Annotated in this window: 51 protein-coding genes, 2 tRNA genes and 1 other RNA gene (1 of these 54 cut by a window edge); 25 read left to right on the top strand and 29 right to left on the bottom strand. The window is 73.2% G+C overall.

Going from position 1 to position 56563, the window contains the following annotated elements; translation table 11 throughout:
- Positions 1 to 185: 185 nt before the first annotated feature.
- The 11 genes from ACYVO2_RS00570 to ACYVO2_RS00520 all read right to left on the bottom strand — a co-directional run bounded on the left by ACYVO2_RS00570 (position 186) and on the right by ACYVO2_RS00520 (position 19544).
- A complete protein-coding gene (locus tag ACYVO2_RS00570; protein ID WP_461005483.1) occupies positions 186 to 2141 on the bottom strand; it encodes a hypothetical protein in 1956 nt (651 codons plus the stop codon).
- Positions 2138 to 4258, bottom strand: a complete 2121-nt coding sequence (locus tag ACYVO2_RS00565) for a serine/threonine-protein kinase (RefSeq protein WP_461005482.1) — start codon at positions 4256 to 4258, stop codon at positions 2138 to 2140. The genes ACYVO2_RS00570 and ACYVO2_RS00565 overlap by 4 nt, the downstream gene beginning before the upstream one ends.
- Positions 4259 to 4331: 73 nt before the next feature.
- On the bottom strand, positions 4332 to 6857 hold the full coding sequence (locus ACYVO2_RS00560) for a hypothetical protein (protein WP_461005481.1): 2526 nt from the start codon (positions 6855 to 6857) through the stop codon (positions 4332 to 4334).
- Positions 6854 to 10366: a tubulin-like doman-containing protein gene (locus ACYVO2_RS00555; RefSeq protein ID WP_461005480.1), complete on the bottom strand. Its 3513-nt coding sequence runs from the start codon at positions 10364 to 10366 to the stop codon at positions 6854 to 6856. The genes ACYVO2_RS00560 and ACYVO2_RS00555 overlap by 4 nt, the downstream gene beginning before the upstream one ends.
- Before the next feature lie 126 nt (positions 10367 to 10492).
- Entirely contained in the window at positions 10493 to 12655 is a 2163-nt protein-coding gene (locus ACYVO2_RS00550) for a VWA domain-containing protein (RefSeq protein WP_461005479.1), read from the bottom strand.
- 239 nt (positions 12656 to 12894) lie between these two features.
- Positions 12895 to 13446: a Pycsar system effector family protein gene (locus ACYVO2_RS00545; protein WP_461005478.1), complete on the bottom strand. Its 552-nt coding sequence runs from the start codon at positions 13444 to 13446 to the stop codon at positions 12895 to 12897.
- Positions 13443 to 14516 carry a hypothetical protein gene (locus ACYVO2_RS00540; protein ID WP_461005477.1) on the bottom strand — a complete coding sequence of 358 codons (1074 nt, stop codon included), beginning with the start codon at positions 14514 to 14516 and terminating at the stop codon, positions 13443 to 13445. Before ACYVO2_RS00540 ends, ACYVO2_RS00545 begins: the two co-directional genes overlap by 4 nt.
- The gene (locus ACYVO2_RS00535; protein ID WP_461005476.1) at positions 14509 to 16995 is read right to left on the bottom strand and encodes a hypothetical protein; all 2487 of its coding nucleotides are present in this window, start codon (positions 16993 to 16995) and stop codon (positions 14509 to 14511) included. Before ACYVO2_RS00535 ends, ACYVO2_RS00540 begins: the two co-directional genes overlap by 8 nt.
- A 5-nt stretch (positions 16996 to 17000) precedes the next feature.
- Positions 17001 to 17846 carry a hypothetical protein gene (locus ACYVO2_RS00530; protein WP_461005475.1) on the bottom strand — a complete coding sequence of 282 codons (846 nt, stop codon included), beginning with the start codon at positions 17844 to 17846 and terminating at the stop codon, positions 17001 to 17003.
- Positions 17847 to 17944: 98 nt separating this feature from the next.
- Positions 17945 to 18655, bottom strand: coding sequence for a Crp/Fnr family transcriptional regulator (locus tag ACYVO2_RS00525; protein ID WP_461005474.1), 711 nt, complete (start codon positions 18653 to 18655; stop codon positions 17945 to 17947).
- Positions 18656 to 19459: 804 nt separating this feature from the next.
- Positions 19460 to 19544 (bottom strand) — tRNA-Ser (locus tag ACYVO2_RS00520).
- A 98-nt stretch (positions 19545 to 19642) separates the two neighbouring features.
- On the opposite strand from ACYVO2_RS00520, the gene ffs reads away from it, so the two are divergent.
- From ffs to ACYVO2_RS00485, 7 genes are all read left to right on the top strand, one after another.
- Positions 19643 to 19739: signal recognition particle sRNA small type (ffs, locus tag ACYVO2_RS00515), an RNA gene on the top strand.
- A gap of 40 nt (positions 19740 to 19779) precedes the next feature.
- Positions 19780 to 21963: a DNA polymerase III subunit gamma and tau gene (locus ACYVO2_RS00510; RefSeq protein WP_461005473.1), complete on the top strand. Its 2184-nt coding sequence runs from the start codon at positions 19780 to 19782 to the stop codon at positions 21961 to 21963.
- Positions 21964 to 22233: 270 nt separating this feature from the next.
- On the top strand, positions 22234 to 22545 hold the full coding sequence (locus ACYVO2_RS00505) for a YbaB/EbfC family nucleoid-associated protein (RefSeq protein ID WP_461005752.1): 312 nt from the start codon (positions 22234 to 22236) through the stop codon (positions 22543 to 22545).
- A gap of 77 nt (positions 22546 to 22622) precedes the next feature.
- The gene (gene recR / locus ACYVO2_RS00500; protein ID WP_461005472.1) at positions 22623 to 23222 is read left to right on the top strand and encodes a recombination mediator RecR; all 600 of its coding nucleotides are present in this window, start codon (positions 22623 to 22625) and stop codon (positions 23220 to 23222) included.
- On the top strand, positions 23215 to 23883 hold the full coding sequence (locus ACYVO2_RS00495; RefSeq protein WP_461005471.1) for a DUF5063 domain-containing protein: 669 nt from the start codon (positions 23215 to 23217) through the stop codon (positions 23881 to 23883). Before recR ends, ACYVO2_RS00495 begins: the two co-directional genes overlap by 8 nt.
- A gap of 141 nt (positions 23884 to 24024) precedes the next feature.
- The gene (locus tag ACYVO2_RS00490; protein ID WP_004943146.1) at positions 24025 to 24321 is read left to right on the top strand and encodes a type II toxin-antitoxin system VapB family antitoxin; all 297 of its coding nucleotides are present in this window, start codon (positions 24025 to 24027) and stop codon (positions 24319 to 24321) included.
- Between the two features lie 271 nt (positions 24322 to 24592).
- The gene (locus tag ACYVO2_RS00485; RefSeq protein ID WP_461005470.1) at positions 24593 to 25264 is read left to right on the top strand and encodes a LytR C-terminal domain-containing protein; all 672 of its coding nucleotides are present in this window, start codon (positions 24593 to 24595) and stop codon (positions 25262 to 25264) included.
- 45 nt (positions 25265 to 25309) lie between these two features.
- On the opposite strand, the gene upp is transcribed toward ACYVO2_RS00485, so the two are convergent.
- Positions 25310 to 25945: a uracil phosphoribosyltransferase gene (gene upp, locus ACYVO2_RS00480; RefSeq protein ID WP_461005469.1), complete on the bottom strand. Its 636-nt coding sequence runs from the start codon at positions 25943 to 25945 to the stop codon at positions 25310 to 25312.
- 243 nt (positions 25946 to 26188) lie between these two features.
- Here upp and ACYVO2_RS00475 point away from each other — a divergent pair, with 243 nt between their 5' ends.
- The 4 genes from ACYVO2_RS00475 to ACYVO2_RS00460 all read left to right on the top strand — a co-directional run bounded on the left by ACYVO2_RS00475 (position 26189) and on the right by ACYVO2_RS00460 (position 27717).
- On the top strand, positions 26189 to 26383 hold the full coding sequence (locus ACYVO2_RS00475; RefSeq protein WP_461005468.1) for a hypothetical protein: 195 nt from the start codon (positions 26189 to 26191) through the stop codon (positions 26381 to 26383).
- A 159-nt stretch (positions 26384 to 26542) separates the two neighbouring features.
- Positions 26543 to 27064: a tRNA adenosine deaminase-associated protein gene (locus ACYVO2_RS00470; RefSeq protein WP_461005467.1), complete on the top strand. Its 522-nt coding sequence runs from the start codon at positions 26543 to 26545 to the stop codon at positions 27062 to 27064.
- A 29-nt stretch (positions 27065 to 27093) separates the two neighbouring features.
- Positions 27094 to 27600 (top strand): nucleoside deaminase, encoded by a 507-nt coding sequence (locus ACYVO2_RS00465; RefSeq protein WP_461005466.1) that lies wholly within the window; start codon positions 27094 to 27096, stop codon positions 27598 to 27600.
- Between the two features lie 30 nt (positions 27601 to 27630).
- Positions 27631 to 27717 (top strand) — tRNA-Ser (locus ACYVO2_RS00460).
- Between the two features lie 74 nt (positions 27718 to 27791).
- Here the strand turns inward: ACYVO2_RS00460 and ACYVO2_RS00455 are convergent.
- From ACYVO2_RS00455 to ACYVO2_RS00395, 13 genes are all read right to left on the bottom strand, one after another.
- Positions 27792 to 29075, bottom strand: coding sequence for a tyrosine-type recombinase/integrase (locus ACYVO2_RS00455; RefSeq protein ID WP_461005465.1), 1284 nt, complete (start codon positions 29073 to 29075; stop codon positions 27792 to 27794).
- Positions 29076 to 29089: 14 nt separating this feature from the next.
- Positions 29090 to 29419 (bottom strand): helix-turn-helix domain-containing protein, encoded by a 330-nt coding sequence (locus ACYVO2_RS00450; protein WP_461005464.1) that lies wholly within the window; start codon positions 29417 to 29419, stop codon positions 29090 to 29092.
- A 158-nt stretch (positions 29420 to 29577) separates the two neighbouring features.
- Positions 29578 to 30819: a DUF3631 domain-containing protein gene (locus ACYVO2_RS00445; RefSeq protein WP_461005463.1), complete on the bottom strand. Its 1242-nt coding sequence runs from the start codon at positions 30817 to 30819 to the stop codon at positions 29578 to 29580.
- 343 nt (positions 30820 to 31162) lie between these two features.
- Positions 31163 to 32074: a bifunctional DNA primase/polymerase gene (locus tag ACYVO2_RS00440; protein WP_461005462.1), complete on the bottom strand. Its 912-nt coding sequence runs from the start codon at positions 32072 to 32074 to the stop codon at positions 31163 to 31165.
- Positions 32071 to 32802 (bottom strand): class I SAM-dependent methyltransferase, encoded by a 732-nt coding sequence (locus tag ACYVO2_RS00435; RefSeq protein ID WP_461005461.1) that lies wholly within the window; start codon positions 32800 to 32802, stop codon positions 32071 to 32073. Before ACYVO2_RS00435 ends, ACYVO2_RS00440 begins: the two co-directional genes overlap by 4 nt.
- A gap of 87 nt (positions 32803 to 32889) precedes the next feature.
- On the bottom strand, positions 32890 to 33357 hold the full coding sequence (locus ACYVO2_RS00430) for a hypothetical protein (protein ID WP_461005460.1): 468 nt from the start codon (positions 33355 to 33357) through the stop codon (positions 32890 to 32892).
- 87 nt (positions 33358 to 33444) lie between these two features.
- Complete coding sequence (locus ACYVO2_RS00425; protein WP_461005459.1) at positions 33445 to 33759, bottom strand: RRQRL motif-containing zinc-binding protein; 315 nt, start codon at positions 33757 to 33759, stop codon at positions 33445 to 33447.
- Between the two features lie 169 nt (positions 33760 to 33928).
- A complete protein-coding gene (locus ACYVO2_RS00420) occupies positions 33929 to 36085 on the bottom strand; it encodes a hypothetical protein (protein ID WP_461005458.1) in 2157 nt (718 codons plus the stop codon).
- Positions 36086 to 36159: 74 nt separating this feature from the next.
- Positions 36160 to 37587 carry a hypothetical protein gene (locus ACYVO2_RS00415; protein WP_461005457.1) on the bottom strand — a complete coding sequence of 476 codons (1428 nt, stop codon included), beginning with the start codon at positions 37585 to 37587 and terminating at the stop codon, positions 36160 to 36162.
- 163 nt (positions 37588 to 37750) lie between these two features.
- The gene (locus ACYVO2_RS00410; protein WP_461005456.1) at positions 37751 to 38002 is read right to left on the bottom strand and encodes a hypothetical protein; all 252 of its coding nucleotides are present in this window, start codon (positions 38000 to 38002) and stop codon (positions 37751 to 37753) included.
- A 94-nt stretch (positions 38003 to 38096) separates the two neighbouring features.
- Entirely contained in the window at positions 38097 to 39143 is a 1047-nt protein-coding gene (locus ACYVO2_RS00405) for a DUF2637 domain-containing protein (RefSeq protein ID WP_461005455.1), read from the bottom strand.
- Positions 39140 to 39514 carry a hypothetical protein gene (locus ACYVO2_RS00400; protein WP_461005454.1) on the bottom strand — a complete coding sequence of 125 codons (375 nt, stop codon included), beginning with the start codon at positions 39512 to 39514 and terminating at the stop codon, positions 39140 to 39142. Before ACYVO2_RS00400 ends, ACYVO2_RS00405 begins: the two co-directional genes overlap by 4 nt.
- Positions 39511 to 39771, bottom strand: a complete 261-nt coding sequence (locus tag ACYVO2_RS00395) for a DUF6284 family protein (protein WP_461005453.1) — start codon at positions 39769 to 39771, stop codon at positions 39511 to 39513. The genes ACYVO2_RS00400 and ACYVO2_RS00395 overlap by 4 nt, the downstream gene beginning before the upstream one ends.
- A gap of 471 nt (positions 39772 to 40242) precedes the next feature.
- Here ACYVO2_RS00395 and ACYVO2_RS00390 point away from each other — a divergent pair, with 471 nt between their 5' ends.
- The 6 genes from ACYVO2_RS00390 to ACYVO2_RS00365 all read left to right on the top strand — a co-directional run bounded on the left by ACYVO2_RS00390 (position 40243) and on the right by ACYVO2_RS00365 (position 45419).
- Complete coding sequence (locus ACYVO2_RS00390; protein WP_461005452.1) at positions 40243 to 41124, top strand: GntR family transcriptional regulator; 882 nt, start codon at positions 40243 to 40245, stop codon at positions 41122 to 41124.
- Positions 41121 to 41663 carry a GNAT family N-acetyltransferase gene (locus ACYVO2_RS00385; protein WP_461005451.1) on the top strand — a complete coding sequence of 181 codons (543 nt, stop codon included), beginning with the start codon at positions 41121 to 41123 and terminating at the stop codon, positions 41661 to 41663. The genes ACYVO2_RS00390 and ACYVO2_RS00385 overlap by 4 nt, the downstream gene beginning before the upstream one ends.
- A gap of 370 nt (positions 41664 to 42033) precedes the next feature.
- On the top strand, positions 42034 to 42198 hold the full coding sequence (locus tag ACYVO2_RS00380; protein WP_461005450.1) for a hypothetical protein: 165 nt from the start codon (positions 42034 to 42036) through the stop codon (positions 42196 to 42198).
- Positions 42199 to 42470: 272 nt separating this feature from the next.
- Entirely contained in the window at positions 42471 to 43391 is a 921-nt protein-coding gene (locus ACYVO2_RS00375; protein WP_461005449.1) for an RNA polymerase sigma factor SigF, read from the top strand.
- Between the two features lie 172 nt (positions 43392 to 43563).
- Complete coding sequence (locus tag ACYVO2_RS00370; RefSeq protein WP_461005448.1) at positions 43564 to 44394, top strand: RNA polymerase sigma factor SigF; 831 nt, start codon at positions 43564 to 43566, stop codon at positions 44392 to 44394.
- Positions 44395 to 44537: 143 nt separating this feature from the next.
- Complete coding sequence (locus ACYVO2_RS00365) at positions 44538 to 45419, top strand: hypothetical protein (RefSeq protein WP_461005447.1); 882 nt, start codon at positions 44538 to 44540, stop codon at positions 45417 to 45419.
- A 184-nt stretch (positions 45420 to 45603) separates the two neighbouring features.
- Here the strand turns inward: ACYVO2_RS00365 and ACYVO2_RS00360 are convergent, their stop codons facing one another.
- Positions 45604 to 45783: a hypothetical protein gene (locus ACYVO2_RS00360; protein ID WP_461005446.1), complete on the bottom strand. Its 180-nt coding sequence runs from the start codon at positions 45781 to 45783 to the stop codon at positions 45604 to 45606.
- 69 nt (positions 45784 to 45852) lie between these two features.
- Between ACYVO2_RS00360 and ACYVO2_RS00355 the strand changes: the two genes are divergently transcribed.
- The 5 genes from ACYVO2_RS00355 to ACYVO2_RS00335 all read left to right on the top strand — a co-directional run bounded on the left by ACYVO2_RS00355 (position 45853) and on the right by ACYVO2_RS00335 (position 52051).
- A complete protein-coding gene (locus ACYVO2_RS00355; protein WP_461005445.1) occupies positions 45853 to 46788 on the top strand; it encodes an aldo/keto reductase in 936 nt (311 codons plus the stop codon).
- Between the two features lie 351 nt (positions 46789 to 47139).
- Positions 47140 to 47682, top strand: coding sequence for a MarR family winged helix-turn-helix transcriptional regulator (locus ACYVO2_RS00350; protein ID WP_461005444.1), 543 nt, complete (start codon positions 47140 to 47142; stop codon positions 47680 to 47682).
- Positions 47683 to 47820: 138 nt separating this feature from the next.
- The gene (locus ACYVO2_RS00345; RefSeq protein WP_461005751.1) at positions 47821 to 50418 is read left to right on the top strand and encodes an MFS transporter; all 2598 of its coding nucleotides are present in this window, start codon (positions 47821 to 47823) and stop codon (positions 50416 to 50418) included.
- 222 nt (positions 50419 to 50640) lie between these two features.
- Positions 50641 to 51456 (top strand): YceI family protein, encoded by an 816-nt coding sequence (locus ACYVO2_RS00340; protein ID WP_461005443.1) that lies wholly within the window; start codon positions 50641 to 50643, stop codon positions 51454 to 51456.
- 109 nt (positions 51457 to 51565) lie between these two features.
- The gene (locus tag ACYVO2_RS00335; RefSeq protein ID WP_461005442.1) at positions 51566 to 52051 is read left to right on the top strand and encodes a PPOX class F420-dependent oxidoreductase; all 486 of its coding nucleotides are present in this window, start codon (positions 51566 to 51568) and stop codon (positions 52049 to 52051) included.
- A 33-nt stretch (positions 52052 to 52084) separates the two neighbouring features.
- Here the strand turns inward: ACYVO2_RS00335 and ACYVO2_RS00330 are convergent, their stop codons facing one another.
- Together ACYVO2_RS00330 and ACYVO2_RS00325 are read right to left on the bottom strand one after the other, a co-directional pair.
- Positions 52085 to 52840 (bottom strand): TetR/AcrR family transcriptional regulator C-terminal domain-containing protein, encoded by a 756-nt coding sequence (locus tag ACYVO2_RS00330; RefSeq protein WP_461005441.1) that lies wholly within the window; start codon positions 52838 to 52840, stop codon positions 52085 to 52087.
- Positions 52841 to 52938: 98 nt separating this feature from the next.
- On the bottom strand, positions 52939 to 54450 hold the full coding sequence (locus ACYVO2_RS00325) for an MFS transporter (RefSeq protein ID WP_461005440.1): 1512 nt from the start codon (positions 54448 to 54450) through the stop codon (positions 52939 to 52941).
- Between the two features lie 280 nt (positions 54451 to 54730).
- Here ACYVO2_RS00325 and ACYVO2_RS00320 point away from each other — a divergent pair, with 280 nt between their 5' ends.
- Genes ACYVO2_RS00320 through ACYVO2_RS00310 form a run of 3 tightly spaced genes read left to right on the top strand, consistent with a single transcriptional unit; the run spans position 54731 to position 56414 of the window.
- The gene (locus ACYVO2_RS00320) at positions 54731 to 55381 is read left to right on the top strand and encodes an RNA polymerase sigma factor (RefSeq protein WP_461005439.1); all 651 of its coding nucleotides are present in this window, start codon (positions 54731 to 54733) and stop codon (positions 55379 to 55381) included.
- Positions 55378 to 55965, top strand: a complete 588-nt coding sequence (locus ACYVO2_RS00315; RefSeq protein WP_461005438.1) for a hypothetical protein — start codon at positions 55378 to 55380, stop codon at positions 55963 to 55965. The genes ACYVO2_RS00320 and ACYVO2_RS00315 overlap by 4 nt, the downstream gene beginning before the upstream one ends.
- A gap of 35 nt (positions 55966 to 56000) precedes the next feature.
- Positions 56001 to 56414, top strand: coding sequence for a TIGR03668 family PPOX class F420-dependent oxidoreductase (locus tag ACYVO2_RS00310; protein ID WP_461005437.1), 414 nt, complete (start codon positions 56001 to 56003; stop codon positions 56412 to 56414).
- On the opposite strand, the gene ACYVO2_RS00305 is transcribed toward ACYVO2_RS00310, so the two are convergent.
- Positions 56411 to 56563, bottom strand: partial view of an NUDIX domain-containing protein gene (locus tag ACYVO2_RS00305; RefSeq protein WP_461005436.1) — the 3' portion only. Its footprint extends 345 nt past the window's final position; 153 of the gene's 498 nt are visible here — the last part of the coding sequence; the start codon falls outside the window, past its right edge; it ends in the stop codon at positions 56411 to 56413. The two genes, ACYVO2_RS00310 and ACYVO2_RS00305, sit on opposite strands and share 4 nt — an antisense overlap.

Genomic DNA, 56563 nt, shown 5'->3' with positions numbered 1-56563 from the left:
CCAGCGCCGCAGGGGTCGCCCGGGTGCTGAGCCAGGCTCACCCTAGAATCTCGAACACAATCAAGCAATGATTGTGTCGATGTTTGTGGGTTCCTGATCGTCTTTTGAGTCCTGTGATTCCTGTGGTTGCCAAGGCGTACCGCTGGTGGGAGCCGACGGCCGGGCGACCGAAGAAGACCGTGACGTCATCTGGCGATGAGAAAGACAACCACGGCCGTGAGGAGCACAGCGATCACTGCAAGTCCGGTGCCCACCACACAGCCCGGGCTGTTCGCGAGCTCCGAGAGTCGAGCGGTGAAGGTCGGGGGTGTCTGCGCGGTGACGAAGGGCTTCGGGATCGCCTTCGGCACCGGGGCGGCCGTGGGCGGCGGGGCGGCCGTGGGCGGCGGGGTGGCGTGGTTGGCCGCGTCGTTCCGGCTGACCATGTCGCGCAGGATCTGCTGCCACAGGACGGGCGGGAGGTCCGGGACCAAACCGTTCGCCGGTGCGATGATGGTCTGCCGGAGCCAGTTGCCCGCAGCGGGGTGGCGGTCCCGGACCATGCGGTGCAGCAGCTCCCGGAGATCACGCAGATAGCGTTCGTCCCGGGCCAATGGGGCAACTGCCCAGGAGAAGAGAGCGGCCGCCCGATCGGTCATGGCCGTCCGGGACACCGGCTCCGCGCCCTGTCCACGCGGCGTGAGGTACAGGCCGTTGCGGAGCACCTCCGCGCACAGCTCGTGCCGCATCTGCGGCGTCCTGACCTCGATTCGGCCGGCGGAGCCCAGCTCGTCCAACAGCAGGTGGACCGAGTCCGGTGGCAACTCACCGGAGCGCAGTTCCCGCAGGAGCAGTTCGTCGGGCTGCGTGCGCAACCGCGCCGTCAGCAGATCACGCCGCACGGGATTTCCGCACTCGCGGTCGCGCAGGTCCTGGTGGAGTGCGTGCGTGTCGGCGCCCCCGGGAAGGGGGCCCTCGGGTGGGGCCTCTCCGTGGACGTACCCCCGCGGGGGCCGCGGAGACGCGACCGGAGGAGTGGCCACGGACGCGGGCTCCGTGTGCGGCTCCCCGAGGGGCCGCGGCGATGCGATCACGGCCTGGGGTGGCTGCCGATCCGCCTCCCCTTCCACGGACGGGTCCGCGGAGCGGTGCCCGATGCCGGCAAGGCCCGGGCCGGCCGGGCGGTCGGCGGCGAGGATGCGTTGCAACCGGACGCGCCGCTGTGCCCAATCCAGCGACGCGCCGTCCCTGAGTTCCTCGACCAACTCCGGGACCCCGGGTCGCTGCTGCGGATGCTCGAGGAGGTGGCCCACCAACCGGCTCGCCACCCGGTGCTCGAGCTGAGGGGTGGCCGGCCGACGGCACATGATGCGGGCCAGCGGCCCGGACCCGGCCGCGTCGGGCTCCCAGCGCGGGACGCACATCAGACGCAGTTGGTGGGTGTCCACCGTGTCGTAGGTGGCGAACGTCCACTCGCGGCCCAGCCAGGGCCCGAAGAGCAGGAACAGCCCCAGATAGACCAGCGGCACCGCGTCCCGGTCCGGCCAGCCGGGCAGTTCCTTGCCCTCCTCCGCGAGCAGCGAGATCCGCTGCGACGGATCGCGCAGCCACTCCGCAGCGGCCAGGATCAGCGCGTGCTCGACCGTCGGCAACTGCGCAAGCATGCTCGGCAGCCGTTTGCGCGCCAGGTCGCCGAGCTTCGCGCACTCGACCATGCGCAGGTGCCCGGACACCTTCTCGGCGGACTCCCGGCTGCTGCCCCACCCCCCGTACGCCAGTCCGATGCACTGGCGCGTCTTGAGGGTCCCGGAGTCACCGATCAGGACGTGGCTGACGGTGCTGGGTCGGCCACCCCGGTCAGTGGTGGGCCAGCGCTGGACGAGCAGGACGTCACCGTCCCGGGACAGGGTCCGCACGACGCTCTGCCGCGCGGCCGCCGCGCCGGACACCCACAGCAGCGGACCCAGCTCCCGGCCCAGTTCCTCGGCACGCTCGGCCGAACAGGAATGGGCGACGGCGCTCATGCCCGTGCCTTGGCGGCCGTGGTTGCCGTCCCACCGGAAGACGACCTGATGCACCGAGCCCGCGGCGCCCCCGCCGTCCTGCCCGGGCAGGTCGGCCCGGCCTTCCTGGGCCGGGCTCCGATCCTGGAAGTCCCTCACTGCGGTCCCCCTCCCGTGGATCCCCCGGATCCCCTTGCTTCCTCTCGCGGCACCGCCTCGATCGCGGGTGCCTCCCCCAGTGCGCCCGCCTGGGCGCTGCCCGGCACGTCGATCAGCCCGTGCAACGCCAGCAGCGCCAGCAGCGGCTCCAGCACACGCCGGGGCCCCGAGCCCGCCGGATAGCGGCCGTGGTCCTCCTGCCCTCCGGTGGCGGACGCGACGTGCAGCGTGCACCGGCGGATCGCGTCGAAGGGGCGCAGCCAGGCCTGGCCGGCGTGCTGCCGCAGCAGCCCGTAGACGTCCCGGCTCTCCTCGAGCATCAGCGCGGGATCGAGCGAGGTGGCCGGCGGACGGCTCAGCCACCGGTCGACAGGCGGCTGGAATCTGAGCAGGTCCGCCTTGGCCAGTACCACCGCGGCCGCCACATCCAGATACGGGCCGTTCTTCGGCAGACGGTCCAGAACCGTGCCGAAGGCGAGGTCGCCGTCCCGGTTCACCTCCACACCCCAGCGCTCCCTGACGTGGTCCAGTTGCGGCAGCGGGAGGGCCAGCGCCGGGTCGACGACGAAGACCAGGGCGTCGACACCGAGCAGGAACCGCATCGCCCCGTCGGTCCGCACCAGGTCCTCGCCGCCGAGGTCGAAGAAGGCGACCGGACGCACCTGCCCATGGACGTCGGTGATCAGGAGGGACTCCGCGAAGCGGGCGAAACCGTCCAGCCCCAGGCCGATGGTGTGGTCCAGGACCTTGCCGCTGCGCAGGGGCTGCACCCGCTCCCGGACGAACCGCGCGTGCTGCTCCGGGTTGACGGACTGCCACGTCAGGCCGAACGGCTCGAGACCCCCGTCGGTGATCGCCGCGATCATCTGGGTCAGCAGGTGACTTTTGCCGGTGGAGGACTGCCCGACCATCGCGACGGTCAGCGGGCGGCCGTGGGTGAGGTAGGGCACCGGGATGAAATGCTCGGGGAAGTCCGGGTCCGCCGCGCACTTCTGCACGGCGCCGCGCAGTACGTCCTGCCGACGCACGGGGTTGCCGATGCGTGAGAGGTCCAAGGGCTGGTACTGCATCCTGCTGCCCGTGACGAACAGGGAGCCGAGGTCGAGCTGGAGGGGCTCCTGGCAGTACGGGCAGAGCACCTCGCCGTCGCCCCGCCCGGCTGTCTCACCGGACCACTGCCGCGGTCCCGTGGCAGGTACCCGGCGCTTGGCGCGCAGCGCCTCGTCGAATGCCTCCCGATGAGGGCCCGTGCCGTCGGCGGGAACGGTGAGCACCACGCGCCGGGCGGCCTCCGGCGCGAGGAGGTCGAGCAGTTGGGCGGGCGTCGGCCGGTCGGCCGCCCGCAGGGCGAACGCCCCGCGCAACGTCCGGGCGAGCACCCGGTGCTCACCGAGGTCGGCGGGTGCCCGGTCCGGGGGACCGAGCCGTCCGGTCACCAACTGGTACAGGACCTGGGCGGCGCTCCACACCGCGTCCCGGGAGTCGGCGAGACCTTCGCCCCGGCGTTGTTCGGGTGAGCAGTAGGGCGACCGCCCCCACGGCCTTCTGGGCCATCCGGTGCGCGTCACCCCCTCGAGCCCCCAGAGCTGCACGGAGGCGCCGTCCCAGAGCACGGTGGCCGGCGAGACGCCACGTGGCACCAGGCCCAGCCGGTCCAGCAGGCACAGGGCCAGCATCAGGTCCCGGGCGAGGATCCGCTGGTCGGTCGCGGACATCACGTGCGTCCGCCCGGCGGCGATGCCGCGCGGCGCGGCGTACAGCAGGAAGGGCTCGGCCGCGTCCAGCTCGTAGCCGATGATCCTCGGGAAGAGCGCCGCGTACTCCGACTCGTCGAGCGCACGGCGCAGTTGCAGGGCGGTGCCCGCCTCCGTCTCCAGCAGCGCGCGCGCCGCCGGGTTCCGTGCGTCGGCGGGCGTCAGGCGTACTTGCACGCACTGCTGCCCCTCGTCCTCGATCAGACTGTTGCGGACCAACTGGGGCAGCAGCCGATCGCGGCGGGACTCGCGGCCGAACCGGATCGAGGCGACCCGGCGCCGCCCCGAGGGGACGGTGAACGCGAGTACGGCCGACCGCGGATCGCTCGGCTCCACCGTGGGGGAGTGCGTCGTGCTCGTCACCGACGGCCCCCTCGCTCGTACCTGTGCCCGGGTCCGGGGCGCGGAGCGGAACCCATGCGCAGTCGCCGTCCCCTCACTCGTACGCGTCCGTCCGCTCGGGCCCGGGACCCTGGTGGGGCCGGACGGTGTCCACCACGCCCATCCGCAGCGGGGTGAGCCGCACCAGGCCGGCATACCGTCCCGACGACGTCCACAGCACCTCCTCGGGCTGGGGGGAACCGGACGTCCGCCAGTCCTTCTCGACCTCGTCGCGCATGGCCTGCGGGGCGAACCTGATCCAAATCGCAGCCGCCGGGTCACGACTGAGCAGCGTTCCCTGCTCGGGCGACGAAAGCTGGACCACGGCCTGCCGGTCGGCGTCCGCTCCCACCAGTTCGGCCAGTCGGTGCGGATCGGTGCCCAGCAGCCTCGCCGAGGTGGGGCGGACTCGGCGGGTGGCGGCGAACGGGGGCGGGGACAGCACCCCGTTGTGGTGAAGGTGCCGGCGGACGGCCGACAGCAGGTCACGAACCCGTTCCTCGGTGCGCCGGACGGCGAGGGCGCCGGCTTGGCCGCGTTGGACGGCACCCCAGTAGGGCGCCATCGCCACCAGGGCGGCGTCCGCCAAGTCGGCGGCCAGGGTGGCGACCAGCTCAGGTCCACCCTCCCCGGCCTCGTGGTCCAGCCAGCGCGGTCCTCGCGAGGTGTGCTCGTTCCACCCGGGATCCAGCCCGGCCGGACTCTTCTCCTCGGCGGGCTCATCCCACGACGGCCCGTCCTGCCAGGTGTACGCGCTCGCCCAGTCTCCGTCCTCGTCGTCGGACGCGGCCAAGGGGTCCGTCTCCAGTGCCGAGGCACCGAAGAGCCAGTCGTCCTCGGCGGGTGTCCCGGTGTCGCCCGCGCCGGCGGTCGCGAGCCGCTCCGGCTCGAGCCCCGCCTCGGCCTCCGCGGCGAGTGCCGTCGCCCGCAGCATGCCGGCGACCGACCGGGCGGCATCAGCGCAGTACAAGCGGTCCTCAACGGCCCAGTGTTCCCAGACCGCCTCGGCCAGCAGGGCATCGAGCCCGTCCAGGGCCCACCGCAGTGCGGCGGTCGCGTGGCCCGGGCTCCAGGAGGCGACCGCGGCCCGCCACAGCCGGCGCATCGTCTCCGCCGTGGCGCCGAGGCCCACCAGCAGACCGATGGTGCTCAGCCAGAGCGGGGGCTCGGTGGCGTGGGCCAGCGCCACCCCGACCGCGGCGCCTCCCAAAGCCGCGGCGCCGAGGGCAATGGGGCGACGGCCGGGGCGTTCCGGGTCCCGCAACCGGGCCGTCCCGAGGGCCGCCATGCCGATGAACAGCAGCGGCACGGCGAGCGTGAGGACGAGGAGAGGCCCCTGCCACAGCGCACCCGCCAACCCCGCCACTACCGCAGCCACCGGACCGGCCACCACGGGCCCCGGCAGCGGCCCCCCCGACCCGGGCCGCCGGGCCACCACTTCCGGGGAGTAGCCGTCGAGCCTCGGCAGCAGCGCGGAACTCGGCACCGGCTCCACCTGCCCGGCCAGAGCGGTGAAGCGCTGGGCCACCGAGCGCAGGGCGAGCCCTCGGTCCAGCAGTTTGCCGGCGTACTCCTTCAAGCCCTCGCCGATCCGCTCGCCCGTGCCCTCGGCCGAGGGCACCCGCAGGCCGAAAGTCGCGAACCGGGCCGCCGACTCGGCGGTGGACGCCGTGGCACCGCCGCTCAACGCCGTGCCGACGAGATCCCGGTACGCGTCGAGCGCTTGGCGCGCCTGGTCGAGGTTCGCCTCGAACACCTCGCGACAGGACACCCTCAGCAGCCCGGGCAGCGTCCCCAGTCCGTCCAGCGCCTCGTCGGCGCCGCCGAGCGCCTCCGCACACGCACGGTACCTGTCGTCCGCCACCCCGCCGGGCTCCCGATGTGCCCGGTCCCGGCGTCGGCGGTCCGCCACCAGCCCTCGCAGCAGTTCGGGCAGATCGGCTTGGGACGCGCCCGCCGGCACGTCCGGCGAGGGCTCGGTGTCCGCGCCCGCGAACCGGGTGAGCGCGTCGCGCCAGGCCCGGTCGCGCACCTCCGGCGGCAGATCCTGCTCCAGCAGCCGCACCCCGGGGGCGGCGACGGCGTCGGGCAGCGTTCCGAGGCCGTGCAGCACCCCGAGGTGGAGGTCCGGGACCGACAGCACGTCCACCAGGACCGCGAGCGCGTCCGGATCGTCGGGCAGGGGCTGCTCGAGCGCCGTGCGAGCAGACCGCAGATCGCCCACCCACAGCAGCCCGGCGCCCGGGTTCCGCAACACCGCGGGCCTCACCAGCCGCCGATCGGGCTGCAACGCCTCGTCCTCGTCGGCGGACGTTCCCGGCGGGCTGCCGACCAGCAGGACGAGGATCCGGACCTCACCCACGGCCCGGTAACCGGTGAGCAGTTCGTACTGCGCTTCGTGGTCGGTGAGCCCGGCCGGGGTGTCAACCACCAGGAACAGTGGATCGTCCGGTTCCGGCAGCCCGGCCCGGCCCAACTGCCGGGCGACTCTCGCCCGCAGGGCCTGAGCGGTGTCGAGCTCTTCCGCCCAGGCCCGCAGGTCCAGCAGGATGACGGCATTGGTGTCCGCACGCACGCTCACTGGGCGTCACCGTCCCAGGGGTCGCGGCGTGAGCGGTCGCGCTCGCCGGCGTCGTCGTGGGTGCGAGGGTCAACCGCCTCGTCCCACGGCGCCGGGAGCCGGGCCCCGCCCCGGGAGCGGTCATCGGCGCCGTACTCGTCGTGGTCGTAGCGGACGGTCGGGCGGGCACGCCCCGCGCCGTCGCCCCGGGAGCCGTCGGAGGACTCGTCGAGGTCGTCCACGGAGGCACGCCGCGGACGCTCGTCGCCGTCATCGCCCCGGTACGCCCGGTAGGAGGTGGTGCGTGGTGCGGTGCCCCAGTCATCGTCATCGGCCGCAGCGGGCCGGAGCTCGGTGAGCTCGTCGCGGACCCGCGGCCCCGCAGGACCGCCGCGGACGTGCTCCAGCAGCGTGCGCAGGGTCGGCTGGACGGCTCGCTGGTCCCCGAACTCGGTGTCCAGAGCGGTCGGCAGCGTCTCCGCCCAGAACTCCCACAGCGGCCGCACCCATCCCTCGACCCGCTCGCCGCTGCGCTCCCTGCGTTCCGCAAGCAGCTCCAACTGGCGCGGGGCGATCTTCTCGACCAGGTCGACGAAGAGCGGATGCGGCTCGCTGCCCGACCGCGCCAGCCCCAGCGGCTGCGCGCCCATCAGCTCGCGGCAGTAGTCCTCGACGATCCGCTCGTCGTCGAGGACCGTCCAGCGCTCATAGGAACGCAGCAGCTCGGCCCAGCTCGACACGCCACCGGGGAAGTCCCCCAGCCGCAGCCGGACGCCGGGCACGTGTGCGCCCTTGTCGGCGAACAGCCGCAGCCGGATGCGCTCCGGCGACGCCGGGTCGCCCTCCACCACGTCCACCTGGCCGTTCCACATGCAGCACAGCAGCCGGTGCAGGATGGTGCGGCGGTCCTCCTCGCTGCTGACCATCCAACTGTCCTGGTAGCCGAGCCGCTGGCGCCAGCGCAGCACGTCCTGGGCCTGCTCGGAGTCCTTCGCCCTGGCCCACTGGCGGAGCACCTTGCGGGCCTCGGGGACCTGGGTGAGGCTCATCTCGCTGCGGAAGAGGACGACGGTGACCGAGTCGCTCTCCACTCCCCGGTACTCCACCGAGTTCTTGGCGTCCGAGGGGAGCCGCAGCGTCTTGCCGAGGTACTCCTGCACCTCCTCAACGGCCTGCACGCGCGGATGGGTGACGAGGACCCGCAGCGGCCCCGTGCCCTCCGGGGTGAACCCCACCGGCAGCAGCCCGGTCAGTTTGCGGCCGAACAGGTCGAGCGCCTCCTTGCTGACCTGGTCGGCGGCGTCCGCGTCGCCGGCCGCCGCGGCCAGCAGCGTGCTCATGGGCGGCAGCAGGGGACGCTCCTCCAGATGCGCGCCGCTCTCGGCGAACAGTCGCGTGATGCGGGCCTCCAGCAGCGCCTTGACGTTCGCCACGGCGCCCTCGGGGTTTCGCCGGCTGAGCAGGTGGACCGAGCGCCAGGTGTCCCCGTCGACCAGCTTGAGCAGGAGCGCGGCCTCGTCGTCGGTCTCGCGCAGTCCCTCCCTGCGGACCAGCCGGGTGACCACGTCCTCGTAGAAGTGGTTGAGGGTGCGCTGCGGCGGCAGCAGGTACGAGATGCCGGTGCGCTCCTCGTACAGCTCCAGGCCCTTTTGGGCGGACACCTTCCGCTCCTGGTCGCAGTGCCTGCGGAAGGCGTTCACCAGGCGCCCGAGGTCGGCCCCGGCCGTGTCCGCCTGGGGCTGCCAGTGCTGTTGCTGCTCCCGCCACGCCTCGTGCCACACGGTACGGCAGCGCCACTGGTACCAGGCGTCCTGCTCCCGGAGGGCAGCCTGCACGTCGTCGTCGCCCCAGCGGGCCGGTGACATGCCGGCCAGCCGACCCCTGATCCGCGGGACCTTGGGGGGTTGCTCCGTCACCCCGGACGGCCGGTGCGGAGCGCGGGCACGACTGTCCACCATGCCGAGGAAGCCGAGTCTGGCCATCGGGTCGTCGCTGTCCGGGGCGCCCCTGACGACGCGTTCCGCGAGGAACGGATCCACGGTCTGGAGCAGCTTGTCGATGGCGGGACGGGGGGCGAAACGGTCTGCCATCGAGGCGGCCTGGCGATCGGCGACGGACCTCAGATCGGACAGCAGCCGCTGCATGTCCGCGATCCGCTCACCCAGTGCCAGCTCGATGTTCTTGCCGCCGCGCGGCAGCGGATCGGGCTCCGCGACGGGCAACTGCCTGCGTTCCCAGAGCTGTTCGAGCTGCGCGTCGGCGAAGAGCTGCCGGATCAGCGGCGCCGCGCTGTCGCGCGACGCGGTACGCGGGCGCGCCACCAGGCCCGTGACCGCCTCCCGCAGCAACCTGCCCGCCACCAGGTCGGCCAATTGGTCCATCGGCGCGGTCATGGAGGCCACCAGGCTGGTGGAGACGCCCTGCCGGCCGATCCCGGTGGGGGACAGGGCGCTGCGGTGGACTCCCCGGTTGATGAAGCTCGCGGAGAAGGTCTGGAAGTCGTCGTCGGCCGTCGTCTTCCTGCCCCTGGAGCGGCCGTCGCCCAGTTCGGTGCCGATCAGCGACATCACCAGGGAGACGATGGAGCGGCGCAGGTCGTCGGGGCGGATACCCGCGGTCGGGCTGAACAGGAACGCCGTGGGCAGGATGCCGGTCCGAAGCCGGATCGGCGTCGTCCCCGGGTAGCGGATGGCGAGCCCGGCTTCGTGGTCGAGGTCGCCGATCTCCGCGCCCTCCGTCGGCGCGTTCTGCGCGTCGACCAACCGGAACAGGTCGACCAGTGCACGGGCCGAGTTGAGCTCCGCCTCCCGTCCGCCGCCGGCGGCCGTGGAGAACGACGACGGCATCACGACCAGCGGGTAGATCTTGACTCCGTCGAAACGGCGCACCTGGAACGCGTAATTGATCAGGTGCAGGTAGTCGAGGAAGATGCCGGCACCGGTACCGCCGGCCACCGAGAAGGCGACGAACACGTCGCAGCCGTTGACCTTGCCCCCACCGAGTTCACTCAGCTCGCCCGCCGACTTCGCGATCGCGTCGATCGCCTGGAGCAGCGGCTCCAGAACGGGGGCGAGGCCGTACCGGAGCGTGGCGAACAGGGCGGCGCGTCCCACGGTGGGCAACTGACCGGCACCGTTGTGCAAAGGGGTGACCTTGGGCTCGCCGATGCGCGGCGGCAGCCAATCGGCGACCTCCTCGCGCAGGCTCGCCCGCAGCATCTTGGTCACCTCCGGGGAGCTGTCGAAGTTCGGCAGCAGGTTGTGGGTGGCCCGGGAGGTGCGGGCGTACGCGGCCCGCAGGGACGGGTCCACGTTGAACTGCGGCAGCCGCTGGAGATCGCTCTCGCTGTAGTCCGCGTACACGAACTGGAGGCAATCCGGCAACTGGTAGGGGGCGTGGCCGCTCAGACGGCTCAGCGCGACTCCGTCCGGGCCGCACAGCTCGGCGCGCAGCCTGCGTTCCAGTTCGGCACCGACCAGACCGCCGGTGCCGCCCAGGCCGACGAAGAGCATCGGCTGGAAGATCTTCATGGTTCCCTCCCCGCTCACGACCGGTGCGGCCGCGGGTTCGTGCTCGTCACGTCCGTGGATTCCTCGCGGCGCGGCACCCGCGTCGCAGTACGCCGGGCGGAGCGGTGGTGCGCGCCGCCCCGCGTGTCACATGTACGACCCGTAGGCGCCCGCGCTCCCGCCTTCACCGGCGCCGGCTCCGGGGGCCGTGGTGGCCGCTGTCCGTGCGGAGGACCGCGACCGGTGGCCCCTGGGCGGGCGGGTCTCCTCGCCGAGGGCCAGACTCAGCGTGGCGGTCAGTGCCACCTGGCCCCGGGTGGGAAGCGGCGTTCTGCCGGCTCCCCGACGGCGCAGGACCGCTCCGCCCTCGGGACTGCGCTGGACGGCGTACGGGCCCTGGGCCCGCCGCTCGATGCGCGGGCTGCGGTGGCTCTCGACGACCGCGAACCCGTACCACTGCTTGAGCCCGTGCCCCGCCACGTGCTCGTTGAGGATGTCGCCGTCCTCCGAGACCAGCCGCAGCACCAGGCCGTACGGGTCCCTGCGGGCGCGTCGCTGCCGCACCCAGGCGACGGCCGCCGCGACGGCGAGCGCGATCAGCACGAAGGCGGACACGAACGCCCACCAGTACTTCTCCCAGAGGCCGGGCTCCGGAGTCACCCGCACCGAGAGCGGCGCGCGTACCAGCGTCCGGTCGTCGCCGTCGGTGTCCACGACCACGACGGTGCCGACGAGCCGCAGTCCCCCGTCGCCGAGACGGTCACCGAAGGCGTCGGCCGCGGCGACCTCGACCGTCACCTTCCGTGTCGCGGACCGGCCGGGTTCGACCTCGATCTCGGCCGGGGTGACCGCCAGCAGCCCGGCCCTGAGGTCGGCGACGGACAGCCGCAGGGTGTGCGGGGTGCCGCTGGTGTTCCGGACCGTCAGGGTGCCGGTGAACGAGGAGCCGGGGTGGCCGTCCGCGGCGGGCAGGTCCAGCACGGCGGTGACCGGCAACTCCCCCGGGGCGACCCGGCCGCCCTCGCTGCGCGTGTCCGCGCTCAGCCCCGCGGCCGTCAGAGTGCCGCTGACCTTCAGGGCTCCGTCGGCGCTCTCCGGGATCCGTACGGATCCGGTGAAGGAGCCGTCACCCGCCGTGGGGTCGGAGCCCTTGCCGTCGTCGGTGAGGCGCAGCGCGACCGGGGTGAAGCCGTCCCCGGTCAGCTCGCTGCGGACGCGCAGCCCGGCGTAGTCGCGCGGGTCCTCGATCTCGTAGCCCTCGCGCGTCTGGAGCCGCATGGTCACCGTGACGTTCTCCCCGGCCTGCGGCGAGGGCGGGTCCATGGTGATGGCGCCGCGCAGCTCTCCCTGCCACAGCACGCTGACGGCCACCGGCAGCGAGCGGTGCCCCTTCGGGGCCTCGGCCTTCACCCGCCAGATGCCGGGCAGCGGATCGACGATCTTCAGCGCCTCGACGGTGCCGGTGCCGCCTGCCAGCTCGAAGCGCGACTTGCGGAAGGTCCCGGAGGTGGGCACTTCATGGCCGTTCGGGTCGACGTACGTGATCCGCACCTCGGGGTCGCCCTTGTCGACCACGATGCTGCCCACGGTGGCCAGCGGAGAGATGCCGATCTCCAGGGTCGTGGGGGGCCGCTTGCTGGGGCCCGCCTCGTGACGCAGGCAGTGCGCCGCCGCGAAGATCTTCTCGAGCGTGGTGCCGATGTCCTTCGCCCCGGAGACGCGGTGGGCCTTCGGCCGGGCGGAGGGCAGGTCGACGCAGCCCTTCTGGTATCCGCCGGCGGCCATCCGCTCGAGCTGCTCCTCGTTGGGGTCGGCACCGAAGCCGAGCGGCCAGATCTGCACCTTGTGGGCGGCGGCGTCCTTCAGCTCGCGCTCGAGCTGCCGCTCCCCCTCGGCCTCGCGGTGGGCGGGGTCGCCGTACTGCGGGCTTCCGGTGACGTCCATCTCCCCGTCGGTGAGGAGGAACAGCACGCGGGGCTGCGACGGGTCGGTCCCCTCGGTCAGTTCGTGCACCCCCTGGCGTATCGCGCTCGGGAAGTCGGTGCCGGTGCCCTCGCCCTTCCTGCGGCTGCGCAGCTTGTCGACGCAGGCACCGATCGTCTTGCGGCCCGCGGCGTCCAGCGTCGTCCGCGGGCACACCGCGTCCACCGCGCTCTGGTCACCGGACTCGGCAGCGGCGAAACCGAAGACCGTGACATGGGAGGACGAGGAGACGTCACCCAGCGCAATCCGTGTGGCCGCGGCCTTCTCGGCCTTCATGTCCTCGGCCGTGAGACTGGCGGACTGGTCCACGGCGATCGCGTAGTTCACCGATGTGACGGCCGGCCGGGACTGCGCTGCCGGCACCGCGTCCCGGCCGGCGGGTGCCGACAGGGACCCGAACACCGCTGCGGCACCCAGCGCCAGCGCCGCGGCGCGGCACACCCGGCCCCTTCCCGTCTGCCGTTTTCCCCTGACACTTCCCACGGCGTCCCCCCACGTTCCTCGTTCCTCGTTCGTCTCTGCGTCGTTTCTCCGGTGGCGCCTCAGGCGGCGGCGCGGGTCGCGTGTCAGCGGGCGGTCACCGCCCAGACCAGCACCAGCAGCGCCGAAGGAGCGAGCGAACCCACTCCCCATCGGATGGCCCGGTACTTGGCGGAGAGGATCGAGCTGACGTCCACGGCTTGGACGAGGAGCCACCCGACGGGATCGAGCCCGGCCTCGGTGACCCGGGCAGTCAGCCTTTCGAGGTCGCGGGGGGCCGTCAGGTCGCCGAAGTACGTCACCCCGTCCCGCCCGCGGACCGTTCCGGTGCGCGGTATGAGCGCTCCGATCAGCGCGGCCACCCCGACCACCCAGAGCAGACCGGCGAGGACGAGAGTCATGTCGGCGAGCCCGGGACTGCCGGGGTCGCCGTACCAGCCGATCAGCAGCGCGGGCAGCGCCAGCGTCCCCGAGAGCAGCACCGCCGCCTTCGCGTCGGCCCGGCCGAGGTCCTCCCGGACGGTGCTCAGCAGCCGCTCGGCTATGCGCTCCCCCGCTCGCTCATGAGCGAGGCACCCCGCGTCCGGAGCGGGTGCGACCGGGTCCTCGGGGGTTCTCGCCCCGCCTCCGCCAGTCATTGGTCCTCTTCCACCCAGGACCACCCGTCGTCCCGCGAGCGCTTCCTGCGGCGCGGCGGTTCCTCCTCGGCAGCCCTCTCCGCGTGGGCCTCCGCTCCGTGGGACTGCCGGCCCGCCCGGGAAGGCGGCTCGTCCGACATCCAGTCGGGGGTGAAGGGCTCCGCGGGGGACGGCTGGAGCTGCGGAAGCTCCCGGCGGGCGGGCATCGACCCGATGGGCCCCCGGATGGGGTGGCGGCGGCCCTCGTTGAGCAGGTTCAGCGCCTGTGTCTCCAGGTCGTTGGACTGGATCTCACCGCTGGCAACCATGGCGAAGAGCCGGTCGACGCGCTCCTTCTCGTCCTGTCGGCCCTCCTGGCGGATCTTCTCCAAGAAGTCCTTGGCCGCCTCGGGCTCGGCCGCCAGCATGTAGCTGAGCTGCTCCAGCTCTCCCCCCTGTAGCATCGCCCGGAACTGCTCCTGGCGCAGCCGCGTCAGCTCGGCCGAGGCGTGCGCGTCCCGGATGCCGTCCATGTGCGCGATCGTCCGGTCGTCCACCCGAAGGCGGACATACAGCCTCACCCGCAGGCCGAGCTCCGTTCCCAGGTCGTCCCAGCGGCCATTGGCGCACTCGCGCGTGATGGCGCGGTTGGCCTGCTCCGCCTCGGTCACCCGGTAGGTCGATGTCACCTCGCGAAGCCGCTCCAGCACCGGGGCGGTGAGCCGTTCGGCGACATCGGTCACGACCTCGACGGCGGTCAGATGCGGATCGGTCACGCTCCAATGGATGTCGACCTCCGCCCCGAAGAACGTGGTGCCACCCGCGGCCGGCAGTTCCATCCGCAGCGTCGTCCGAAAGGTGCCGAGCGCGATTTCGCACACGGTGTACGGCCGAGCCAACGCCCGCTTCCCGACGTGCTGGACACCCGAGACGGTGACCACGCTGTAGCCGCCGTTCCGGTAGAACAGCACCGACGCCGTCCGGGCGCTGATCTGCCGGAATCCGCCGGCCGGCGTGTACTCCCGCAGGAACGGGCCCGCGGGCGCCGGTCCGGCGGCCGGGTTCTGCGCTGCCGCCCTGTTCTCAGCCATGCTTCTCCTCCTCGCCCCCTCGGTCCCGCGGTCCGACAGCGAGCCACCACAGGGAGCGCGCCTGTGCATCCGGCAGCGGGTCCTCCGGATCGTTCATCATTCGGCGCAGCAGCCAGTCCAGCCGCCGCCGGTCGTCCTCCCCGGACGCCAACGCGGGCAGCAGAGCCGCCAGCCCCGGCCGAGTCCACTCAGTGCCGTCCTTGCGCACGGCCGACCGCAGAAGGGTCTCCAGTGCGTCCGTCGCCACGTCCTTCGACCGTGCCGTGTTCAACGCGGTCCACAGCAGGTCGGCCATGGGGGGCACGAGTTCCGGACGGATGACGGCGAGGGCCAGCGGAAGCGGGCAGTCCCCGCAGTCGCCCAGGGGGGAGTCCGGTTCGTCGGTCAGCGCCTCCTCCACCGTGGTCATGGCGAGCCGGACGGTCGTCACCAGGCCGAGGTCCTGGTACTGCTGGCGCTTGTGATGGGTCCACTCGGCCACCCGCCGCAGGACCTTCGCGCCGTCCGGCAGCCCCAGCAGCCGTACGACGTTGAACGAGGCGACCGCCAGTTGCTCCCCGTCGTCGCGGACACCGATGCGGGCGAGGGCGTCCAAGGCGTCATCCGTCGTGGCCGCGGCGTTCCCGTAGCCCAGCGCCATGGCCGCGGTCCAGCGCAGGGACTTCGTGCCGTACCTGCTCCAGTCCCGCACCAGCTTGTGCACCGTGTTCCGGTGCGAGGCATGACCGGCCGCCTGGTCCACCGCGGTGGCCGCGAAGACGCGTCGGCGGGGTTTGGCCGCCTCGGCGAGCGGTCTGATCAACTCGGTGTAACCGTGGTCGAAGTCCCGTACGCACAGCTCCCCGGCCGCGACCGCTGCGCGCATCCACACCTGCGAGCGCGGATCGTCGGCCAGCAGCCGCAGCCAGCGCACCACCGGTGCCCGGACGGGAAAGTGCCGGTCCCAGAGCTCGGTCAGCACCGCGGACGGCAGGGCGGTCCCCCTGTACCAGATGAGCCGCGCCGGCACCTCGGAACCGGCGACCTCGACCCCGCCTTCGGTCAGCTCGGCCCGTGACAGTGCCAGATCGGTGACCGGGTCATCGCAGAACAACGGGCGAGCCGGCGTGTGGTCCGGGTCGGCCTGCACGGACAGTTCCCAGGTCAGCAGGTGGGCGGCGGCGGCCACGGCACTGTGCGAGGCCCCGCCGAGCACGGCGAGGGCGATACGGAATGCCACCGGGTGGAAGAGCGCCGCAGTGCCCGGCCGACCGGCACTCCCGTCGGCCTCGTCCGGTGCCGCCAGCGCCCGGTCCACTCCCGCGAACCACTCCTGGGCCTGGTCGGCCGCGAGGCTCCGGCAACCGGACAGCAGCTCCTCGTGGGAGATCTCCCCCAGCACCCGCCCGGCCAGCAGGGACGCGAGCAGCTCGGCCTCGGCGGGGCGCAGGTCCTTGAGCCCGACCGCCTCCTTGACCTCCTCCCGGTCCGCCAGCTCCTGCGCGTCGGTCCGCAGCTCCTCCAGCCGGGCACTGCCGTCCGGCGCCCCGGCGGCGTGTTCCTCGAGTCGCTCACGCAGCCGGGTGCTGAGCAGCTCCTGGGTGGGCGCGGGCGGGCAGAGCATGCCGTAGCGTCCGGTCAGCAGGGAATTCGACGCCGACCCGACCGTGACGACGATCACCGCGAAGGCCTCGCACCGGGCCAGGGCCGCGGCGAGCTCGTCGAGGTCCATCTCGGCCGGGAGCAGCGCACCGGCCTTGGCGGAGGGCAGCTCCAGCAGATACCCGGCCCCGCGACGTCCTTCCGCGCCCTCGCCGCCCAGTGAGTCGGCCAGCCGCCGGACACCGCCGTCCGCGGCCACCCGCCGCACCCGTGAGCCGGCCGTGGACGCCCCGTCGGCGCTGTTCGCCGCGGTGGCCGTGACCTCGTCGAGGAGCGAGAGGGCGGTGCTGGTGCGCCCGGTGCCGGGAGCGGCACCGAGCACCAGCAGCCGGCGGGTGGTGAGAGCGCTGCGCAGCCGTACGTATCCCTCCGGTTCCACATGGATCCGGCGGAGCCTGCGCAGTTGCTCGTCGGGGACGGGCCCGCTGCGCATCCCCGCACCGGACTGCCGGGCCTCCATCCGCAGGTGGATGTCGCCGATGTGGGCGCTGTGTATGTACGAGCGGTCGAAGCTGTTGAGGTCCCGACCGGTGCCGAAGAGCATCCGGGTGGCACGGCGCGTCCGGGAAGCGGCGGCGAGGTCCGTGGGCCCGTCCTCGCCCTGCTCCTCGGCCAAGGGGTCGCGGGTGTGCTCCTTGAACCGCCCCGCGGCGCGCTCCCGCTCCTTCTCGCGTTCCGCGGCCTCGTCGTCGGCGGCGGCCCCGCCGCCGTCGGCCTTGCCCTCGTCCGCACGGGGCGGGTCGTCTCCGGCCCGCTCGTCGGCCCGATCCGGCCGGTGGTCGTCGCTCCTGCGGGGTCCTTCCTCGGGAAGCCCGCCGGCCCGCTGGTCGTCGGTCACCCGGCTCAGTCCCTTCGGGGTCCGGTGTCGCCGACGACCCGCCCGATGTGGACGGGCTGCTGGTAGACGTTTCCACGGTGCTGCGACATGTCGCCGTGGACCGTGTAGTGGACACCGGGTTCGCCGGACCGGTCGCCGGAGTCGCTGTCCGGAGCGGCGGGGGCGGCGGGGGCGGCGTCCCGGTCACCGGTGTCCGCACGGTCCGTGGGTGGCGGGTCGGCGGGCGGGACGGCGGGTGACGGCGGTGCGGCGGGCATCTGCGGGGCGGGCCGCCCGGGGAGGTGGAACCAGGCGGTGATCTCACCCGTCCCGTGTTCCAGACGGGCCGGGGAGTAGTGCGCGGGCTCGATGAACTTGCCGCCGCCGCTGACCACGTCCTCGTACAGGGACTGAGAGGCCACCAGGACCAGGTCGGCGCGCTGCTCGTCGAGCAGCCGCCGGGCGGGGGAGGAGTCGGCGAGTCCGCAGGCCAGGTCGACCGCGCGCCCGCTGATACCACGACCGTCGTGCCGTACGGGGCCGACGTGCATGCCGATCCGAAGCCCCAGGGGAACGCGCAGGGTGCGGTTCTCGTCCCGCAGCTTCTCGTGCACCTCGACCAGCCACAGGCCCACCAGTCGCGTCACCGCGATCCGGGCCGCCACCGACATCAGCACCCCGTCGCCGCGGTCCTCCATGTGCACGGCGTCCGATGCCACCTTGGTGTGGTCGAACGCCGTCTCCAGCACCCGGTAGATCCGGGCGCGCAGACCCGGCTTGTCGACGTCGTCGTACTGCTTGGAACGCCTGGCGTCGACGCTGATCACCGACTCGTAGCGCGCCTCGATGAGATCGATCCCGTCCCGGTCCACTCCAGCCCCCCTGGCCGTCCTGTGCGCTTGCCGTCCCCACCAGCGTCGGGCCCGGGACCAAGGCCGTCTGTAGCCGTTTACACACGGCGAGGCGCCTTCTACTCCCGATGTCCCTCCGCCAGGAGAGCGAGCAGTGGCGGGTCGAGGATCTCCACCATCCGGTTGCCGGTGCGCACGATGTTCTGGGTGCGCATGAGGCGCAGGGCTTTGGCAACGGCTTCCCGGGTGGCCCCTACGGTCGCCGCCAGCTCGTCCTGGGCCATTTGGACGACGAGGCCCTCTGGCGAAGGGCCGGATACCGGCGGGCTGTAGGGGCCGGAGGGTTCGATTCTCGACAGTTCGGTGAGGCGGCTGGCCAGGCGTTGCAACACGGTGAGCGAGGCGAGCGCGGAGCGTTCCTGGTCGGCGCTGCGGAGTCGGAAGGTGAGTTGGCGTATCACCAGGCCGCTGACCCTTGGGTGCAGCGCGAGGAAACGGCGAAATGTGTCCCCGGCTATGATCTGCACCTCTGTGGGCCCCAGCGCACGCAGGGTGGCGCTGCGGGGATGCGGTGCCAATGCGGCCATCTCGCCGATCAGTTCGCCGGGGCCGCGCAGACCGAGTATCAGTCGGGTGGCGCCACGATCCATCGCCACGGAAACCGTCACCCAACCCTGAATTATGATCATGACGTGGCTGGATCCGTCGCCCTCGGTCAGGAGATGAGTGTCGGGCGGATAGCGCTTTCGCTGCCCGAGGGCCATCACGCTCTCGCGCTCCTGAGGAGTCAGGGCGTGCGCGAACGCCAGCTCATCGCCGAGCAGCCCCACGGTCACACCCCCCGCCACAATCCAGACGCCGATTTTTCGATGGCGTTGATGGTGACAGGGTGAGACCTTGTGCCGAGTGGATCGCGCCACCCCGGCAGTACTGATCGGTAGTGATGGATCGGCAGGTGGGTAGCCCGAGTGGCCTATGCCATCCTCGCGGCCTCGCCACGGGGGCCCGCTCAAACCACTCGCACGGATCTTGTGACCTACGGACGACCTTGAGGTCAGGACCGCTAATCGGCCCTTGCCGCTTGATCAGCGCAAGTGATCGGCCAGGAGAGCCATACTTGGCGGAAATTTGAGTTTCCGCCGACGCAGCGGTGATGCCGTCTCGGCGTTCTGTGACTCTTGCAACGTTCGTTGCTGAAGTTGTCGGAGTGGGCAGACAGAGCAAGGACCGACCGAAGAAAGTCTTCGTCGGCCGGCGGAGAGAACCGGTCCGGTTCGCGACAGTGAAGATCGAATTCCGCTGTGGCGCGTACGGGATTGAACTCGCTGGAATGCCCCGGGCACGCTCTCCATACGTTCATTCAGTGCTCACCGAGGCGGAACGGCTCTCCCGCGTCGCCTCACCCCCGCGCCCGCCGGAGCGCTCTGTGCACCGCGGCGGCATCCGGCATCCGGTGCCGCGGCCGGCGCCCTGCGGCCCCTCGCGTGGTCCGCCTTCGGGACCGCCACCACGGAGCGGACTCCTCTGCTGACCGGTCAGCACGCAGCAGGCGACGGAGGCGGGAGAGACAACCGACGACGAGGGCCCCGACCAAGATCTTGGTCGGGGCCCTCGTCCGCCCTGCCGGGCGGCTGCGGAGGATACGAGATTCGAACTCGTGAGGGGTTGCCCCCAACACGCTTTCCAAGCGTGCGCCCTAGGCCTCTAGGCGAATCCTCCGTGGGAAAGAGTACAGGGTGCGCCGTGGTGCTCGCGAACCTGTTCCCGGGGGGTGCCGGGGGTGGGAAGGAGGGGGTCGGGGATCCGCTACGCTGGGGGACAGCCCCTCGTGCGGCGTCATCTCGCTGAACCCCCCCAGGGCCGGAAGGCAGCAAGGGTAGGTGAGCTCTGACGGGTGCACGAGGGGTCTTCACTGTCCGGTGGACGGCGGCTCCGGATGTCCGTCGGTCCCGTTATGGTCGGTAGCGTGTCGCTCGCTCTCTACCGCCGCTACCGCCCCGAGACCTATGCGGAGGTCATCGGGCAGGAGCACGTCACCGGCCCGCTCCAGCAGGCGCTGCGGAACAACCGGGTCAATCACGCGTACCTGTTCAGCGGCCCGCGCGGATGCGGGAAGACGACCAGCGCGCGCATCCTGGCGCGCTGCCTGAACTGTGAGAAGGGGCCCACGCCCACGCCCTGCGGGGAGTGCCGATCCTGCCGGGACCTGGCGCGGAACGGGCCGGGGTCCATCGACGTCATCGAGATCGACGCCGCCTCCCACGGCGGTGTGGACGACGCGCGCGACCTGCGGGAGAAGGCGTTCTTCGGCCCGGCGTCCAGCCGGTACAAGATCTACATCATCGACGAGGCGCACATGGTCACCTCGGCGGGGTTCAACGCCCTGCTGAAGGTGGTCGAGGAGCCGCCGGAGCATCTGAAGTTCATCTTCGCGACCACCGAGCCGGAGAAGGTCATCGGCACCATCCGGTCGCGCACCCACCACTACCCGTTCCGGCTGGTGCCGCCGGGGACCCTTCGGGAGTACCTGAAGGAGGTCTGCGAGAAGGAGGGCATCCCGGTCGAGGACGGGGTGCTGCCGCTGGTGGTGCGGGCCGGCGCCGGGTCGGTGCGCGACTCGATGTCGGTGATGGACCAGTTGCTCGCCGGGGCCGGTGCGGACGGCGTGACGTACGCCATGGCCACGGCGCTGCTCGGGTACACCGACGGGGCGCTGCTGGACGACGTGGTGGAGGCGTTCGCGGCGCGGGACGGCGCGGCCGTGTTCGAGGTGGTGGACCGGGTCGTGGAGGGCGGCCACGACCCGCGGCGGTTCGTGGCCGACCTGCTGGAGCGCCTGCGGGACCTGGTGATCCTGGCCGCGGTGCCGGACGCGGGCGACAAGGGGCTGCTGGACGTCCCCGCGGACGTGCTGGAGCGGATGAAGGCGCAGGCGGGCGCGTTCGGGGCGGCGGAGCTGAGCCGGGCGGCCGACCTGGTCAACACCGGGCTGACGGAGATGCGGGGGGCCACCTCGCCCCGGTTGCAGCTCGAGCTGATCTGCGCGCGGGTGATGCTGCCCGCGGCGTACGAGGACGAGCGGTCGCTGCTCGCGCGGGTGGAGCAACTGGAGCGGCGGGCCGTGGCCGGCGTTCCCGGAGGGGCGGCGGCGTTCTCCGGGGGCGGTGGGGTCCAGGGGACGGGGGGTGCCGCGCCCGCCGTGCCCCCGCCCGCCGCCGCCCGGCCCGCGGCTCAGGCCCCCGCGGCTCCGGCCCCCGCCGCTCAGGCTCCCGTGCCCCCCGCTCCCGCGGCTGCCGCGCCCCCGCCGCCCCCCGCGGCGCAGCCCGCCCCGGCCGCCGCTCCCGCCCCCGCCGGGGACGGGGCGGGCAAGCCCGGCGCCTGGCCCGTCCCGCGCAGCTTCCCCAGCCGGAGCGGAGGGCCGGCCCAGCCCGCACCCCCCGCCCAACCGCAACCCCAGCCCCAGGCGCCCACCCCGGCACCCCCGCCCACCCCCGCGGCCCCACCGGCCCCGGCCCCCGCGGCCACCCCCCATGTCGCCGCCGAGGGAGCCGCGAGCGTGCGGCAGATGTGGCCGCAGATCCTCGACGCGGTCAAGAACCGCCGCCGCTTCACCTGGATCCTGCTGAGCCAGAACGCGCAGGTGGCGGGCTTCGACGGCAACACCCTCCAGGTGTCGTTCGGCAACCCGGGGGCCAGGGACAGCTTCGTCAACGGCGGCAGCGACGAGGTGCTGCGCCAGGCGATCAGCGACCAGTTCGGCGTGCAGTGGCGCATCGAGGCGATCGTGGACCCGTCCGGTGGCGCGGCCACCCCGGCCCCCGCGGGCGGCGGCGCCGGATGGGGCGGCGGCGCTCCCCCGGCGCGCCCGGCGCCCGCCCCCGCGCCGACGGCCCCCCCGGGCGCGCCCCCGCCGCCCGGCCCCGCACCCCACCACCCCGCCCCGCACGCCTCCGCGTCGGCCGCCGCCCCGGCACGCCCCGCCGCGGCACCCGCCGCTCCGCCGCCGCCCCCGGTGGCGCCGGAGGACGACGTCCCGGAGGAGGACGACCCGGACCTGGACGACGCCGCCCTCAGCGGCCACGACCTGATCATCCGGGAGCTGGGCGCCACCGTCATCGAGGAGATCGCCCACGAGTAGCGGGGCGAGGACGGGCCCGCGCCGGCCGCCGGGCGGGCGCACCGGGGGCGCGTCCGCGCGGCACCCGGGGCGCCCGGGGAGCGCCCGCGCGGCGGCGGTCCCCCGCGTTCCCCGGCCGTTCCTCTCCCGCATACGGCGATCACACGCCGGACCACGTAGGCTCACTGCTGACCGAAGGAACGCCGGGCGCCTGGCGCACGGCGTCGCGCACATGTCGTCGAGGCAGGACAGGCAGGAGCGAGACCAGTGATCCCCGGTGCCCAGCCCAACATGCAGCAGCTCCTCAAGCAGGCCCAGAAGATGCAGCAGGAGCTCGCGGCGGCCCAGCAGGAGCTCGCCGAGACCCTGGTGGAGGGGTCCGCGGGCGGCGGTCTGGTGAAGGCGACCGTCACGGGCGCGGGCGAGCTGCGCGGCCTGCACATCTCCCCGGACGCCGTGGACCCGGAGGACACCGAGACGCTCGCCGACCTCGTCGTCGCCGCGGTGCGGGACGCCAACAACGCCGCGCAGGACCTCCAGCAGAAGAAGCTCGGCCCGCTCACCCAGGGCCTGGGCGGGGGAATGCCGGGCCTGCCGTTCTAGCGGACGGGCGGGGCGGGCCGCGGCGGGCCGCCGGATGTGACAGCAGCGGACTCGGAGAGAGCTAAGGCGGGGAGCAAGTGTACGAGGGCGTGGTCCAGGACCTCATCGACGAGTTGGGCAGGCTGCCCGGCGTCGGGCCCAAGAGCGCGCAGCGCATCGCCTTCCACATCCTCCAGTCCGATCCGGCCGACGTGCGCCGCCTCGCCCACGCCCTCACGCAGGTCAAGGAAAAGGTGCGGTTCTGCGCCGTCTGCGGCAATGTGGCTTCCGAGGAGCGCTGCCGCGTCTGCCAGGACCCGCGCCGCGACCCCGCGGTGATCTGCGTGGTCGAGGAGCCGAAGGACGTCGTCGCGATCGAGCGCACCCGGGAGTTCCGCGGCCGCTACCACGTGCTCGGCGGGGCGATCAGCCCCATCGAGGGCGTCGGCCCCGACGACCTGCGGATCCGTGAGCTGCTCGCCCGGCTCGCCGACGGAAGCGTCACCGAGCTGATCCTGGCCACGGACCCCAATCTCGAGGGCGAGGCCACGGCGACGTATCTGGCGCGCATGATCAAGCCCATGGGTTTGAAGGTCACCAGACTGGCCAGTGGCCTGCCCGTGGGTGGAGATTTGGAGTACGCCGACGAGGTCACGTTGGGACGGGCCTTCGAAGGGAGACGACTGCTCGATGTCTGACACGGCCACCACCACGCCCGCCGTCCCGCCGGACGGACCCACCGACTTCGCCGTCCAGATCTGCGACCAGATCGAGAGCTTCATCGTCGCGGTGCACGAGGTCGCCAAGGGCGACGAGCCGGGCAGCGCGATCTCCATGCTGCTGCTCGAGGTCTCCCAGTTGCTGCTCGCCGGCGGCCGGCTCGGCGCGATCGAGGACGTCCTCCCGGACGAGCGCTACGAGCCCGACGCGGGCCCCGAGCCGGACGCCGACCAGTTGCGCGAGCGCCTGGCGGTGCTGCTGGAGCCGGTGGACGTCTACTCGGAGGTCTTCGACCCGTACGTGCCGCGCTCCGCGCCGGTCACCTGCCGCATCTCGGACGACCTGGCGGACGTGGTGACGGACCTGACGCACGGCCTGGTCCACTACAAGGCGGGCCGCACCGCCGAGGCGCTGTGGTGGTGGCAGTTCTCCTACCTGTCGAACTGGGGCGCCACCGCGAGCGCCGTGCTGCGCGCCCTCCAGTCGCTGGTGGCCCACGTGCGGCTGGACACCCCGCTGGACGCGCTGGTGGACGGCATGGACACCGACAGCGCGCCGGACGACGAGGACATCGAGCGGGAGGCCGGCGCGGTGATGGCGGCGGAGATCGCCGAGCCGCTGGGGCTGCGGCCCCGCTGACCGCCGCGGACCGGCCCGCGGCGCGGGGGTTACCACCGGTACGAACACACGCGCGAAAATCGGTGGACGACCACGACCCGCCGGGGCCGGTGTCGCGCCCCACTGCTGCGCCCGCGCCCGCTCGCCCGGTAGGCTTTCCGTGTGATCTTCAAGCGCATCGGCAACGGGCGGCCGTACCCCGACCACGGCCGGGAGAGCACCCGCCAGTGGGCGGATGTTGCCCCACGCCCGGTCCGCCTTGACCAGCTCGTCACGACCAAGCAGCAGCTCGACCTGGAGACGCTGCTCGCGGAGGACTCCACCTTCTACGGCGACCTGTTCGCCCATGTCGTGAAATGGCAGGGAGATCTGTACCTGGAGGACGGCCTACACCGCGCGGTGCGCGCCGCCCTGCAACAGCGTCAGGTGCTGCACGCGCGCGTTCTCGAGCTCGACTGACGGACGCGGCCCGACGGGGGTGTGAGAGCGTGGCCGCTGCTCCGTACGGCCGAGGGCGCCCCCAGGGCCCCACCTCGCGCCCCCGGGCCGGGGATCGGGACGAACTCCCAGGTCCGGCCCCGGTCGGAGCCCGCGCGGCCGCACCGCGCCGCCCGTCGGGGTGGTGGGTGGGGCGACGCGCGGGGGAATGTGTGGGAGAAAGGTCGTACACCGGGTCACGCACCACCCACCCACGCCGCTGCCCGACTGCGGGGAAGGGGGCGAACCGCCGATGAGCATGCTCACACCTCCCGGCATGGGCGGGAAGTACCGGATCACGGGAGACGCCTACCCCAGGATGCGCCGCCGCCGGGGCCGCCGCGCCGTCACGGGGACCGCGGCGCTCCTCGCCCTCGGCGTCCTCGGCTGGGGCACCGTCGAGCTGGTGGACGTCTTCCGCGGCGGCACCGCGGCGAACGCGGCCGAGCACCGCTGCGACCCCGCGCGCCGGCCCGCCGCCGCTCCCCCGCCGAAGCCGCTGCCCGAGGCCCGCGCGGTCACCGTGAACGTCTTCAACGCCACCACCCGCTCCGGCCTGGCCAAGCAGACCGCGGACGAGCTGAAGCGGCGCGGCTTCACCGTCCGGGAGGTCGGGAACGCGCCGGAGGCCCTGGACAAGAAGGTCCGCGAGAGCGCGCTGCTGCTGGGCGGCTCCCGCTCCGGGCCCGCCCTCGACCTGCTGGGCACGCACCTCGCCGGGGAGGGCAGGCGCACCGACGGGCGCGGGGACGGCTCGGTGGACCTGGTGATCGGTGACGCCTACAAGGGGCTGGCCACCGCCCAGGACGCCGGCCGGGCCCTGGCCGCGCTCACCCGTCCCGCCGCGCCGGCGAGCCCGTCGAAGGCGGCCGGGGCCGTGGGCGCGAAGCCGGTCGGGAGCAGGTCGGCCGGGGACTGCCGGTAGCCCGCGGCGGCACCACCGGCACCCCCGGCGCCCGTCGTGGCGGGGTCAGCCCGCGGTGCCGTACAGCCGGTCGCCCGCGTCGCCGAGGCCGGGGACGATGTACGCGTCCTCGTTCAGCCGCTCGTCCACCGCGGCGGTCACCACGGTCACCGGCAGCCCGGACAGCTCGCGCTCCATCGTCGCCACGCCCTCCGGCGCGGCCAGCAGGCACAGCGCGGTCACGTCGTCGGCGCCGCGGTCGATGAGCAGCTTAATCGCGGCCACCAGGGTGCCGCCGGTGGCCAGCATCGGGTCGAGCACGTACACCTGGCGGCCGGAGAGGTCGCTCGGCATCCGGGTGGCGTAGGTCTCCGCCGTGAGCGTCTCCTCGTTGCGGACCATGCCGAGGAAGCCGACCTCCGCGGTGGGCAGCAGCCGCACCATGCCGTCGAGCATGCCGAGGCCCGCGCGCAGGATCGGCACCACCAGGGGCCTGGGGTGCGAAAGGCGCACGCCGGTGGTGGGGGCGACGGGGGTGACGATGTCCACCGCCTCGGTGCGCACGTCCCGCGTGGCCTCGTAGGCGAGCAGGGTGACCAGTTCGTCGGCCAGACGCCGGAACGTCGGCGAGTCGGTGCGCCGGTCTCGCAGCGTGGTGAGCTTGTGGGCGACCAAGGGGTGGTCGACGACATGGATCCGCATGAGGTCAGACCCTAACCTCTCCGGCGCCGCCGCCCGTCCGTCGCCCCACCCGCCACCCCATGGGCGGACCCGGTCCGCGGGCGGCCAGGGCGTGGTGGGCCATCTCCGTGAAATGTGCCCCCGAACCCGGGGGCGGGCCTCCCCGCGGACGCCGCCCCGGCGCCCCTGGCATCACCAGGGCCCCACAGGGAAAGTGTGCAGATACGAAAAGGCGGCCCACCCACCGCGTCAGAGGTGTTGCCGATGCCCGACGACAGCCGGCCCCGGCCGGACGACAAACGCTCCAAGGCCGAGCAGGAGGCCGACCGGCGCCGGCGGCGCGCCCTCTTCCTGCGCGAACTCAACGAGGCTCGCGAGCTGCGCGCGCGGGTCCAGCCGCGGCGCGTCAGGGCCGCCCGGATGCGCCAGGCACTGCGGATGCGCACTTTCCGCTGGTGATCACAGTGAGTAACATCTCGAAAAGAGCGCACGCCACGCAGCACCGAAGACCCCTCACGAAGCGCCGGTTTCTGTCACGATGCCGATGGGACGGGTACGCAGGTGCTGCTGCGGCAACCGTTCGGACCCGGCACTACCGAGACCAGTGGGAGAGTCACGGTGTACTTCGCCGCACTGCTCGCGCGCACCGAGGACGGGTGGGAAGCGAGCGAGACTGAGCTCGACGACGTCGAGACGCTCACCGACCTGACGGAACTGGCGCGTGAGGCATCGACCGACGAGGAGACCGTCCTGGTCCTCATCGAGCAGGAGGACGCATGGTTCGCCGTCGTCCGCGTGGACGGCGAGGAGGACCCCAGGATCTACGTGTCCGACGCCGCCGCCGCGTCACGCAGCTCCTACGGTGAGATCCTGCTGACCGACGAGATGCTCGGCCGCGATCCAGCCGACCTTGACGACCTGGTGGACCTGGACGGGACCGAGGACGGGGAGGACGAGGACGACGGCCCGGTGGACACCCCGGTCCCGGCGGGGCCGCTCGGGGAGAGCGAGATCCTGGCGGACTTCGGGGTCTCCGAGAAGGAACTGCTCTCGATGAGCACCGAGGACCTGTCCGGGGACGCGCTGTCCACCGTCGCCGAGGCGCTGGGCTGCGGCGAGGTGCTGGAGGCCGTGCGCTGATCCCCTCCCCCAGGGTGGAGACTGGTGCCATGCGACGGCACCGTCGAGACCCGGTACGCGATCCCTGGGTCCCGTCCATGCGCCTGGCTCTGGCCGAGGCCGCGCTCGCGCCCCCCACCGGTGACGTGCCGGTGGGGTGTGTCGTGCTGGACGCGGGCGGGTCGGTGATCGGCCGCGGGCACAACGAGCGCGAGGCGGCCGGCGACCCGACGGCGCACGCGGAGGTCCAGGCGATCCGCGAGGCGGCGGCGGCCGTCGGCGAGTGGCGCCTGACCGGGTGCACCCTGGTGGTCACGCTGGAGCCGTGCACGATGTGCGCCGGCGCGATCGTGCTCTCCCGGCTCGACCGGGTGGTCTTCGGGGCGTACGACGACAAGGCCGGTGCGGTCGGTTCGCTGTGGGACGTGGTCCGGGACCGGCGGCTCAACCACCGGCCCGAGGTGGTGCCCGAGGTGCTGGCCGGTGAGTGCGGCGCCGTGCTGACGGCCTTCTTCGACGGGCACCGGGCGGGCGTCGGCGCCCAAACGGATTTCTGACCGGCGCGGGTGTCCGCTAAGCTTCCTCTCGGTAGCGTGTCCGAGCGGCCTAAGGAGCACGCCTCGAAAGCGTGTGAGGGGGCAACTCCTCCGTGGGTTCAAATCCCACCGCTACCGCTCTCACGTGCACGAATGCGGGACCTGTCTCGGTCGAGACAGGTCCCGCTTCGCTGTTGGTCTCAGTTCTGGTCTCAGTTGGCCCTTCCGGGCCCCTCTCCACCCTCTTCCGGCGCCTCGCTCCCCCCATCCGCGGGCTTCCACAGCAACCCGTCCACGCGGTGCGCGATGTCCTTCCGGACCGGTTCGACCAGATGCTGATAGCGAGCGGCCATGGCCGTGGTGGACCAACCCATGGTCCCCATGACGGCCCGCTCGGTCACTCCGAGGATCAGCAGCACCGTAGCGGCGGTGTGACGAGCGTCATGGAGCCGACCGTCCCGAACCCCGGCCGCGTCCAGCAGGCGCTTCCACTCGGAGTAGTCCGTCCGGGGGTTGATCGCACGCCCCTGCTCGTCGGCGAACACCCACCCTTCGTCGTGCCAGAGCTGCCGAGCGTCGGCTCGGGCCTTCTCCTGCTCCTTCTGGTGGGCAGCCAAGAGGCTGATCAGTTGCGGGGGCAGTCCGACCGACCGCTTCCCGGCGCGCGACTTGGTGTCCTTCGTAGCCTGCCGGATCGGCTTCCGCTCCGGGCAGTAGCCCGCCTTCTTGCCGCACGTCTCGCCACAGCCGTGGGCGTACTTGGGGCGCAATCGGCTACGCCGCACACGCAGGACTCCGGCCGCCAAGTCCACGTCGCTCCACTTCAGCCCCAACGCCTCCCCCTGCCGGAGTCCCAGCGCCAGCGCGACGGCCCACCGCGAGCCGTTGGGCCGCCTCCCCGCTTCCAGCAGCAGCCGCTGCACCTCTTCGACGGTGTAGGGCTCCACCTCCTCCACTGTCACCTGGGGCGCTTTGGCGATGGTGGCGGGGTTCTCCGTGATGTGCTTGCGGCGGACCGCTTCGTTCAGGGCCACGCGGACGGTCCGGTGGGCCTGGTGGGCGGTGGCGGGCTTGCTGCCGTTCTCCTGCATGCGCCGGTAGAAGCGTTCCAGGTGCTCCGGCTCCAGCTTGTTGAGCCGGTGGGCGCCCAGTCCGGGGATCAGGTGGTGGTACACGGCGACGCGGTACCCGGCGATCGTGTTGACCCCCACGGCGGGGGCGGCGATGTTCTCCACCCAGTGCGTGAGCCACGCCTTGACCGTCCATGACTTGCTGCCCGCCTTGCGGACCTTGCCGTTGTCGCGCTCGTTCTCCAGTGCCCGGACGGCTTTCACGATCTCGGGGCGGGTCTTGCGGGAGACGTGGGGCCGGTCCGGGGTGCCGTCGTCCTTGACGCCGACGGTCACCCGGCCGTGCCACCGGCCGTCTTTGCCGAAGTAGATGGACGATGCGCCGTTCGGCTGACGGGTGCGCTTCTTGCCCTCGTTCTCTGCCAAGGTGCCGTGACTCCTTACGCGGCGGCCGGGGCGCCGGTCGTGGCGATCATGCGGGTGGTGATGTACTCGTTCAGGGCTTCTTCGGGGATGCGCCGGAGGCGGCCGATGGTGATGGAGCGGACGGCGCCGGTGCGGACCAGGGCGTACATCCGCGTCCGGCCGATGCCGAGCCGCTTCGCGGCCTGCTCAACGGTGAGTGCGAGGGGCTGCTCGCCGGGGGCCGGACGCTCCGGTTCGGGGCTGCTCGCAGTGAGCCGAAGTTGAGCGCTGAGGCGGCGGGCCGCCTCTTCCACGATCGACGCGAGCAGGGCCGGAGGGATCTCGAAGAGCTGCGGGTTGGACACGCTGACTCCTTGTCCCGTTCTCTCTTCCGGGAGTTCCGCCACGTCCGCCACGCCGCCACACCGCAGGTCAGAGCCTTGGATGTGTGGCGGATGGCGGATGCGTGGCGGATAGGCACCGCCACGCCCGTGGGCGCGGCGGCGGGGGTGGACTGGTCTGGCTACCGGGCGACGGTGAGCCGTGTGGCGTCTTCCGCGGACGTGTGGCGGATGCCGGTGGCGGTATCCGCCACGGATGCACCCCCGCTGACCTGCGGTGTGGCGGACGTGGCGGACGTGGCGGATTCCTCCGGGACGGGAGGGCAGTACCGAGTCCACGCGTCCGTGAGGTCTTCGGCGTAGTACCCCTTCGGGAAGCCGGAGGGGGTACGGATGCCGCGCGGCTTGATGGGCTTGTTCGCCGGGGTGACGTACTGCCCGAGCAGGCGGGCCAGGGTCCGGGAGTTGATGGGCTTGTCGTCCAGGTCGCCCCACGGGCCGTCGTCCAAGCGCAGCAGGCATTCGAGGATGACGGCGGTGGGCATCCGGTCGGCGCCGCAAAACACTTTGTCCCGCAGGTCCGTGAGGAGCCGCACCCCAAGGGACGCCTCGTCGTTGTCGTGCGCGGCGCTGATCAGTTCCAGGCACGCGGCGCGGGCCCGCTCCGGCCACGCGCCGCCGGCCGCGTCCGCCACGGCGAGCAGGGGCTCCCACACGTCCGCCGGGCGGTCGGTGACCCCCTCGGGCATCTGAGGCCAGGCGTTCGCGACCTGGTCGCGGACGGTGTCGGCCCACTTGGCGATGCGCTCACGTAGGGCGTGCCCCTGCTTCTCGTGGATGCGCTGCCGGTAGGGCTCGACCTTCTCGTTCGGCGCGCGCTTGCGCATCCGGATGATCACGGAACGGGTCAGAACGGTGTCGGGCAGCGACCCGAGACCGGCCATCGCCACGGCGCAGTAGGAGCCGAAGACCTGCGCGTTCTGGTTCGATCCCTCCCCGACGCACCGCAGGGCACCGCCGATGCGCCGGTACCCGGCGTTCAGGAACCCCCGCAACGCCTCGTCGGCGCCGGCCTTGGGACCGAAGATGGTGTCCACCTCGTCGAACAGCACGGTGGGCAGTCCCCCGGCGGAGTCCACCAGCCGGTACAGGGCGTTCGCCGACGCCGACACGGTGCTGACCGGACGGGGGGTGAGCAGTTCTACGATCTCCAGCGCCCGCGACTTGCCGCTGCCCGGTTCCGGGGACAGGAACGCGATGCGGGGCGTGGTCTCGAAGCAGTCGATCAGGTGGGCGTGCGCGTCCCACAGGGTGACGGCCACGTACGCGGCTTCGGTGGGGAAGACGTTGAAGCGGCGGTGGAACGCCTCCACCTCGTCCAGCAGCGCGGCGCCCGCGTCGGGGGTCTGCTCGTGGCTGGTCATGCGGCGGTCCTTTCGGTGCGATGGCGCAAGGAGCAGGCGGCGCGGTGATCCTCGTGGGCTTCGATCAGTTCCAGGACGCGGGCGTGGCCGGTGGCGCGCACGAGGCGTCCGCAGGCGCACCACGAGACGGCGGACGGTGCGCGGCCCGAGGGAGGGGCGGTGATCCGCAGCCACGCTACCGGGGCGCGCCGGTCCGGCGGGGCGCCGAAGGGAAGGACAGAGCGGACGGCCTGACGGCCGGCGACCTTCGGGCCGCGGCCGCCGGGCGGGGGACCGGCAACGTCGGCGGGGGCCAGTCGGCGGGTGGCCGGGAGGCTCTTAAGGCAGGGAGGGGCGGACCTGGTCATGCCACCCCCCTGCCGGGGTTGTGGGCGATGGACCAGTTCAGGGCGCTGGTGATGGCTGGGCCGCACTCGCGAGACGAGAGACCGGCCGCCTCCCCCGCCTCCTTAAGAGCCTGCTCCACCACGGCGCGGGGCAGGTCGCCGGACGCGACGAACCGCCCCAGGGCCCGCGCGGCACGCACAAGCGTCCGGTTCCGCGTTCCCTCCACGGCCCGTGCCACGTTCGCGGTCTCGTTGCGCAGGGCGGCGGCCACGTACCCGGGCACGTTCCGCAGCGCCGGGGCAGGCGCGGGGGCGTTGGGCCGGGGGGCGGGGAGCAGGGCGTCCAGCAGCCACTGGGGCAGCGGCGCGACGCGGGAGCCGTAGGCGGTGTACTCGCCTGCGTCGGTGTAGCTGCCGGGGGCGACGACGTACCCGCCCCACGCCCGGGTGTCGATCAGGGGCGCGAGCCGTCCCGCGGTGTTGGTGAGGCGGATGCCGGGCGGGGCGGTGAAGTACAGGTGCCATCCTCCCGACGCGGTCCGGACGCGGAAGGTCGTGGGGACCGGCTGCCCGGCGCGCTCGCAGAGCGCCTTGAAGTTCGCCACGCCGGTAGGCGTGTCCGCCTTGCTCTTCCCGCTCTTGGGCATGTCGAGGTCCACCACGACCAGGTTGCTGGGGCCAGTGGCGATGCCGACGTTCCACGCGGCGCCGCCCGCCCACCAGGATTCGATGCGGTCGGCGTCGTCGGTGGCCTGCTGCTCCCACGGCGCGTGTCCGCGGGCGCAGGGGCCGGTGCCGGGGCAGCGGCCTGCCCCGTGCAGGGCGGGCCGCTTGCTGTAGGGCCGCAGGGGGAAGACGTGCCAGCCGCGGCCGGCCGCGTCCAGCGCGGCCAGGAACCACTCGTTGGCGTCGTCGTACAGCTCGGTCATGCCGCCACCTCCCAAGCCTGCTGCCGGTGGGAGGTGAGGAAGGCGCGGCCGATCCATTCGGTGTAGGCCGGGGGGATGGCCTCGGTCAGTTCCTCGCGCACGTCGGTCCAGTCGATGCCCATGGCGGCCTGCATCTCGGGCACCGACGCCTTGCCGCCGCCGTTGCCGTACGCGGCCACGTAGGGGCCGTCGCGGTAGACGCCGTGGCGCCATCCGCGCACGGGCCCGCGGTGCCGCGGGTGGGCCGGTTGCGCCACGCTCCAGCCTCCCAGTTCGAACCAGCGGTGCCGCAGCACGCCGAGGGAGAACTGTTCGCCGCACAGGCGCAGATCGTGCCGGACCGGGGCGCGGCCGGCGGGCTGCTCCAGCACGTACGGCACCCCGGAGGCGTTCAGCAGGATGCGCAGGGCGGGGATGAGCTGGACGTGGTCCCTGCCCCACCCCATCGCGGCGTTCGTGCCGATGGTGAGCGTGCACCCGGCCTGACAGGGCGGGGAGGCGTGGATCAGGGAGTACGCGCGGATGCGGCCGGTGGCGATCAGGCCGGACAGGTGGGTCAGGGCGTCGCCGCGGTGGAAGGTGAAGGGGTAGTTCGGGCGGTCGGCGATGTCCACGCCGTCCACCTCGAACCCCGCACGGGCGTAGCCGACCGACGCGGCACCGGCGCAGCAGCACAGATCCAGCACGCGGCGCCCGCAGGGTCGCGTGCTGGGGACGGGTTGGGTCATGCTGGAGACCTCCAAGGTCTGTAGAGGGCCGGAGAACCGGGGCGGTCGCGATCTTTGGCGAGATGGGGCGACCGCCCCGGGTGTGTTTCAGCGGCGCCGCCGGTGGCGTCGGGCCTGTTCGGCGCGCGCCCGCGCCGCTCTGTGAGCGGCGGCGTAGCGGAGGTTCCGCGCCTGCTGGGGAAGGGCTTCGACTTCCGCGAGTGCGGCGCGGATGTCGTCGGCGTCCGCGGCGGGGCGGCCGGTGTGCTGCTCGTAGTCGTGCAGCAGGGCGTTCACCAGGGTGGCGAGGCGGGTGAGGTAGGGGTCGCGCAAGGGCTCCCGCTCGAAGGGGGTCCAGTCGGCGCGCAGCACCTCACCGCTCACGGTCACCCCGGGCCCGTCGCTGCGGTCCCATTGGCGCGTGTCGGGGTCCTGGGTGATCGGCAGGAGGTACGCCGCCTCCGGGTCCGCCTGCCATCGCTCGACCTCGTAGTGGCTGCCGTCCGGCGCCTTCCAGAGGAAGGCGGGAATGAAGAACCGATCACTACGGGGGTCGGTACGGGGGTCGTCAGCCATGCGGTTCCTTCGCTCGGTGGGCCGGGGCTGTCCCGGCTCCCCACCCCCGCCCTGACCCGAGGGGGCCGGGGCGGGGAGGGGCAGTCGTCAGCCGCCGTCCGCGCAGGGCACGCAGGTGCCGAGACTGGTGGGAATGACGTAGCCGCGGTCCCGTCCGCACTGCGGGCAGGTGCGGCGCGCCCGCATCGCGGCGTCCAGCGCCCGCCACCGGCCCGCGGTCATCGGGCGGACGGGCAGGGCGCGGGCGGTGTCGTACAGGTAGGCCACGCGCTTGCCGCGGCGCCAGATGATCTGTGCGACGGGGTCGTGTCCGCCGGGGCGAAGTCCCGCGGCCCGGAGTTGGCGGCGGGTGGCGAGTCCGTTCGGGGCGAGGCGGTAGGGGTAGGTCGGGAAGGCTGTCACGGTGTCGTCCTGCCTGTCGTGTCGCCTGTCGTCTTCCTGTCGCCTGTCACCTGTCGTGTCGCCTGTCTGTCGCCTGTCGCCTCGCAGGTGGAAGGGGGGTTCCGAGCCTTTGGAGGCGCGGGAACCCCCCTTCGGGAAAGCGGGGATGACAGGCGACAGGGGGCGGTCGTCAGCCCTCGGTGGGGGGCTGCTGGTGGTGCCGGTGGTGGACGTAGCGGGTCTTGCTGCCGGTGCCGGTCTTGACCACTTCGCCCGTCTCCACCCATGCCTTGAGCCATCCGTGGATGGTCTGTCGGGTGGTGCCGAACTCCGGTCGCAGGTGCCGTTCGAGGGCGGACGCGCCGGTGCCCTCGGGTCCGGCGGCGAGGATGAGCCGCAGGGCGGCTTCCTGCGCCGCGGGGGTGGCGGGCTCGGGCGCGGTGGCGCGTTCGCGGGCGGTGGTCCACGTGGACGGGTCGGCCCGGTCGAACCCCTCCGGCTCGTCGTCCCGGTCGTCGTCGCCGGTCCCCTGTCCGGGCTCGGGGGCGGCGGGGAGTGCCCAGAGCGCTTCGAGGTCGTCCACGGCCGGGGTCGGGTCGGCGGGCCGGGGCGGGCGGGGGGTGTCCCATCCGGCGGTGGCCTTCCACTCCCGGGTGCCGCCGGCGGCGGTCTCGCTCGTGCTGCTGCCGCTGGTGGCGGTGGCCTGTGCGGGTGCGGTCTCGCGCCACAGGTGGCCGCAGCGCTCCCACGTCCAGCGGTCGGCGTAGTCGGGCCCGGCCGCCTCCAGGCTCGGGCCGTCCAGGGCGGGGCGGCGGGCGGCGGTGGTCGCGCTCACCTGCTCGATGATCGAGGGGCGCATGCGCCAGTGCCGGGCGGGGGCGGGGGCCTTGCCGTCGGTGCCCAGCAGCAGCGAGCCGGGCCCGTCGAAGGACTCTTCAGCGGACAGGGCCCGCCAGCCGAAGAAGTGCCCCAGTTCGGCGTCCTCGGTGGCTCCGGTGCAGACCCGGTTCGAGGCCATCTTGCGGACCATGGGGTCGGGCAGGACGTCGGAGGTGACGCGCAGGGCGGAGACGACGGCGCGCAGGGCCATGGCGCGGGCGATGCGGATCACCTCGGAGACGCCCTGCATCACGGCGCGGGTCTCGCGGGTGGCCACCTCCGCGGTCTCGTCCACGATGATGACGATTTCGGGCAGGGCCGGGCCCACGGGCAGCTTGTCGTCGTCCTCGGAGCGCATGGCGTCCTGGTAGGTGGCCTTGCGGGCCTTGGCGATGCGCACCGCCGCGGCGCACATCCGCTTCGCTTCGGGCAGGGTGGAGGCGACCCAGTCCACGCCGGGGGCGGGGATGTCGGTGTCCGCCCACCGGGAGCCGTCCCGGTGGGTCTGGGCGTCGCGCCAGGCGTTGAGCCACGGCAGCGCGAGGGAGCCGCCGTTGAGGTCGATCACCCACACCAACGTGTCGTTGCAGGCGAGCAGGCGGGCGATGAGGCTGTGGAGCCAGTTGGTCTTGCCGCTCCCGGTGGGCCCGGCCACGATCGTGGACGCCTGCCGCAGGTCCAGTTCGGCCCGGCCGCCCTCGGGCAGCAGCGCGACCGGCACCGGGTTGTTCACGGTGTCCACGGCGGTCACCTCGTGGACGGGGAACGGCTCCTCGGTGCCGGCCCACGACTTGGTCTTGACCAGGATCAGCACGCGGCGGCGGGTGGCCCCGTCCAGGACCTGTACGCCGCATCCGGCGGGCAGGTCCAGGTCGGAGGCGAGCGCGTCTGCGTGGGGCGCCACCTGCTTGATGGTCTTGCCGCCGGGCAGCTCCACTTCGACGGTGTAGCCGTACCCGGACGGCCACGACTCGATGGCCGGCACCCCCGCGCCCGCCACGCCGCAGATGCGCTCCAGACGCTCGATCCACTCCTGAGCCTGCGCCCGCCGCTGCCCCAGCGACATCAGAGTCAGCCTGCGCGCCTGCTCGGTTTCCTCGTGTCCGGCCACCCCGGCGGACAGGGTCCCCCCGGCGATCCCGGCGACCGCGAGCGCGGCCAGTGAACCGGGGCTGACGGGGTCCCCGCCGGCCAGGGCCCACGAGGACCAGGTCCCGGCCATCAGCCACGCCCCGCCCCGGAACGCCAACCCGGCCCGCGAGACGGCCTTGCGCAGTCCGGCGCCGATGCTGCCCGCCGCGCCGACGGCCCCGGCCGCCAGCGCCCACCACGCCGGAGTTCCGGCGGCGTCGGCGATGGCGGTTGCCACCAGCGTGCCAGCGGTGGCGTTCAGGGTGCCGGTGAGCGGCCCGTGGGGAGCGTGCCAGTCCACCCGCAGCCGGGGGGCGTCGTCCTTGTCCTTGCCCATGCGATGCGATCCCTTCCTCATGGAAGCCGCCCCCCGCAGACGGCGGGGGGCGGCGTGGTGTGCGGGGGTTGGGGTCAGACGTTCCACTTGCGTTCGGCGGACAGGCCGTTGCGCGGGTTCTCCTTGCGCGCGATGTCGTCCTCGTGGACGCGGTAGTAGACCCCCGGCACGCCTTCCAGGGCGGTGATCACGGCGTTCATGGCGCGGAAGCCCTCGCCGATCTCTTCCACCACGCGCTTGTCCACCGGCAGTCGCTCGTCGGAGATCTCCGCCAGGACGCGGATGGTCTCCTGCACCTTGACCATCGCGGTCGGCAGGTCCTCGATGAGGACCTGGAACTCCTCCATCTCGTCGGGGTCGAACTTGCTGGCCGCGAGGTACATCTCTTCCGCGGCGTCGGACAGGCGGGTGAACGCGGACATGCGGCCTCCAGTGCTGGTCTTGTCGGGGGAGGTCCGCCCGAGCGACACCCGGGCGGTACGGCGGCCGGCCTTGGCGTCGGCCCGCGCGGGCTTCGTGGCGGGGCGGCGGGGGTCGTTCACGCGCTCGCCCGGCACCGGGGTCTCGCCCGGCGCGGACTTGCCCAGGATCCGGGCGTCCCGGCGGGCGCGGGCCGCGCGGGCCCGCTCGGACAGGCGCCGCCACAGCCGCGCCCCGGCCCGCCACCCCTTGCGCGGCGAACGCCGGACCGCGCCCACGGCGAGACCGGCCAGACCCGCCGCGAGTCCGGCGGCACCCATGCGGGCACCGTGCCGCAGCGCCGACCTGCGCAGCGCACCACCCGGCCCCTTGGGTGCCTTCCGCGCCGCGCCGCCGGGCCGGTTGGGGGTGAGTCCGGCGGCGCGTTCGGCCTTGGCCACGCCCCGCGCGGCACGGTCCGCGCTGCGGCCCGCGGCGCGCTCGGCACGGCGGGTGCGCGCCTGCTGCGCCCGCGCCGCCGCACGCCCGACCGCACCGGCACCCTTGAGCGGTGTCATCCGGCCGCGCGTCCCTGCGGGCGACGTGGCCAGGGGCGACGACGCGTGCGCGTTCGGGCGGGAACGGCGGTGCCGCCCGATCCCCGCCCCGGGGCTGGACGTGCGCGCCGCCGGGCCGCCCGGACGGGATGTGCCCGAGGTCCGAGGGATGCGGGCCGCGCCCCGGGTGCCGGTGGTGGTCGGGCGCCCGGCCGCGGCCGTCAGGCCCCGGACGGCCCCCGCTGCCGGGGCACGGCCGACGGTACCCGCCCGTCGACGGGCCGCACTGCGGACCCGGCCCGCCATGGCGCCGACTCCGGCGGCGACGCCGACCGCGCCTACTACGGCCAGGCCCACCGGCCCGGTCACTGCCCCGACCACCCCGACGGCGTTCACCGTGCCGGTCAGCAGCGGCACCCCCGGCAGCGGCGGCGCCTCATCGGCCGGGGCCGCGGCGGTGGAGGGCTGGGGCGGCGGCGGGGGCGCGGTCACCAGGGCCAGCGTTGGCGCGTTGTCGAGTTCCGGGGGATCTGTCTGAACCGTCATGATGGGTGGGCCTCCTGCCCTGGTGGGAGAGCGGGCCGGGACGGCCGGACGCTGCCAGGCATCCCCGGCCGTCCCGGTTGGTGCAGTCGTGATCGGGCTGGAGCACAGCAGCCACGGCGCGCACCGCGTCCGCGGTGGCGTCGCCCGGCCGGTCGGCCACGGGCTACAGCTCGTTGCGGTCCAGGCTGAAGAACACGACGTTCCCGTCGGCGGCCTGCGGGTGCCGCTGCTCGAACGCGCTCAGGATCGCGACGTAGGCGTCCTGCCGCGTCCAGCCCGGCTCGGGGGTGAAGTCGCTGGCCCACGTGCCCGTGTAGATGCCGCTGGCGACCGGGCGCTGAACGGTGATGATGAACTGGTGGGTGCCCTGCGCGCCGCTCTGACAGGTGGACTGCGCGGTGATGGGGGTGGTCATGATCCGGCCCTTCGCCACAGGCGGATCCGGGACTGTCCCGGCTCCCCTTGGCGCCCGCCCCGATGCCGGGGTGATCGGGCGCCGCGGGCAGCCGTCAGCCGGTCGGCTCCAGCTCGAACACGGCGGCGCCGCTCTCGTGGCGGTCGCGCAGTTCCTGGTAGCGGGCGGTCACCCAGCCCACGGACCAGCCGGTGATCCGCGAGGCGGCGCGGACGGGTAGGTCCACCGTCCACGCCTTGACGATCAGGTCGCGAGCCTGCTCCTCGGGAAGCCTCTGGTCGGCGTCCGGGAGGCCCAGCAGCCACTGCCGCAGCGCCTCGCGCTGCCGCTCCTCCTGCTCGGCACGCTCCCGAGCCTGCCGCTCCACCCGCTCCTGCCGCTCACGCTCAGCGCGTTCACGCGCCTCGCGCTCAGCGCGCCGCCGGGCCTCCTGCTCGGCACGCTCGCGCGCCTCGCGTTCACGCGCCTCGCGCTGCTGTTCACGCTCCCGGGCTTCGCGTTCACGGGCCTCACGCTCGTGTTCACGAGCTACGCGGGACTGTTCACGCAGCACCGCAAGTTCGTGCTCGCGCGCCTGAGCGGCGAGCCGTTCAGCATGCTCCCGGGCCTCACGGTCCCGGCGCTCCGCACGGTCGCGTTCAGCCTCGCGCTCCTCGCGTTCACGGCGTTCACGCTCACGCTCAGCGCGTTCACGCGCCTCCCGCTCCGCCTGTTCCCGTTCCTGCTCGCGGATGTGGATCCGGGCCAGCGCGAGGCGGTAGCCGCGGCCGGCCTCGGACATCACGATCAGGATCAGCGGGGCCACGGCGTGCACGCCCATCCCGACCCAGTCCCGGTGCAGGGCCGAGTAGCCGGTGTTCAGGGCGAGCGTGCTCAGGCCGGTGAGCCAACGAAGGATCAGCGCCCACCCGCCGCCGCGCTCGCCAGCACGGGCGAGCGCGGCATCCATGCGGGTGACCACGATCACGGCCGTGTCCCCCACCAGCGGCAGCAGGGGCGCGGTCCACTCCCACCCAGGGGTGGAGTGCTCGCGGACCAGCGGCGTGACGGTGAGCACGGAGTACAGCACCATCCCGGCGACCACGATCCACGTGCCCGTGGTCAGCGTCCGCTCCAGCGCCTCCTTCTCTTCCGGGCTCACCTCTTCCTCCCCCGCGAGCCGCGCCGCGCGAGGGAGACCGTCAGCCCGACCCCTGCGGGGCCTGCGGTGAAGGCTGCCGCGGCGTTGACCAGGGTGAGCAGAGCAGCCACCAGCCCCACCAGCCCGGCCGCGGCGGCGAGTACCAGCAGCGCCACCAGGCCGACGTGTTCACGCCGGGCCCGGCGGCGCTCCTGCTCGTGAACGGCCGCGTGAACAGCCGCAGCAGCGGCGGCGGACAGCGTGAACGCCTCCCCGCCCGCCGTGCGCCCAGCGCCCGTCCGGGCAGTGAGCGCATCGTAGGTGGCACGGTCGGCGTGAACGGCCATCCCGCCCACCGTGAACGCCATCGGCTCCCCGCGGTCGGTGCTCATGCCGTCACCTGCGGCGCACGCCGGGCCGCGGCGGACAGCCGGGCCCGCTCGGTGAGCAGGCGGTGTTCCGCCCGCCGCAGCCGACGCGCGTCCAGCGGGTACACCGGGCGATCCAGCAGGCTGATCCGCACGTCCAACAGCTCAACCTCGGCCGCGATCACCGGGGCCTCCCGGTCGATGGCGTCCAGCTCAGCAGCCGTGGGCTCGCGCTCGAAGTCGTCGGTAACAATGGTCTGAAGTGCAGCGATGTGCACCATGGGTCGTGCCCCTCTCCACAGAGAAACGGCCCGAACAGCGGCTCCCGGGTGGCACCCCGGGAGCCGCGCGCCGTTGAAACCGGATCTTCCGGCTCCCCACGCCCCGCCCGTCCGGCCCACGCGCAGCACGCGGGGGTCGGACGGGCGAGGGAGGCAACCGGCCGCAGCGTCATCCTGCGAAACCGGACAGAGAGCGGACCGGGGTACCGCACGAGCGCCGTCGGCCGGTCCGTGACGGCGGCGCCCACAGATGTCGTCGCATCGCACCTCCTGACGGTTGAAGGAACAGGGGATCTCGCACTGCAAGGGGGATCTCGTCCCCACCCTCCGGCCGTTGCTCGCGGTCACCGGGCCACCTCGCCAGTCGGGCCGAAGCCCTGTCCCCTGGCCTTCAGCGGGATTGCAGCGTCCCCGCCTTGCGCCTCGGAGCAGCCCAAAGAAGGCCTCTCCATTGGCGCCATTGTCCGTACAATGGCTACAGACAGGATGTTGGCAGGAGCGACGGGAGGCGTCAAGCGCAATGGCCGCATTGACTGGACAATGCAGATGACCGGCGACTTTGATGGAGGCATGGCAGTGAGTCGTCTCGGGCGAAACCCGATGTACCAGCAGATTGCGGACGCGCTCCGTGAGCAGATCGTGGACGGAAGGCTCACGCCCGGAGCAAAGCTGCCCACCGAAGCGGAGCTTCGCGGCGCCTACGACGTGTCGCGCGAGACCGTGCGGAAGGCACTGGGGCTGCTCGTCAACGAAGGGCTGATCGTGTCGGCCCGCCCGCAGGGGCACTTCGTCCGGAAGCGGCAGCCGATGGTGTTCCGGCCGCAGGCCGAGTTCCGGAAGCGTCCCTACTCGCCGGAGATGGACGCGTTCATGACCGAGTTCTCAGCCGAGGGACGCGAGCCGCGGCAGGAGATCGAGGTAGCCATCGTGGAACCCCCGCACGAAGTGGCGAAGCGCCTGCACCTCGAACCCGGGGAGCTTGTCGCGGTCCGCAAGCGGGTGCGCTACCTCGATGGCGAGCCGTTCAACATCAACGACAGCTACTTCCCGCTCAGCATCGTCCGCGACTCGGAGATCATGCGACCCGAGGACATCAGCCGCGGCGCGAACGAGGTACTGGCCGAACTGGGGTATCGGCAGGTCCGCGCGCTCGATGAACTGTACGTGCGGATGCCTACCCCCGACGAGACGCACCGGTTGGACCTCGGGCCGGGTACTCCGGTGGGCTACCACCTGGTGACCGGGTACACCACAGAGGGCAAGCCTGTACGGGTCGCCATCACGGTGCTGCCGGGCGACCGGCACGTCATCACGTACGAGCGCCTACGCGAGGCAGGGAGCGAAGAGGCATGACGGAGCTGCGCATACGGCCGGCACGCCTTGACGAACTCGACACGGTCGAGAGCATCCTGCAAGCCGCCTCAGCATGGCTGGCGTCGCGGGGAATCGATCAGTGGCAGTACCCGCCGCATCGCGACCGCATCACGGCAGCGCTTCAGCGCGGCGAGTGCTTCCTCGTCTTCGCGGGTGAGCGGCCGATCGGCACCCTGCAAGTGGACACCTTCGCCGACCCGGAGTTCTGGACGGCACCCGAGGACCAACCGGACACAGCCCTCTACGTGCACCGGATGGCGGTACTGCGCGACGCAGCCGGTTCGGGCGCCGGCGCAGTCATGCTGGACTGGGCAGCCAAGCGCGCGGCTGACGCGGGCAAGGCGTGGCTGCGGCTTGATGCTTGGAAGGACAACCCGGGCCTGCATCGCTACTACAAGAACATGGGCTTCAGCCTGGTCCGGGTGGTGGACCTACCACACCGCCGGTCCGGAGCCCTCTTCCAGAGGCCGACCGGTCACACGGGTGACGCCAGCCACGGCGGCGCCGCTGACGAGTGAGCGGTCTCGGTGGTCTCAGTTCTGGTCTCATTCACTGACGGTCGCGGACGTTCAGCGCCGGTCGGCTCCCCCTGATCAGCCCAGCGAGAGAGCGGGCCGAACATCCCCGAACAGAGATACGCAGACCTCGAAAGCGTGTGAGGGGGCAACTCCTCCGTGGGTTCAAATCCCACCGCTACCGCTTCCCACCGGAACCCCGTGGGGCCGTCGCGCCCTACGGGGTTCCGGCGTTTCCGGGCCCGGATGCCGCGCGTGGCCGCCTCCACGGGAACGCTCCCGCCCCGTATGGCGACTCGCGGGGCTCACTTGTCCACCGTTCGCCCGTTCGACGGATAGACTCCCCCGGAACTGGGGACCGGGGAGGGGCCGGATGGCGAACGTCAAGAAGATCGCCACCTACTGCTTGATCATATTTGCGCTGTATACGATCATCTCGGATCCCGAGCGGGCGGCCGAACTCGTCCAGATGGGCTTCGAGGGCATCTCGGATGCGGCCAAGCAGATCGGCCAGTTCATGACGGAACTGGTGAACTGACCTCGCGGGGCACCCCGCACCGCGCCCCGCCGCACCCCCCGCCCGCGCCCCGCCGCGCCGCGCTCCGGAGCCGCCCCCGCCCGCCCGGAGCCCCGCCCGCCCCTTCCCGTGGCCCTCGCCGTCGAGCGAGGGCCACGGCGTTTCCGGGTCCCTCCCCCCAACAACACGGCACTTTGCGGTGCTTGCACACAGTCACACGTCTTGTGATGCTATGACCGGTTTTACCTGAGGCGCGGCGAACAACGCCATGGCACGGTCCGACGAGGGGTGGCATGTCCGTATCGGCCAGTACCGCACCGACCGGCTCTCACGAGGTCGAGTCCCCGTCCGAGGACCCCGCCGCCGAACCGGCCCCCGACGACTGTGTGTACGGCGCCGGGGCGGGCCCGGGTCCGCGTCCCGGCCCGGGGCGCCGCCGGGTGCCCAAGGCCAGCACCGTCGACGCCCGCGCCCTCACCCGGGTGCTGTTCGAGAAGCTGGGCCGCCTGGAGCCGGGCACACCGGAGCACGCCCGGGTGCGCGACGCGCTCATCGAGGTGAACCTCCCCCTCGTCCGCTACGCCGCAGCCCGCTTCCGCAGCCGCAACGAGCCCATGGAGGACGTGGTCCAGGTCGGCACGATCGGCCTGATCAACGCGATCGACCGGTTCGACCCCTCCCGCGGGGTGCAGTTCCCCACGTTCGCCATGCCCACCGTGGTGGGCGAGATCAAGCGGTACTTCCGGGACAACGTGCGCACCGTGCACGTCCCGCGCCGGCTGCACGAGCTGTGGGTGCAGGTGAGCGGGGCCATCGAGGACCTCACCGTGGCGCACGGCCGCTCGCCGACGACCGGGGAGATCGCCGCGCGCCTGCGCATCGGGGAGGAGGAGGTGCTCTCCTGCCTGGAGGCGGGCCGGGCGTACCACGCCACCTCGCTGGAGGCGGCGCAGGAGGGCGAGGGCTCGCAGGCGCTGCTGGACCGGCTCGGCTACGAGGACCCGGCGCTCGCCGGGGTGGAGCACCGGGACCTGGTGCGGCACCTGCTGGTGCAACTGCCCGAGCGGGAGCGGCGGATCCTGCTGCTGCGCTACTTCGGAAACCTGACCCAGTCGCAGATCAGTGCGGAGCTGGGGGTCTCACAGATGCACGTCTCGCGCCTCCTGTCCCGAAGTTTTGCGCGGTTGCGCTCCGCAAATCCGATCGAACCATAGTGGAACGGAGTGAATCGACAGTCCGATATTTGTCGATTTGACGTTACAGCCTGTTGCCGACCTATGACATTCCGCAGGATCCGCGTTTGACGGGGGCCAGGCTCCGGTATTCCAGTGGAGGCAGCTCGATCGCACAGCCGTGATCGACAAAGCGACCTCAAGAGGGGGTGGCATGTCCGCACAACTGGGCAGCCCGACGACGGTTCCCGCCACTCGGCCCGCGCCGTCGTACGACAGCGAGGCCATCGACACCCGCACCTTGTCCCGCTCCCTGTTCCTGCGGCTCGCCGAACTCACGGAGGACTGCGCCGAGCGCACCTACGTGCGCGACACGCTGATCGAGCTCAACCTGCCCCTCGTCCGCTACGCCGCCGCCCGCTTCCGCAGCCGCAACGAGCCGATGGAGGACATCGTCCAGGTCGGCACGATCGGACTGATCAAGGCGATCGACCGCTTCGACGCGACGCGGGGCGTGGAGTTCCCCACGTTCGCGATGCCCACGGTGGTGGGCGAGATCAAGCGGTTCTTCCGGGACACGAGCTGGTCGGTGCGGGTGCCGCGCCGCCTCCAGGAGCTGCGCCTGGCGCTGACCAGGGCGAGCGACGAGCTGTCCCAGCAGCTCGACCGCTCCCCCACGGTCGCCGAGCTCGCCGCGTGCCTCGGGGTGTCCGAGGAGGACGTGGTGGACGGCCTCGCGGTGGGCAACGCCTACACCGCGAGCTCCCTGGACTCCCCGCCGCCCGAGGAGGACGGCGAGGGCTCGCTCGCCGACCGGCTCGGCTACGAGGACTCCGCGCTCGAGGGCGTGGAGTACCGCGAGTCGCTCAAGCCGCTGCTGGCGAACCTGCCGCCGCGCGAGCGCCGCATCATCATGCTGCGCTTCTTCAGCAATATGACGCAGTCGCAGATCGGCGAGGAGGTCGGCATCTCGCAGATGCACGTCTCCCGGCTGCTCACCCGCACCCTCGCCCAGTTGCGGGAGGGCCTGATCGCCGAGGCCTGACAGGCGCGGGAACCCCGTGCCGGCCACCTCCCCCATCTGATGGAGCGTCAGTAAACTGGCCCTCCCAGCATGCGCTGCCGCGCCGGCGCGAACGGCCGTTCCGGCCGGGGCCGCCGGTACGGCGTCAGGGAGGTGGCCTCGTCATGCGACGCCGAGCCGGCACGAGGCGTGGGCTCCTGTCCGCGGGAACGGCGGCCGCGGTGTGCGCGGCCCTGCTCACCGGGTGCGGCGGGACCGGTGAGGGCTATCTGGCCGACGGCACCCGCGACGGCGCCTCGGCCACGCCCGTGCCCCCGCGGGACGGTGTGGAGATGGTGCCGCTGGACGGCGCGCCGGACGCGGACGCGAGGGCGCCCGGGCGGGGCGGCGGATCCCCGGACGCGCCCCGGGAGAGCGCGCGGGGCCCGCGCCCCGGCGCCGGTCCCGGCGGCTCGGCGACGCCCGTGGACGAGGTCGCCCCGGAGGGCGGCTCAGGGGGCGCACAGGGGGGCGCACGGCCGGGGGACGGTTCCGGCGGGGGGAGCGCCGGCGGATCGGGCGGCGCATCGGGCGGCGGGCCGTCGAACGGATCCGGCGGAACGGGCGGCTCGGCGAGCCCGGGTGGCACCGGCGGCCCGGGGGACGCGGGCGGCTCGGGCGGGCACGGCGGCTCCGGCGAGCCCTCGGGGCGGCCGTCCGGCGGCCCCGGCTCCGGCTCCCCGTCGTCCCCGTCCGCGGGCCCGGCCAGGCTGACGGTGGGCGAGCCGGAGCGCGCCCCGGCCGCGGACCGGTGGTGCGAGTACGTGACGGTGGCGCTCGGCAACGACGGCGGGAGGCCGGTCACCGCGGGCACGATCACCTTCCGCACCCATGTCATCGACGCCCTGGACATCGACTGGGCCACCGTCGAGACCGAGGGGGCGCTGCCCGTCCCGATCGAGGCGGGCGCGCGCAGGAGGCAGACGTGGCACGTCTGCCTGGAATCGTGGCGGGTGCCGCTGGGCATGCGCGTCGAAACCCAGGACGTCGAGGTCGACTGGGAGTGAGCGCGGTTCGGCGCGCGAGGCGACACCGCCCACGGGCACACGGCGCCGCACGGCTCATTCGGCGGGAATGCTTCGCCAAATAACCCGTATTTTCAGATTGTCTATTCAGCCCGTATTTCCCGCCCCTGGTGCCGGAGGCACCGGAACGCCGGAAGCGCGGGGAACGCCGCGGGCACCCGCCGGCTCAGCCCAGCGCGAGCCACAGCACGGCCGCGACCACCACCGCGGTGATCACCGCCATCAGGACGATCAGGCCGGTGCGGGAGCGCTCGTTGGCGGCCTGCGCGGGGGCGTTCGCCCCCTCGTCGACGAACGCCCGGAACATCTGGGTGCTGCCGGCGGGGTCGTAGTCGTTGTCAGCCATGGGACGGGACTCTAACGAACCCGTGCGGGCATCGGAACACCGGCTTCCCCACAGTCGTTGCACCAGAACATGAGAAACATCGGTACTTCCGACCTCAGAGTGCATCCCCTGGCCCTGGGCGGGAACGTCTTCGGCTGGACGGCCGACGAGCGGCAGTCCTTCGCGGTGCTCGACGCGTACGCGGAGGCGGGCGGCAACTTCATCGACACCGCCGACATGTACTCGTTCTGGGCGCCGGGCAACCCCGGGGGCGTGTCGGAGACGATCATCGGCCGCTGGATGGCGGCGCGCGGCAACCGCGACGCGATGGTGGTGGCCACGAAGGTCGGCGGCCACCCCGACCTCAAGGGTCTCTCCGCGACGACGATAAAGCGGGCGGCGGAGGAGTCGCTGCGCCGCCTGGGCACCGACCGCATCGACCTCTACTACGCGCACTACGACGACCCGGACACGCCGCTGGAGGAGACCCTGGCCGCGTTCGACCAACTGGTGCGCGAGGGCAAGGTGCGCCACCTCGGGGCGTCCAACTTCACGGGCGCGCGCCTGGCCGAGTCGCTCGCGGTGGCCGAGCGCGAGGGCCTGGCCAGGTACGTGGCCGTGCAGCCGCACTACAACCTGGTGCACCGGGAGGAGTACGAGCGGGGGGTGCGGGACGTCGCCGCGTGCAACGGCCTGTCCGCGCTGCCGTACTACAGCCTGGCGGCGGGGTTCCTGACGGGGAAGTACCGGCACGGCGTGGACGTGGACAGCCCGCGCGCGGGCGGGGCGGGCAAGTACCTGGACTCCGACCGCGGGCAGCGCGTGCTCGCCGCGCTCGACCAGGTGGCCAGGGAGCGCGGGGCGGAGATCGCCACGGTGGCGCTGGCCTGGCTGAAGGACCAGCCGACCATTGCCGCGCCGATCGCCAGCGCGCGCGAGGTCGCGCAGCTCCCGGCGCTGCTGGCCGGGGTGTCCCTGGAGCTGACCAGGGACGAGCTCGCGGTGCTGGACAAGGCGTCCGCCTGAGCGACTGACCCGCGGGTCCACGGGCCCGGTCCGCCTCGCCCCTCCGCACGGGGACGGGGCGGACCGGGCCCGTTGCGCGCGCTTGACCCGCTTGACCGGGGCGGGGGAGAGGCTTTTCCGCCCCTTTACCGCCCCCCACCCGATACAACTTGCCTGTAGCAACCAATCGCTTTATGGTTGCTCAAGGCAACTACCAAGGGAGCCTCCCGCCCCGGACGAAACCCGGCGGCGGACAGCCCCCGAAGAACAGCACCCCGGGACGGCACCGGAAGAGCAGCACCGGACCGCCGCCGTCGGCCACGGCCGGGCGGCACCCACGGACACGGACGGAAGCGGAGAGGAGTGGCGGACATGCCGGCACGCACCCCCCACGCCGAGCTGGCCACCCAGCTCACCGCCTTCGGCGCGGTGCGCCGCGGCCTGGCCCGCGCCATGCCGCCGGACTGCCAGCTCACCACGCTGGCGGTGCTCGGGCTGCTGAGCGACCAGGGCGACATGCGCATGAGCCGCCTCGCCGACCTGCTCGGCACCGACCTGTCCGTCGCCTCGCGCCAGGTCGCGCACCTGGCCGAGCGCGGCTGGATCGAGCGGGACCCGGACCCGGCCGACCGCCGCTCGCGGATCCTGCGCGTGACCACGCTCGGCCGCCTGGCCCTGGAGCGGGCGCACGAGCGGTACACCGAGGTGCTCGCCCACCAACTGGACGAGTGGCCCGACGAGGACGTCACCCGGCTCGCCGAGCTGCTCGCCAGGCTCCGCGCGAGCTTCGACCACACGGCGCCCGCGGGGCGGGTCCTGGAGTGGCGGACGGGGGACGCGGACGGCCCGGCACGGGCCCCGCGGCCCGCCGCCGGCCCGGCGCCCGGCCCCCTTCCGGCGGGTGCCGCCGACTGAGGAGCCCCCGGAGGGCTCCGCCCGGGGACGCCGCCGGGCCCCGAATCGGGCCGCGGCGCCCCGTCCCCGTCCCCGACGCGACACGTCGCGGGGCACACCTGCCGCGCGACCGCACAGGACGCAAGCAGAAACGGTTCGATCGAGAGACGCGAGAGACGAAGAAGCGAGATGACAGCGACCGCAACGAGTAAGGCCGAAGAGCTGGGCGAGACGCAGCCCCCCATGACGCACCGGCAGATCATGGAGGCGCTGTCCGGGCTGCTGCTCGGCATGTTCGTGGCGATCCTGTCGTCCACGATCGTCTCCAACGCCCTGCCGACGATCATCCACGACCTGAACGGCAGCCAGACCTCCTACACCTGGGTGGTCACCGCCACCCTGCTGGCCATGACGGCCTCCACCCCGCTGTGGGGCAAGCTGGCCGACCTCGCCAGCAAGAAGGTCCTCGTCCAGACCGCCCTGGTGATCTATGTGCTGGGCTCGGCGGCCGCGGGCCTGTCCGAGAACACCTCCATGCTCATCGGCGCCCGCGCGGTGCAGGGCATAGGCGTCGGCGGCCTCAGCGCCCTGGCGCAGGTCATCATGGCGGCGATGATCTCCCCGCGGGAGCGCGGCCGGTACAGCGGCTACCTGGGCGCGGTCTTCGCGCTGGGCACCATAGGCGGCCCGCTGATCGGCGGCGTCATCGTGGACACCGACTGGCTCGGCTGGCGCTGGTGCTTCTACGTCGGCGTGCCGTTCGCCGTGCTCGCCCTGATCGTGCTCCAGAAGACCCTCCACCTGCCCGTGGTCAAGCGCCGGGTGAAGGTGGACTGGGCCGGCGCCACCCTGATCACCGCCTCGGTGTCGCTGCTGCTGATCTGGGTGTCCCTCGCGGGCGACCAGTTCCCGTGGTCGTCGTGGCAGACCTGGTCCATGACCGGCGGCGCCGTCCTGCTCGGCCTGCTGTTCGTGCTGGTGGAGACCAGGGCGAGCGAGCCGGTGATCCCGCTGCGCCTGTTCCGCAACCGCACGGTGACGCTGGCGACCGTCGCCAGCCTGATGGTCGGCGTGACGATGTTCGGCTCCACGGTGTTCCTCAGCCAGTACTTCCAGTTGGCCAAGGACGAGTCGCCGACCAGGGCCGGCCTGATGACGATGCCGATGATCCTCGGCCTGTTCCTGTCCTCCACCGTCTCCGGTCAGATCATCACCAGGACCGGTCGCTGGAAGGTGTTCCTGGTCGTCGGCGGCGTCTTCCTCACCGCCGGGTTCGGGCTGCTGGGCCTGCTGCGCACCGACACCGACTACACGGTGGTCGCCGCCTGGATGTTCCTGGCCGGCATCGGCCTCGGGATGACCATGCAGAACCTGGTGCTCTCCGTGCAGAACCAGGTGGCCCCGCACGAGCTCGGCGCGGCCAGCTCCGTGGTGGCGTTCTTCCGCTCCCTCGGCGGCGCGATCGGCGTCTCGGCGCTGGGCGCGGTGCTGAGCACCAAGGTGCAGGACTACATCGCGGAAGGGCTGCGCGAGGCGCGCGTCGAGGCGCCCGCCGGGTCCGGCGGGGGCATCCCGGACCTGGACAAACTGCCTGAGCCGTTGCGCCGCGTGGTCATGGACTCCTACGGTCACGGCATGGGTGACGTGTTCATGTACGCAGCGCCGTTCGCGCTCCTCGCCCTGATCGCCATGCTGTTCATCAAGGAGGTGCCGCTGCGCGGCAGCAAGCGGGCCGGGGAAGCGGGCGAGCCCGCCGCCGAGACCGAGCCCGCCACCGCCGCGGCCCCCGCGCTCGAGGTGACCGCGGAGACCGTCCCCGCCCAGGTCAACGGCGGCAGGCACGCGGGCGCCCACCGGGACCGGCTGGTCTCCGTGGCCGCCTCCCCCGCCGGCAGGCACTCCGGCCGTCCGTCCGCCGCGGCCTCCCCCGCGACGGACACCGTGACCGGCACGGCCACGGGCACGGCCACGGCATCCGCCGGCGGCGGCCCGGCCGCCACCCGCCGCGTCCACGGCACCGTCAGCGGCGCCGAGGGCACCCCGCTGTCCCGGGCCACGCTCACCCTGATCGACCTCAGCGGCCGCCAGCTCGGCCGCGCGGTGACCGCCGAGGACGGCGCGTACAGCCTGGCCACGACGGCCACCGGCGCGGTCGTGCTGATCGCGGCGGCCGACGGCCACCAGCCGCACGCGGCCACGGTCGTCCTCGCGGACGGCTCGATCGAGCACGACCTGGTGCTCACCGGCACCGCCGGGCTGGCCGGGACGGTGCGCAGCGCCGCCGACGGCTCCCCGGTCGCGGGGGCCACCACCGTCGTCACCGACATGCGCGGAGAGGTGCTCGCGGCGAGCCGGACCGGCGAGGACGGCGCCTACCGGTTCGAGGAGCTGGTCGCGGGCCAGTTCACCCTCGCGGTGAGCGCGGCGGCGTTCCGCCCGGCCGCCCTGCCCGTGCAGGTCAGCGGTACGGGCGTCACCCGGGCCGACGTGGAGCTGCGGCCCGCCGCCAGCCTGCGGGGCACGGTGCGCGTCAAGGCGTCGTCCGAGCCGCTGGCCGACGCCAGGGTGACGCTGGTCGACGCGGCGGGCAACGTGCTGGCCGTGACCGCGACGGGGCCCGACGGCGCCTACGCCTTCACCGACCTGGAGGCGGGCGAGTACACCGTGATCGCCAGCGGCTACCCGCCCGTCGCCACGGCGCTGACCGTGCAGGGCGAGGGGGTCGAGGCGTTCGACCTGGACCTCGGCCACGACTGACGTCCTTTCGGTGAGCCTCCCGCCGCATCACCCGCCGCCGGTTCGGCGGGTGGGGCGACGGGTGGGCGGGTGAGCCGCGGAGGGCACCCGCCCGGCGACGGGGGCAGGGGACGGCGCCCGGTCGCGCCGCGGGGCAAGGGACGGCCCCTGGCGCGGCCGGGCGCCGGCAGTGACGCGGCCGGCGCTCCGGCCACCACCACGAGACGAGCGGAAAGAAGAGCCATGGCACTGCGCGGCAAGGTCCGCACCAAGGACGGCTGGGCGATCCGCCACGCGGCCGTCACCGTCACCGACACCTCCGGCAACCAGGTGCTGCGCGGCGAGGCCGACGCGGACGGCGAGGTGCTGTCGGACAGCCCGCTGACGCCCGGCGTCTACACGGTGATCGTGACCGCGGCCGGGTACGCCCCCACCGCGTCCACCGCGCTCATCGGCCCGTCTGGGCTGGCGGACCTGGGCACGGTGACGCTGGAGCGGCTCGGCGGCGGCGAGCTGCCCCCGCCCGGCACCTGGACCGTCGATCCGGCGCACTCCTCCATCGGGGTGGTGGCCAGGCACCTGGGGATATCCAGCGTGCACGGACGGTTCGGGACGTTCGGCGCGACGCTGGAGATCGCCGCGGGCAACGTCGAGGACTCCACCGTCAGCGCCACCATCGAGGCCGCGAGCATCGACACCGGCAACAAGATGCGCGACGACCACCTGCGCTCCCCCGACTTCCTCGACGTGGCCGCGCACCCGCTGATCACCTACTTCGGGTCCCGGGTGACCCCGGTGGGCGGCGACTCCTGGACGGTGCACGGCGAGCTGACCATCAACGCCATCACCCGGCCCGTCGACCTGGACCTGACCTATCTGGGGACGGGCCCCGACCCGTGGGGCGGGGAGCGGGCCGCGTTCCGGGCGACGACCGAGCTGAAGCGGTCGGACTTCGCCATGAACTACAACCAGGTGCTCCAGGCCGGCATCGCCGCGGTCGGCACCACGCTGCGGGTGGAGCTGGACATCCAGGCGGTGCGGGGCGAGCTGCCGATGTGACGGCGGCCGGCCGGCACCGGCCGCGCCCTGCCGCCCGGGGCGACCGCGCCGGGCGGACCGCGCGGCCGGCTCCCCGGGCGGCGCCGCGGCCCGTCGTAGGCTGCTCGCCATGGCACCGAACATCGCGATGAACCGGCGGGTCACCCTGCCGGAGCTGCTGGACTTCGTCCGCCCCCGGCACCGGGCGGTCCTGCTGACCACGCGCGCCGACGGCCGGCCCCAGGGCTCCCCCGTGGCCTGCGGCGTGGACGGCGAGGGACGGATCGTCGTCTCGACGTACCCGGACCGCGCCAAGGCCCGCAACGCGCGGCGCGACCCGGCGGCGAGCGTCGTCGTCCTGTCCGACGAGTGGGACGGCCCCTGGGTGCAGGTGGACGGCACCGCCGAGGTGATCGACCCGCCGGAGTCCGTCGAGCCGCTGGTGGAGTACTACCGCTGCATCGCGGGGGAGCACCCCGACTGGGACGAGTACCGGGCGGCGATGCTCAGGCAGGGCAAGTCGCTGCTGCGCCTGACGCCGCGGCGGTGGGGGCCGGTGGCGACGGGCGGCTTCCCCTCGCGGCTGTTCGCGGGGGACGGGGAGTCCGGCTCCTGAGCCCTCCCGCCACGGGCCCGGGGAACAGGGGCGCTACCGCGCGCCCCGCTCCCCGTACCGCTCGACCATCACCTCGACACCGGCGATGACGGTGTCGAGGGCGAACAGGAAGTCCCGCTCGCGCCCCTCCTCGAAGTCCACGGCGGCGCGGTCCTGCATGATCGAGCGCTGCTCCGCCCAGTCCGGGTTGTCGAGCAGCGGCTCCAGGACGCTGTTGAACAGCTCGTTCTGGGTGACGCCCGCCTCCCTGACCTGCTCCAGCCAGCGGCTCTCCACGGTGGCGCAGCCGAAGGTGAACTGGAAGACGGCGGACAGCGCCGCGGGCGACCGCTGCCGCGGCAGGCCCGCCCGGTCCATGATCCGCAGCAGCGTGGAGGAGATGTCGCGGGCCCGGGGGCCCAGGTTGAGGTAGTCGCCGAACAGCCGGGCCGCCCAGGTGTGGGCCAGCAGCGCCCCGCGGTACGCGCGGGCGATCTGCCGCAACTGCTCCCGCCAGTCGCCGTCCGCGTCCGGGTCGGGCAGCGCGACCTCGGCCTGCACCGCGTCGAGCGCCATCTCCAGCAGGTCGTCCTTGTTGTCCACGTACCAGTAGACGGACATGGCGCTCACGCCGAGCTCGGCGGCGAGGCGGCGCATGGAGAACTTGGCCAGCCCCTCGGCGTCCAGCAGCCGGATCGCGGCGGCCACGATCCGCTCCCGGTCGAGGCCGGCGGGCGCGGCGCGGCGCGCGGGCCTGCGCTCGTTCAGCCACACGCTGGCCCGCGGCTGGCCGGCCCGGCTCACGCTCACGTCCCGTCTCTCCTCGGCTCCTCGGATTCCCGGTGTCGGACGCGGCGGCCGTGCCCTTCTCCGTGCGCACCGGCCGCGCGGTTCACGAGCTTAGGCGCTCACACCGCGCCCGCGACCTCCTCCGCCCGCGCCCGGCCGGAGCGCGCCCCGGCCCGGTCGGCGCGGTGCAGCAGGAACCCGGCCAGCAGGCCCCCGGCGAGCACGGCGGCGGCGCCGATGAGCTGGCTGGTGGTCAGGCCGGAGACGAACGCGTCCCGCACCTGCTCGCGGGCGCCCGCGTCCGGCGCCGCCTCGAGCGCCTCGGGCAGCGAGTCCGAGGCACCCGCGCCGACGGCGGCGGGCAGCAGCGCGGCGAACCGGGAAGACAGCACCGCGCCGAGCACCGCCACGCCGAGCCCGTTGCCGAACTCGGCCAGGGTGCCGTTGACGCCCGCCCCGGTGCCGGCGCGCTCCACCGGTATGGCGCTCATGATCGCCTCGGCCATGGCGGGCTGGGACAGCGCCACCCCGGCGCCGATCAGCACCAGACCGAGCAGGGTGCCCGCGTAGCCGTCCTCGCCGGTGACGGCCACCGCGGTCAGGCCCCCGGCGAGCAGCGTCATGCCGAGCAGCACCGCGCCCGGCGCGCCGAGCCCCCGGGTGAGCCGGGCGCCCACGCCGAGCAGGTTGAGCACGACGATGGTCACCGCGAGCGGGGCGATGCGCAGGCCCGCCTCCAGCGGGTCGTAGCCGAGCACGAACTGGAGGTGCTGGGTGAGCAGGAACAGCGATCCGGCCATGCCGAACGCCACCAGCACCCCGCCGGAGACCGCGCCGGTGAAGCGGCGGTCGTGGAACAGGCGCACGTCCAGCATGGGCTGCTCCACGTGCCGCTCCCACAGCCCGAACGCGATCAGGGCGATCACGCCGACCCAGGCGGAGCCGAGCACCGTGCCCGAGGTCCAGCCCTCCTCGGGGCCGGAGATGACGGCGTAGACCAGGCCCACCATGCCGATCGTGGACAGCACCGCGCCGGGAGCGTCCGGCCGGTGCCCCCGGGGGTTCCGCCACTCGGGGACCAGCCGGGCCACGGCGAGCAGGGCCAGCGCCGAGACGGGGATGTTGACCAGGAACACCGACCCCCACCAGAAGTGCTCGAGCAGCACCCCGCCGAGGACGGGCCCGCCGGCGAAGCCGAGTGAGAGCACGCCGGCCCAGATGCCGATGGCGCGGGTGCGCTCCTCCTCGTCGAAGATCCGCATGACGACGGCGAGGGTGCTGGTCATCAGCAGCGCCCCGCCGACGCCCATCCCGGCCCGGGCGGCGATGAGCTGCTCCGGAGTCTGCGCGAACGCGGCGACCGCGGAGCCCACGCCGAACACGGCGACCCCGCCGAGCAGCGCCTTCCGCTGCCCGAAGCGGTCGCCGAGCGAGCCCGCGGTGAGCAGCAGCCCCGCCTGGACCAGCGCGTAGGCGTTGATCATCCACTGCACCTCGGCGGTGGACGTGCCTAGCTCGCCGGTGAGGGAGGGGATGGCGACGTTGAGGATCGTGTTGTCCAGCAGCGCGGTGAGGTGCGCGAGGCAGATCACGCCCAGGATCAGCCAGCGCTGGGGGTGGCGGGTGGTCATGAGGGCTCCAGACGGACGCGGCGGGCTTCCGGTGCTCTGCGCAGGGCCTCTTCCAACGCGGGAGGGGACTTTTACGGTGTACGAGAACGGCTGCTCGTACACCGTAAAACCTCCCTCGTACGCTGTAAAGCGCAATCTCGTGCAACGCGAGAGCCACCCCGCCCGGCCGCGCGCCCCCGCCACCGCCGCACCCCGCCCACCGCGGCCGTCAAGAGCGGAACATCCGCCTCCGCTCCCTGTCCGGAGTTGGCCTTTCATCCAGTTCGGCGGATGGACCATCATGAGCTGGGTGTACGAAATCTTCGGAACCGTGAACGACGACGACAGCCTCGCCGCCGCCGTGCACGCCGCGCGACACGGCTCCGAGGATGGCTTCCGCCTCGTGTACCGGGCCCTCCAGCCCGGCATCCTGCGCTACTTACGGACTCTCGTCGGTGAGGAGGCCGAGGACGTGGCGGCGGACACGTGGATACAGATCGTGCGCGGCCTCGCCGGCTTCGAGGGCGACGCGGACGACTTCCGCGCCTGGACGACCACCATCGCGCGCAACCGCGCCATCGACCACGTCCGCAGGGTGCAGCGGCGCCCGGTCGCGGACGCGCCCGTGGAGGAGCTCGTCGTCTCCCGGCCCGCCGCCGAGAACACCGCGGAGGAAGCGCTCGCCTCCATCGGCACCGACGAGGCCCTCGCCCTGCTCGCCGGGCTGCCCCGGGACCAGGCCGAGGCGCTGGTGCTGCGCATCGTGCTCGACCTGGACGTGGAGACCACGGCCCGGATACTCGGCAAGCGCACCGGCGCCGTGCGCTCCGCCGCCCACCGGGGCCTGCGCCGGCTCGCGAAGCAGCTCACGGCGCGGGCCCCCGAGGCCCGCGCGGCCTCCCGTTCCCTCGCGACGGGAGCCCGGACGACGACACTGAACGACACGCCATGAGCGCGGACCACCCCCGGCGCACCGACCCGCGCACCACGCCCGCGGAGGAGCTGCTGCGCGAGGCCGGAGTCGAGTGCGAGGCGGAGCGGGAGGCCCTCGCCGACCTGATCGCCGCCGCGGCGGCACCCGGCCGCGCGGGCGAGCTGACCGGCGAGCAGGCCGCGCTCGCCGCCTTCCGCCGGGCGCACACCGGCGGCCGGGAGCGCCCCCGGCGGTTCGGGCCGCGTCACCCCCGGATCGCCTTCATCGGCACGGCCGCGGCCGTCGTCACCGCGTTCGCGCTGGTCGTGGGCGGCGGCCTCCCCAACGAGCAGGACGGGGCCGCGGCCCCCGCGCCCCCCGCCGCCTCCACCGCCCCCGGCACCCCGCCCCCCGCCACCGACCGCCCCCTGATCGACCGCGCCCCCGCGCCCGGCCAGCCGCCGGACCTGCTCGAACTGTGCGGCGAGTACCTGGCCGCCCCCGACGCGCTCAGCTCCGCGGAGCTGGAACGCCTGGCCACCGCGGCGCGCGTCACCCGGGACCCGGAGGACGACGAGGAGGAGATCGGCCGCTACTGCGACCACCTCACGGCCCGGGCCTGAGCGCCGAAACCCGTCCCGTCCCCCATAATCCCCTCATGCGTCTCCCCCCGGACGAATCCCGCCGCCGCTTCGCCACCGCCCGGGTCGCCCGGCTGGCCACGGTCAACGGCGCGGGACAGCCCCACCTGGTGCCGGTGGTGTTCGCCGTGGACGCGGACACCGTCCACTGGGCGGTGGACGGCAAGCCCAAGACGGCCCACCACCTGCGGCGCCTGCGGAACATCTCCGAGAACCCCAACGTGTGCCTGCTGGCCGACCACTACGCCGACGACTGGACGCACCTGTGGTGGGCCAGGGCCGACGGCGCCGCCACCGTCCTCACCGCCCCGGCGGAACGCACCCGCGCCCTCACCCTCCTGGCGCACAAGTACCCCCAGTACCAGCACCACCTCCCCGAGGGCCCGGTGGTGGCGGTGGAGGTGACCCGCTGGTCGGGGTGGGCCGCCTAGGCCGGCTCCCACCCGTGCTGGAGGTAGACGGTGTCGCCCGTCCCCAGGGCCCGCGCGCAGGCGGCGACCCGGCGTGCGGTGTGGGGTGCCAGCAGGACGGGCCACTGCGCGGGCGGGGCCATCCGCCAGTCGGTCAGCTCCTCCGCGGG

Source organism: Streptomyces capparidis, assembly GCF_054782095.1.
The sequence above is the reverse complement of the archived record's forward strand: the minus strand, read 5'-3'. Positions and strand labels throughout refer to the sequence as shown.

Coding starts and splice junctions, on each gene's coding strand:
- ACYVO2_RS00335 (WP_461005442.1), top strand. CDS start 51,566: ATGGCACCGAACATCGCGATGAACCGGCGGGTCACCCTGCCGGAGCTG.
- ACYVO2_RS00400 (WP_461005454.1), bottom strand. CDS start 39,514: ATGAGCACCGACCGCGGGGAGCCGATGGCGTTCACGGTGGGCGGGATG.
- ACYVO2_RS00375 (WP_461005449.1), top strand. CDS start 42,471: ATGTCCGTATCGGCCAGTACCGCACCGACCGGCTCTCACGAGGTCGAG.
- ACYVO2_RS00430 (WP_461005460.1), bottom strand. CDS start 33,357: ATGGCTGACGACCCCCGTACCGACCCCCGTAGTGATCGGTTCTTCATT.
- ACYVO2_RS00390 (WP_461005452.1), top strand. CDS start 40,243: ATGGCTACAGACAGGATGTTGGCAGGAGCGACGGGAGGCGTCAAGCGC.
- ACYVO2_RS00365 (WP_461005447.1), top strand. CDS start 44,538: ATGCGACGCCGAGCCGGCACGAGGCGTGGGCTCCTGTCCGCGGGAACG.
- ACYVO2_RS00370 (WP_461005448.1), top strand. CDS start 43,564: ATGTCCGCACAACTGGGCAGCCCGACGACGGTTCCCGCCACTCGGCCC.
- ACYVO2_RS00440 (WP_461005462.1), bottom strand. CDS start 32,074: ATGACCGAGCTGTACGACGACGCCAACGAGTGGTTCCTGGCCGCGCTG.
- ACYVO2_RS00435 (WP_461005461.1), bottom strand. CDS start 32,802: ATGACCCAACCCGTCCCCAGCACGCGACCCTGCGGGCGCCGCGTGCTG.
- ACYVO2_RS00350 (WP_461005444.1), top strand. CDS start 47,140: ATGCCGGCACGCACCCCCCACGCCGAGCTGGCCACCCAGCTCACCGCC.
- ACYVO2_RS00410 (WP_461005456.1), bottom strand. CDS start 38,002: ATGACCACCCCCATCACCGCGCAGTCCACCTGTCAGAGCGGCGCGCAG.
- ACYVO2_RS00475 (WP_461005468.1), top strand. CDS start 26,189: ATGCCCGACGACAGCCGGCCCCGGCCGGACGACAAACGCTCCAAGGCC.
- ACYVO2_RS00315 (WP_461005438.1), top strand. CDS start 55,378: ATGAGCGCGGACCACCCCCGGCGCACCGACCCGCGCACCACGCCCGCG.
- ACYVO2_RS00320 (WP_461005439.1), top strand. CDS start 54,731: ATGAGCTGGGTGTACGAAATCTTCGGAACCGTGAACGACGACGACAGC.
- ACYVO2_RS00420 (WP_461005458.1), bottom strand. CDS start 36,085: ATGGGCAAGGACAAGGACGACGCCCCCCGGCTGCGGGTGGACTGGCAC.
- ACYVO2_RS00380 (WP_461005450.1), top strand. CDS start 42,034: ATGGCGAACGTCAAGAAGATCGCCACCTACTGCTTGATCATATTTGCG.
- ACYVO2_RS00510 (WP_461005473.1), top strand. CDS start 19,780: ATGGTCGGTAGCGTGTCGCTCGCTCTCTACCGCCGCTACCGCCCCGAG.
- ACYVO2_RS00505 (WP_461005752.1), top strand. CDS start 22,234: ATGCAGCAGCTCCTCAAGCAGGCCCAGAAGATGCAGCAGGAGCTCGCG.
- ACYVO2_RS00465 (WP_461005466.1), top strand. CDS start 27,094: ATGCGACGGCACCGTCGAGACCCGGTACGCGATCCCTGGGTCCCGTCC.
- ACYVO2_RS00485 (WP_461005470.1), top strand. CDS start 24,593: ATGAGCATGCTCACACCTCCCGGCATGGGCGGGAAGTACCGGATCACG.
- ACYVO2_RS00495 (WP_461005471.1), top strand. CDS start 23,215: ATGTCTGACACGGCCACCACCACGCCCGCCGTCCCGCCGGACGGACCC.
- upp (WP_461005469.1), bottom strand. CDS start 25,945: ATGCGGATCCATGTCGTCGACCACCCCTTGGTCGCCCACAAGCTCACC.
- ACYVO2_RS00325 (WP_461005440.1), bottom strand. CDS start 54,450: ATGACCACCCGCCACCCCCAGCGCTGGCTGATCCTGGGCGTGATCTGC.
- ACYVO2_RS00360 (WP_461005446.1), bottom strand. CDS start 45,783: ATGGCTGACAACGACTACGACCCCGCCGGCAGCACCCAGATGTTCCGG.
- ACYVO2_RS00445 (WP_461005463.1), bottom strand. CDS start 30,819: ATGACCAGCCACGAGCAGACCCCCGACGCGGGCGCCGCGCTGCTGGAC.
- ACYVO2_RS00355 (WP_461005445.1), top strand. CDS start 45,853: ATGAGAAACATCGGTACTTCCGACCTCAGAGTGCATCCCCTGGCCCTG.
- ACYVO2_RS00540 (WP_461005477.1), bottom strand. CDS start 14,516: ATGGCTGAGAACAGGGCGGCAGCGCAGAACCCGGCCGCCGGACCGGCG.
- ACYVO2_RS00415 (WP_461005457.1), bottom strand. CDS start 37,587: ATGACGGTTCAGACAGATCCCCCGGAACTCGACAACGCGCCAACGCTG.
- ACYVO2_RS00385 (WP_461005451.1), top strand. CDS start 41,121: ATGACGGAGCTGCGCATACGGCCGGCACGCCTTGACGAACTCGACACG.
- ACYVO2_RS00545 (WP_461005478.1), bottom strand. CDS start 13,446: ATGACTGGCGGAGGCGGGGCGAGAACCCCCGAGGACCCGGTCGCACCC.
- ACYVO2_RS00395 (WP_461005453.1), bottom strand. CDS start 39,771: ATGGTGCACATCGCTGCACTTCAGACCATTGTTACCGACGACTTCGAG.
- ACYVO2_RS00555 (WP_461005480.1), bottom strand. CDS start 10,366: ATGAAGATCTTCCAGCCGATGCTCTTCGTCGGCCTGGGCGGCACCGGC.
- ACYVO2_RS00310 (WP_461005437.1), top strand. CDS start 56,001: ATGCGTCTCCCCCCGGACGAATCCCGCCGCCGCTTCGCCACCGCCCGG.
- ACYVO2_RS00340 (WP_461005443.1), top strand. CDS start 50,641: ATGGCACTGCGCGGCAAGGTCCGCACCAAGGACGGCTGGGCGATCCGC.